The sequence below is a fragment of the Streptomyces sp. NPDC059866 genome (assembly GCF_042731325.1).
Lineage (GTDB): Bacteria > Actinomycetota > Actinomycetes > Streptomycetales > Streptomycetaceae > Streptomyces > Streptomyces flavusporus.
Window position 1 is genome coordinate 226268 of sequence record NZ_JBHWJT010000009.1, and the last position, 56444, is coordinate 282711.

50 protein-coding genes and 1 pseudogene (1 of these 51 cut by a window edge) are annotated in these 56444 nt (G+C 71.4%); 27 read left to right on the forward strand and 24 right to left on the reverse strand.

Going from position 1 to position 56444, the window contains the following annotated elements:
- Nucleotides 1–127: 127 nt before the first annotated feature.
- Together ftsH and folE are read left to right on the forward strand one after the other, a co-directional pair.
- Nucleotides 128–2167: an ATP-dependent zinc metalloprotease FtsH gene (gene ftsH / locus ACFV7R_RS16635; protein ID WP_385264048.1), complete on the forward strand. Its 2040-nt coding sequence runs from the start codon at nucleotides 128–130 to the stop codon at nucleotides 2165–2167.
- 140 nt (nucleotides 2168–2307) lie between these two features.
- A complete protein-coding gene (gene folE / locus ACFV7R_RS16640; RefSeq protein ID WP_385264049.1) occupies nucleotides 2308–2913 on the forward strand; it encodes a GTP cyclohydrolase I FolE in 606 nt (201 codons plus the stop codon).
- A 111-nt stretch (nucleotides 2914–3024) separates the two neighbouring features.
- On the opposite strand, the gene ACFV7R_RS16645 is transcribed toward folE, so the two are convergent.
- The 6 genes and pseudogenes from ACFV7R_RS16645 to ACFV7R_RS16670 all read right to left on the reverse strand — a co-directional run.
- Nucleotides 3025–3513, reverse strand: coding sequence for a DUF3180 domain-containing protein (locus tag ACFV7R_RS16645; RefSeq protein WP_129799505.1), 489 nt, complete (start codon nucleotides 3511–3513; stop codon nucleotides 3025–3027).
- Between the two features lie 95 nt (nucleotides 3514–3608).
- Nucleotides 3609–4220 (reverse strand): 2-amino-4-hydroxy-6-hydroxymethyldihydropteridine diphosphokinase, encoded by a 612-nt coding sequence (gene folK / locus ACFV7R_RS16650; RefSeq protein WP_385264051.1) that lies wholly within the window; start codon nucleotides 4218–4220, stop codon nucleotides 3609–3611.
- A complete protein-coding gene (gene folB / locus ACFV7R_RS16655) occupies nucleotides 4217–4576 on the reverse strand; it encodes a dihydroneopterin aldolase (RefSeq protein WP_129799503.1) in 360 nt (119 codons plus the stop codon). The genes folK and folB overlap by 4 nt, the downstream gene beginning before the upstream one ends.
- Nucleotides 4577–4833: 257 nt before the next feature.
- Nucleotides 4834–5337 carry a nuclear transport factor 2 family protein gene (locus ACFV7R_RS16660; RefSeq protein ID WP_385264053.1) on the reverse strand — a complete coding sequence of 168 codons (504 nt, stop codon included), beginning with the start codon at nucleotides 5335–5337 and terminating at the stop codon, nucleotides 4834–4836.
- Nucleotides 5334–6194: a dihydropteroate synthase gene (gene folP / locus ACFV7R_RS16665; RefSeq protein ID WP_385264055.1), complete on the reverse strand. Its 861-nt coding sequence runs from the start codon at nucleotides 6192–6194 to the stop codon at nucleotides 5334–5336. The genes ACFV7R_RS16660 and folP overlap by 4 nt, the downstream gene beginning before the upstream one ends.
- A gap of 238 nt (nucleotides 6195–6432) precedes the next feature.
- Nucleotides 6433–7596: pseudogene (locus tag ACFV7R_RS16670) on the reverse strand (phosphatidylglycerol lysyltransferase domain-containing protein); the annotation flags it as partial.
- 277 nt (nucleotides 7597–7873) lie between these two features.
- Here ACFV7R_RS16670 and ACFV7R_RS16675 point away from each other — a divergent pair.
- Nucleotides 7874–9112 (forward strand): hypothetical protein, encoded by a 1239-nt coding sequence (locus ACFV7R_RS16675; RefSeq protein WP_385264056.1) that lies wholly within the window; start codon nucleotides 7874–7876, stop codon nucleotides 9110–9112.
- A gap of 69 nt (nucleotides 9113–9181) precedes the next feature.
- Here the strand turns inward: ACFV7R_RS16675 and ACFV7R_RS16680 are convergent, their stop codons facing one another.
- A complete protein-coding gene (locus ACFV7R_RS16680) occupies nucleotides 9182–10516 on the reverse strand; it encodes a PH domain-containing protein (RefSeq protein ID WP_385264057.1) in 1335 nt (444 codons plus the stop codon).
- A complete protein-coding gene (locus ACFV7R_RS16685) occupies nucleotides 10513–11016 on the reverse strand; it encodes a PH domain-containing protein (protein ID WP_385264059.1) in 504 nt (167 codons plus the stop codon). The genes ACFV7R_RS16680 and ACFV7R_RS16685 overlap by 4 nt, the downstream gene beginning before the upstream one ends.
- Nucleotides 11017–11047: 31 nt before the next feature.
- On the opposite strand from ACFV7R_RS16685, the gene ACFV7R_RS16690 reads away from it, so the two are divergent.
- Entirely contained in the window at nucleotides 11048–12199 is a 1152-nt protein-coding gene (locus ACFV7R_RS16690; RefSeq protein ID WP_385264061.1) for an NADH-quinone oxidoreductase subunit D, read from the forward strand.
- A 35-nt stretch (nucleotides 12200–12234) separates the two neighbouring features.
- Here ACFV7R_RS16690 and ACFV7R_RS16695 read toward each other — a convergent pair whose 3' ends face one another.
- Nucleotides 12235–13227 carry an SAM-dependent methyltransferase gene (locus ACFV7R_RS16695; protein ID WP_385264062.1) on the reverse strand — a complete coding sequence of 331 codons (993 nt, stop codon included), beginning with the start codon at nucleotides 13225–13227 and terminating at the stop codon, nucleotides 12235–12237.
- A gap of 118 nt (nucleotides 13228–13345) precedes the next feature.
- Between ACFV7R_RS16695 and ACFV7R_RS16700 the strand changes: the two genes are divergently transcribed.
- The 3 genes from ACFV7R_RS16700 to ACFV7R_RS16710 all read left to right on the forward strand — a co-directional run bounded on the left by ACFV7R_RS16700 (nucleotide 13346) and on the right by ACFV7R_RS16710 (nucleotide 15963).
- Nucleotides 13346–14548: a histidine kinase gene (locus ACFV7R_RS16700; RefSeq protein ID WP_385264064.1), complete on the forward strand. Its 1203-nt coding sequence runs from the start codon at nucleotides 13346–13348 to the stop codon at nucleotides 14546–14548.
- Nucleotides 14549–14626: 78 nt separating this feature from the next.
- A complete protein-coding gene (locus ACFV7R_RS16705) occupies nucleotides 14627–15298 on the forward strand; it encodes a response regulator transcription factor (RefSeq protein ID WP_129799494.1) in 672 nt (223 codons plus the stop codon).
- Between the two features lie 32 nt (nucleotides 15299–15330).
- Nucleotides 15331–15963, forward strand: a complete 633-nt coding sequence (locus tag ACFV7R_RS16710; RefSeq protein ID WP_385264066.1) for an AAA family ATPase — start codon at nucleotides 15331–15333, stop codon at nucleotides 15961–15963.
- Between the two features lie 3 nt (nucleotides 15964–15966).
- On the opposite strand, the gene ACFV7R_RS16715 is transcribed toward ACFV7R_RS16710, so the two are convergent.
- Nucleotides 15967–17073 (reverse strand): DUF5937 family protein, encoded by a 1107-nt coding sequence (locus ACFV7R_RS16715; protein ID WP_385264068.1) that lies wholly within the window; start codon nucleotides 17071–17073, stop codon nucleotides 15967–15969.
- Between the two features lie 159 nt (nucleotides 17074–17232).
- Between ACFV7R_RS16715 and ACFV7R_RS16720 the strand changes: the two genes are divergently transcribed.
- Nucleotides 17233–17448, forward strand: a complete 216-nt coding sequence (locus ACFV7R_RS16720; protein ID WP_385264069.1) for a hypothetical protein — start codon at nucleotides 17233–17235, stop codon at nucleotides 17446–17448.
- Here ACFV7R_RS16720 and ACFV7R_RS16725 read toward each other — a convergent pair.
- Complete coding sequence (locus ACFV7R_RS16725; protein WP_385264071.1) at nucleotides 17438–18628, reverse strand: threonine aldolase family protein; 1191 nt, start codon at nucleotides 18626–18628, stop codon at nucleotides 17438–17440. The two genes, ACFV7R_RS16720 and ACFV7R_RS16725, sit on opposite strands and share 11 nt — an antisense overlap.
- A 195-nt stretch (nucleotides 18629–18823) precedes the next feature.
- On the opposite strand from ACFV7R_RS16725, the gene ACFV7R_RS16730 reads away from it, so the two are divergent.
- The 10 genes from ACFV7R_RS16730 (at nucleotide 18824) to ACFV7R_RS16775 (ending at nucleotide 27354) form a co-directional block, all read left to right on the forward strand.
- Nucleotides 18824–19756, forward strand: a complete 933-nt coding sequence (locus ACFV7R_RS16730; RefSeq protein WP_129799489.1) for a Rossmann-like and DUF2520 domain-containing protein — start codon at nucleotides 18824–18826, stop codon at nucleotides 19754–19756.
- The gene (panC, locus tag ACFV7R_RS16735) at nucleotides 19753–20766 is read left to right on the forward strand and encodes a pantoate--beta-alanine ligase (protein ID WP_385264072.1); all 1014 of its coding nucleotides are present in this window, start codon (nucleotides 19753–19755) and stop codon (nucleotides 20764–20766) included. Before ACFV7R_RS16730 ends, panC begins: the two co-directional genes overlap by 4 nt.
- Nucleotides 20763–22493, forward strand: coding sequence for an L-aspartate oxidase (locus tag ACFV7R_RS16740; RefSeq protein WP_385264074.1), 1731 nt, complete (start codon nucleotides 20763–20765; stop codon nucleotides 22491–22493). The genes panC and ACFV7R_RS16740 overlap by 4 nt, the downstream gene beginning before the upstream one ends.
- 5 nt (nucleotides 22494–22498) lie before the next feature.
- On the forward strand, nucleotides 22499–23479 hold the full coding sequence (gene nadC, locus ACFV7R_RS16745) for a carboxylating nicotinate-nucleotide diphosphorylase (protein ID WP_385264075.1): 981 nt from the start codon (nucleotides 22499–22501) through the stop codon (nucleotides 23477–23479).
- A 16-nt stretch (nucleotides 23480–23495) separates the two neighbouring features.
- Complete coding sequence (locus tag ACFV7R_RS16750) at nucleotides 23496–24293, forward strand: type III pantothenate kinase (RefSeq protein WP_385264076.1); 798 nt, start codon at nucleotides 23496–23498, stop codon at nucleotides 24291–24293.
- A 220-nt stretch (nucleotides 24294–24513) separates the two neighbouring features.
- Nucleotides 24514–25185 carry a hypothetical protein gene (locus tag ACFV7R_RS16755; protein WP_385264129.1) on the forward strand — a complete coding sequence of 224 codons (672 nt, stop codon included), beginning with the start codon at nucleotides 24514–24516 and terminating at the stop codon, nucleotides 25183–25185.
- A gap of 242 nt (nucleotides 25186–25427) precedes the next feature.
- Nucleotides 25428–25607, forward strand: coding sequence for a hypothetical protein (locus ACFV7R_RS16760; protein WP_129799484.1), 180 nt, complete (start codon nucleotides 25428–25430; stop codon nucleotides 25605–25607).
- Between the two features lie 158 nt (nucleotides 25608–25765).
- Entirely contained in the window at nucleotides 25766–26230 is a 465-nt protein-coding gene (locus tag ACFV7R_RS16765; RefSeq protein ID WP_385264078.1) for a BlaI/MecI/CopY family transcriptional regulator, read from the forward strand.
- A 9-nt stretch (nucleotides 26231–26239) separates the two neighbouring features.
- Nucleotides 26240–26773: an amino-acid N-acetyltransferase gene (locus ACFV7R_RS16770; RefSeq protein WP_129799482.1), complete on the forward strand. Its 534-nt coding sequence runs from the start codon at nucleotides 26240–26242 to the stop codon at nucleotides 26771–26773.
- A 245-nt stretch (nucleotides 26774–27018) separates the two neighbouring features.
- Entirely contained in the window at nucleotides 27019–27354 is a 336-nt protein-coding gene (locus ACFV7R_RS16775; protein ID WP_129799481.1) for an Lsr2 family protein, read from the forward strand.
- On the opposite strand, the gene ACFV7R_RS16780 is transcribed toward ACFV7R_RS16775, so the two are convergent.
- Nucleotides 27333–28016 carry an SCO3374 family protein gene (locus ACFV7R_RS16780; RefSeq protein ID WP_385264079.1) on the reverse strand — a complete coding sequence of 228 codons (684 nt, stop codon included), beginning with the start codon at nucleotides 28014–28016 and terminating at the stop codon, nucleotides 27333–27335. The genes ACFV7R_RS16775 and ACFV7R_RS16780 overlap by 22 nt on opposite strands.
- 430 nt (nucleotides 28017–28446) lie before the next feature.
- Here ACFV7R_RS16780 and ACFV7R_RS16785 point away from each other — a divergent pair, with 430 nt between their 5' ends.
- Entirely contained in the window at nucleotides 28447–30972 is a 2526-nt protein-coding gene (locus tag ACFV7R_RS16785) for an ATP-dependent Clp protease ATP-binding subunit (protein WP_129799478.1), read from the forward strand.
- 87 nt (nucleotides 30973–31059) lie between these two features.
- Here the strand turns inward: ACFV7R_RS16785 and ACFV7R_RS16790 are convergent, their stop codons facing one another.
- Nucleotides 31060–31692, reverse strand: coding sequence for an HAD family acid phosphatase (locus ACFV7R_RS16790; RefSeq protein ID WP_385264081.1), 633 nt, complete (start codon nucleotides 31690–31692; stop codon nucleotides 31060–31062).
- A gap of 128 nt (nucleotides 31693–31820) precedes the next feature.
- Entirely contained in the window at nucleotides 31821–34922 is a 3102-nt protein-coding gene (locus tag ACFV7R_RS16795) for an NACHT domain-containing protein (RefSeq protein ID WP_385264083.1), read from the reverse strand.
- Nucleotides 34923–35296: 374 nt separating this feature from the next.
- Here ACFV7R_RS16795 and ACFV7R_RS16800 point away from each other — a divergent pair, with 374 nt between their 5' ends.
- Nucleotides 35297–36055, forward strand: coding sequence for a M23 family metallopeptidase (locus ACFV7R_RS16800; RefSeq protein ID WP_385264085.1), 759 nt, complete (start codon nucleotides 35297–35299; stop codon nucleotides 36053–36055).
- Here ACFV7R_RS16800 and ACFV7R_RS16805 read toward each other — a convergent pair.
- Nucleotides 36052–36642 (reverse strand): TetR/AcrR family transcriptional regulator, encoded by a 591-nt coding sequence (locus tag ACFV7R_RS16805; protein WP_129799474.1) that lies wholly within the window; start codon nucleotides 36640–36642, stop codon nucleotides 36052–36054. The genes ACFV7R_RS16800 and ACFV7R_RS16805 overlap by 4 nt on opposite strands.
- A gap of 114 nt (nucleotides 36643–36756) precedes the next feature.
- On the opposite strand from ACFV7R_RS16805, the gene ACFV7R_RS16810 reads away from it, so the two are divergent.
- Nucleotides 36757–38325: an MDR family MFS transporter gene (locus ACFV7R_RS16810; protein ID WP_385264086.1), complete on the forward strand. Its 1569-nt coding sequence runs from the start codon at nucleotides 36757–36759 to the stop codon at nucleotides 38323–38325.
- 19 nt (nucleotides 38326–38344) lie between these two features.
- On the opposite strand, the gene cseC is transcribed toward ACFV7R_RS16810, so the two are convergent.
- From cseC to ACFV7R_RS16835, 5 genes are all read right to left on the reverse strand, one after another.
- Entirely contained in the window at nucleotides 38345–39694 is a 1350-nt protein-coding gene (cseC, locus tag ACFV7R_RS16815) for a two-component system sensor histidine kinase CseC (protein WP_385264088.1), read from the reverse strand.
- Between the two features lie 13 nt (nucleotides 39695–39707).
- Entirely contained in the window at nucleotides 39708–40418 is a 711-nt protein-coding gene (gene cseB / locus ACFV7R_RS16820; protein WP_385264090.1) for a two-component system response regulator CseB, read from the reverse strand.
- Between the two features lie 53 nt (nucleotides 40419–40471).
- Nucleotides 40472–41143 carry a hypothetical protein gene (locus ACFV7R_RS16825; RefSeq protein WP_385264091.1) on the reverse strand — a complete coding sequence of 224 codons (672 nt, stop codon included), beginning with the start codon at nucleotides 41141–41143 and terminating at the stop codon, nucleotides 40472–40474.
- A 35-nt stretch (nucleotides 41144–41178) separates the two neighbouring features.
- Nucleotides 41179–41736, reverse strand: a complete 558-nt coding sequence (locus tag ACFV7R_RS16830) for a SigE family RNA polymerase sigma factor (RefSeq protein ID WP_129799469.1) — start codon at nucleotides 41734–41736, stop codon at nucleotides 41179–41181.
- A 256-nt stretch (nucleotides 41737–41992) separates the two neighbouring features.
- The gene (locus ACFV7R_RS16835) at nucleotides 41993–42928 is read right to left on the reverse strand and encodes an A/G-specific adenine glycosylase (protein WP_129799468.1); all 936 of its coding nucleotides are present in this window, start codon (nucleotides 42926–42928) and stop codon (nucleotides 41993–41995) included.
- 378 nt (nucleotides 42929–43306) lie between these two features.
- Between ACFV7R_RS16835 and ACFV7R_RS16840 the strand changes: the two genes are divergently transcribed.
- Nucleotides 43307–44143 (forward strand): hypothetical protein, encoded by an 837-nt coding sequence (locus ACFV7R_RS16840; protein WP_385264093.1) that lies wholly within the window; start codon nucleotides 43307–43309, stop codon nucleotides 44141–44143.
- A 32-nt stretch (nucleotides 44144–44175) separates the two neighbouring features.
- Here ACFV7R_RS16840 and disA read toward each other — a convergent pair whose 3' ends face one another.
- A complete protein-coding gene (gene disA / locus ACFV7R_RS16845; protein ID WP_385264094.1) occupies nucleotides 44176–45300 on the reverse strand; it encodes a DNA integrity scanning diadenylate cyclase DisA in 1125 nt (374 codons plus the stop codon).
- 80 nt (nucleotides 45301–45380) lie between these two features.
- A complete protein-coding gene (radA, locus tag ACFV7R_RS16850; RefSeq protein WP_385264095.1) occupies nucleotides 45381–46790 on the reverse strand; it encodes a DNA repair protein RadA in 1410 nt (469 codons plus the stop codon).
- 242 nt (nucleotides 46791–47032) lie between these two features.
- On the opposite strand from radA, the gene ACFV7R_RS16855 reads away from it, so the two are divergent.
- Nucleotides 47033–48781, forward strand: a complete 1749-nt coding sequence (locus tag ACFV7R_RS16855) for a hypothetical protein (protein WP_385264096.1) — start codon at nucleotides 47033–47035, stop codon at nucleotides 48779–48781.
- Nucleotides 48782–48932: 151 nt separating this feature from the next.
- On the opposite strand, the gene ACFV7R_RS16860 is transcribed toward ACFV7R_RS16855, so the two are convergent.
- Nucleotides 48933–49790, reverse strand: a complete 858-nt coding sequence (locus tag ACFV7R_RS16860; RefSeq protein WP_385264098.1) for a hypothetical protein — start codon at nucleotides 49788–49790, stop codon at nucleotides 48933–48935.
- A gap of 83 nt (nucleotides 49791–49873) precedes the next feature.
- On the opposite strand from ACFV7R_RS16860, the gene ACFV7R_RS16865 reads away from it, so the two are divergent.
- From ACFV7R_RS16865 to ilvD, 4 genes are all read left to right on the forward strand, one after another.
- Nucleotides 49874–50806, forward strand: coding sequence for a Ppx/GppA family phosphatase (locus tag ACFV7R_RS16865; RefSeq protein WP_385264100.1), 933 nt, complete (start codon nucleotides 49874–49876; stop codon nucleotides 50804–50806).
- Between the two features lie 209 nt (nucleotides 50807–51015).
- Nucleotides 51016–51840: a sugar phosphate isomerase/epimerase gene (locus tag ACFV7R_RS16870; RefSeq protein ID WP_129799461.1), complete on the forward strand. Its 825-nt coding sequence runs from the start codon at nucleotides 51016–51018 to the stop codon at nucleotides 51838–51840.
- On the forward strand, nucleotides 51837–52457 hold the full coding sequence (locus tag ACFV7R_RS16875) for a TetR family transcriptional regulator (protein ID WP_385264102.1): 621 nt from the start codon (nucleotides 51837–51839) through the stop codon (nucleotides 52455–52457). Before ACFV7R_RS16870 ends, ACFV7R_RS16875 begins: the two co-directional genes overlap by 4 nt.
- 156 nt (nucleotides 52458–52613) lie before the next feature.
- On the forward strand, nucleotides 52614–54467 hold the full coding sequence (ilvD, locus tag ACFV7R_RS16880; protein WP_385264104.1) for a dihydroxy-acid dehydratase: 1854 nt from the start codon (nucleotides 52614–52616) through the stop codon (nucleotides 54465–54467).
- Between the two features lie 231 nt (nucleotides 54468–54698).
- Here the strand turns inward: ilvD and ACFV7R_RS16885 are convergent, their stop codons facing one another.
- Nucleotides 54699–56444, reverse strand: partial view of a serine/threonine-protein kinase gene (locus ACFV7R_RS16885; protein WP_385264106.1) — the 3' portion only. 453 nt of this gene lie beyond the right edge of the window; only the last 1746 of its 2199 coding nucleotides appear in the window; its start codon lies off the right edge, out of view; it ends in the stop codon at nucleotides 54699–54701.

Genomic DNA, 56444 nt, shown 5'->3' on the forward strand with positions numbered 1-56444 from the left:
GGAGCATGCAGACGGGAACGCCAGCCGTCCTGTGCGGCTTCGCGCAACAATGCTGGGGTACCGTCAGAAGAACTGTCTTATCAAACTCACTGTGGCAGGAGGGACGGGGCGGCACCGCTCCGTATGGATGGACGTGAAGCGATACTTCCGTGGGCCGGTCATGTGGATCGTGCTGGCCGTCCTTGCCGTGGTCGTGTTGATGCAGGTCGTCGGCTCGTCCGGCGGCTACAAGACGGTGGACACCGGCCAGGTCGTCCAGGCGATCAATGACAACAGGGTCGAAGCGGCCAAGCTGACCACCGGCGACGAGCAGACCATCAAGGTCACGCTCAAGGACGGCGAAAAGGTCGAGGGCAGCTCGAAGATCCAGGCGAGCTACATCGGCGACCAGGGCGTGACCATCGCCAACACGCTGCAGACCAAGTACCAGGACAAGCAGATCCCGGACGGCTACACGGTATCGCCGTCCAAGCAGAACCCGTTGGTCGGGATTCTGCTCTCCCTGCTCCCCTTCGTCCTCATCGTGGTCGTCTTCCTGTTCCTGATGAACCAGATGCAGGGCGGCGGCTCCCGAGTGATGAACTTCGGGAAGTCCAAGGCCAAGCTCATCACCAAGGACACCCCGAAGACGACGTTCTCGGACGTCGCGGGGGCCGACGAGGCCGTCGAGGAACTCCAGGAGATCAAGGAGTTCCTCCAGGAGCCGGCCAAGTTCCAGGCCGTCGGCGCCAAGATCCCCAAGGGCGTGCTCCTCTACGGCCCGCCCGGCACCGGCAAGACGCTGCTCGCGCGTGCCGTCGCGGGCGAGGCCGGCGTCCCCTTCTACTCGATCTCCGGTTCCGACTTCGTCGAGATGTTCGTCGGTGTCGGTGCCTCCCGGGTCCGTGACCTGTTCGAGCAGGCCAAGGCGAACGCCCCCGCGATCGTCTTCGTCGACGAGATCGACGCGGTCGGCCGCCACCGCGGCGCCGGCCTCGGCGGCGGTCACGACGAGCGCGAGCAGACCCTGAACCAGCTGCTCGTCGAGATGGACGGCTTCGACGTGAAGGGCGGCGTCATCCTGATCGCCGCCACCAACCGGCCCGACATCCTCGACCCGGCGCTGCTGCGCCCCGGCCGCTTCGACCGGCAGATCGCGGTCGACCGTCCGGACATGCAGGGCCGCCTGGAGATCCTCAAGGTCCACCAGAAGGGCAAGCCGGTCGCACCCGACGTCGACCTGTCGGCCGTCGCCCGGCGCACGCCCGGCATGACCGGTGCCGACCTGGCGAACGTGCTGAACGAGGCCGCGCTGCTGACGGCCCGCAGCGACCAGAAGCTGGTCGACAACAAGATGCTCGACGAGGCCATCGACCGCGTCGTGGCGGGCCCGCAGAAGCGGACCCGGATCATGTCGGACAAGGAGAAGAAGATCACCGCGTACCACGAGGGCGGTCACGCCCTGGTCGCGGCGGCCTCCCCGAACTCCGACCCGGTCCACAAGATCACGATCCTGTCCCGCGGCCGCGCCCTCGGCTACACGATGGTGCTGCCCGACGAGGACAAGTACTCGACCACGCGCAACGAGATGCTCGACCAGCTGGCCTACATGCTGGGCGGCCGCGCGGCCGAGGAGCTGGTCTTCCACGACCCGACCACCGGTGCTGCGAACGACATCGAGAAGGCCACCAACCTGGCCCGCGCGATGGTCACGCAGTACGGCATGACCGAGCGTCTGGGCGCGATCAAGTTCGGCGGCGACAACAGCGAGCCGTTCCTCGGACGTGAGATGGCTCACCAGCGCGACTACTCGGAAGAGGTCGCCGCGCTGGTCGACGAAGAGGTCAAGAAGCTCATCGAGACCGCGCACAACGAGGCCTGGGAGATCCTGGTCGAGAACCGCGACGTCCTCGACAACCTCGTCCTGGCTCTTCTCGAGAAGGAGACCCTGGGCAAGGAGGAGATCGCCGAGATCTTCGCCCCGATCGTCAAGCGGCCGCCGCGCCCCGCGTGGACCGGCTCCTCCCGCCGTACGCCCTCCACCCGTCCGCCGGTGCTCTCCCCGAAGGAGCTCGCACTGACGAACGGCGCCAACGGCGCGACGGCGGCGATCACCGCGAAGACCACGGCGGCGGAGCCCGCCCCGGCGGCCGAGCCGGCCACCCCGGAGGACCGCCCCGAAGTCTGAGCCCGGACCGCCCCGGCGGTCCCGCAGGCCCGGAATGGATGCCGCGTTCCCCAGGTTCTAGCCTGGGGACGCGGCATCGTCGTATGCCCGCAGAGAGGACGCGTGTCCCCACGCGTGACAGCACAGGAACGAGGCACCACATGACCGACCCCGTGACGCTGGACGGCGAGGGCATCATCGGCGAGTTCGACGAGAAGCGCGCCGAGAACGCCGTACGCGAACTCCTGATCGCGGTCGGCGAGGACCCGGACCGTGAGGGGCTCAGGGAGACGCCGGGGCGGGTGGCGCGGGCGTACAAGGAGATATTTGCGGGGCTGTGGCAGAAGCCCGAGGACGTGCTGACGACGACGTTCGACATCGGGCACGACGAGATGGTCCTCGTGAAGGACATCGAGGTGTACTCGACCTGTGAGCACCATCTGGTGCCGTTCCGGGGCGTCGCTCACGTCGGATACATTCCGGCCACCAGCGGCAAGATCACCGGACTGTCCAAGCTGGCCCGTCTCGTGGACGTCTACGCCCGTCGGCCGCAGGTGCAGGAACGACTCACCACGCAGATCGCGGACTCCCTGATGGAGATCCTGGAACCGCGCGGGGTGATCGTCGTCGTGGAGTGCGAGCACATGTGCATGTCGATGCGGGGCATCCGCAAGCCCGGCGCGCTGACCATCACGTCCGCCGTGCGGGGTCAGCTGCGGGACGCCGCGACGCGGAACGAGGCCATGAGCCTCATCATGGCCCGCTGACAGTTCCGCACGCCGTGAGGGGCGCGGGGCTGTATCGATGTGCGGCTCCGCCGTGGGCGCGACCAGCCCCCACCGGCCCGCAGCTTCAGCACCGCGCTTCCAGCGGAGAGCTCAGGCCGCCGGCGCCGCTCCCGTGTTGTCGTGGTCGTCGTCCTCCGGGAGCTTGCAGACGCGCTCCAGGAAGATGGCGGCCGCTATGACGCCGATGCCGGCCAGCACCGAGAAGCCGGCGTAGAAGGCCTGGTCGCGGCGGGCGGGAATGTCGAGGGACTCCAGCAGGAAGGCACCTGTGCCGCCGTACATCCCGGCGACGAGGGCGGCGACCAGGGCGCTGGCCTGGCCGAAGACGACCGCGCGGGCCGCCATCAGGGGGTCGACGCCCTTGGCGCCGGGGCGGCGTTCGCGCTGGGCCTTCAGGCGGGCGCGCAGTGAGAGCGCCGTGGCGAGCAGGATCGCCGCGATCACCGCCAGGACGACGGGGGCGGCAAGAGGGACGCTGGGGAGCGTCCCGATCGAGTTCCACAGGCGGGCGCCCGCCCAGGACAGCACCCCCGCGACGACGAACACGCCGATCAGCACCCTGATGCGCAGCTCTCTCACGGTGTCCCTTCAGCTCCCCGGGCCGTGGCCTGTGGTGACCCGGCCGGTCAGGTTGTCCATGTGTCGTCGCGACGTGGTCGTCTTGACCTTAACGACTACTCGGGCAGCCGGAGTTCCAGGTCCGCACGGGGTGCCACGCCGTCGCCGGTGACCGTGCCGAGGAGGTCGGCGACGGCGCCGCGGCCGGGGAGCTGGGCATCGGGGTCGAGGTCGTGCCAGGGGGCGAGGACGAAGGCGCGTTCGTGGGCGCGGGGGTGGGGGAGGGTGAGGTGCGGGTCGTCGGAGACGATCTCCGCGTACGAGACGATGTCGACGTCGAGGGTGCGCGGGCCCCAGTGCTCGTCCCGGACCCGGTGGAAGGCCTCCTCGACCGCGTGCGCCCGCTCCAGGAGGGAGGACGGGGGGAGGGTGGTCTTCAGGAGCACGACCGCGTTGAAGTACGAGGGCTGGCTGCCGGGCTCGACGCCCCACGGCTCGGTCTCGTAGACGGGGGAGACCGCCTTGACGCGCACGCCCGGTGTGTCCTCGAGGGCGTCGATGGCGCCCTGGAGGGTCTCCAGGCGGTTGCCGAGGTTGGATCCGATGGAGATCACGGCCCATTTGGGGTTGTGCAGGGTCGTGTCGGCAGCGTCCACCTTCTCTACGACGGAGGCGGGTACCGGCTGTACGGTCGGGTCGCTGTGACCCTCGGTGAACGAGGCAGTCATACTCGGCTCCGGGTGATGGTGACGGTCACGTCGTCGAAGGGGACGGTGATCGGCGCGTCCGGTTTGTGGACGCAGACCTCGACCTCCTTGACCCCTTCGTGCTTCAGACAGGTCTGGGCGATGCGCTCGGCGAGCGTCTCGATGAGGTTCACGGGCTCGCCCTCGACGACGGCCACGACCTCCTCCGCCACGATGCCGTAATGCACGGTCTTCGCCAGGTCGTCGTCGGCGGCGGCCGACCGGGTGTCCAGGCCCAGAACGAGGTCCACGAGGAAGGTCTGGCCCTCCTCGCGCTCCTTGGGGAACACACCGTGGTGCCCGCGGGCCTTCAGGCCGCGCAGCGCGACACGATCCACGCGAATCACTCCTGCAATCGTCGGTTGCGGCCGGTCCGAACCGGGTGCGGGCGGCACACCGGCCTGAACCGAATCTACCTGCGGGCACTGACAGCTCCAGGCCACAGGGGCGCCGGCCCGGTTCGGGGCCTGGAGGTTTCATCGAGTGTTTTCCCCGGGGAACCCGGCGGCTCATGGGGTGGTAGCCGCGCATACCCCGGAGTAGGTGATTCCAACCACTCCTTGGTCTCTTCGGCCCTTGGGGGGCGCCTACCCACTCAGGCAGGTGTGTCGTCGTCCTCGGTCTCGTCGGTTTCGGCCAGAACGGGGGAGGCGTGGTGTGACCAGAGCTTCCAGCCGGCGGGTGTGCGGCGGAACACGTTCGTCGCGACCACCAGCTGGCCGACGAGCGGGCCGGGTCCGTTGCCGTCCTCGGGGGCGGGGCCGCCGCTGAGGATGTTCTCGGTGCAGGTGACCAGGGCGGTGTCGCCGGTGACGGAGACATGGACGTCGGTGAGGAAGAACTGGATGTAGTCGGTGTTCGCCATGATCAGCGCATACGACCTGAGGACCTCGCCGCGGCCGGTGAGCACGGGCCAGCCGGGGTGCACGCAGGAGACCACGCCGGTGTCCGCGGGATCGTGGTAGGTCTCGTCGACGCCCAGGTCGGACGGGGTGAGCCAGAGCGAGGACACCTCTTCGAAGTCGCCCCGCTCCAGTGCCTCGTAGAAGGCCGTGTTGGCGAGTTCGACCTGTTCGACGTCGGTGTGGGGGGCGCTCACCGGGCTCCTTCCACGGCGCGCGCGACCCGTACCGCGTCGGCCGTTGCCCGCACCTCGTGCACCCGCACCGCCCAGGCGCCGGCGTGCGCCGCCAGCGCGGAGACAGCGGCCGTTGCGGCATCGCGCTCCCGGGCCGGCGGCGGGGCGCCCTCGGGACCGGCGAGGACACGGCCGAGGAACCGCTTGCGGGAGGCGGCGACCAGCAGCGGGTGGCCGAGGGTGCGCAGGCGGTCCAGATGGGCGAGCAGAGTGAGGTCGTGCTCGGCCTCCTTGGAGAAGCCGAGGCCGGGGTCGACGACGATGCGGTCGGGTGCGACACCGCCCTCCAGGACGGCCTCCACGCGCGCGTGCAGCTCGTCGACGACTTCGGTGACGACGTCGTCGTACACGCCCTTGACGTTGCCGCCCTCCAGGAAGCCGCGCCAGTGCATGACGACGAAGGGGGCGCCGGTCTCCGCGACGACACGGACCATCGCGGGGTCGGCGAGGCCGCCGCTGACGTCGTTGACGAGGGCGGCGCCGGCGGCGAGGGCCTGTTCGGCGACGGAGGCGCGCATGGTGTCGACGGAGACGACGACACCTTCGGAGGCCAGGCCGCGGACGACGGGGACGACCCGCCGCAGTTCCTCGGCCTCGTCGACGCGGGTGGCGCCGGGGCGGGTGGACTCGCCGCCGACGTCCACCAGGTCGGCGCCCTCGGTGACGAGGTCGAGGCCGTGCTTGACGGCCGCGGTGGTGTCGAACCAGCGGCCGCCGTCGGAGAAGGAATCGGGGGTCACGTTCACGACTCCCATGACCGCGCAGCGGTCCCATTCCGGAAGGCCCGCGATACGCCCGCGTCCGCTCTGCTTGCTCATACGTTCAGCGTAGGCCCCCGGTGGGCGGGGCCTCTCCACGTGGGTGTGCGGCCCGGCGGTCCCGGCGTCGTGCGGCCCGAGCGGAAGCTCCGGGTGCTGGAGGGGGTGGGGCCTCCGCTCGGGCCTGTCCCGGTCAGGCCGCGCGCATGCCCCGCTCCGTGACGGCGTACGCGCAGGGGCGCGGGGTGGCGAGGCGGATGCGCGGCAGGTATCCCTCGGCCCCGCCGAGGTCGCCGAGGTCGCCGAGGTCATGGACGCGTCGGACCCGGGTTGCGTAACCGGCACGCTCGATGCGCCTGGCCGGCCGGCGCACGCTGCGCATCGCGCGGCCGGCGAGGGAGAAATCCGCGCCGTCCACCACCGCCTCGTCGCCCGGCTCGAGGGCGTCCAGGCCGGTCTCGCGGGTCCACACCTCGCGGCCGGTCTCGGAGCAGCCCGTGACGGCCGGGGTCCAGGAGTGCGCCCGGGCCTCGTCCATGAAGCGTTCGATGGCGCCCGGCCAGGCCTCGACATCGCCGATGGGGTCACCGTCGGCGAGCATCACCCCGGACGCCACGCGGTAGGTCACCGCCGCCTTGCCGCTGGGCGAGAAGACGACGGACTCGTCCCGGCGCAGTGCGAAGCGGCCGGGGGAGTCGCGGCCGCCGTGCCGGTCCAGCAGGGCGCGCAGCCGGGCCTCGTCGTCCTGTGTGAGCCGGGCGGCCGGGTGTGCCGGGTGTTCGGGGCGCAGGGCGAGACAGATCGTGGTGACGGCGGTGAGCAGGCCGAGCGCTCCGAGGGAGACGGCGACGGTCCAGGACGTGTCGTCCTGGTACCGGACCGGGCCCTCGAAGCCGAACAGGCCGTACAGGACATGGGCGATGCGGTCCGCCAGGGACGGGTCGCCGATCATCGTGCGGGAATGTGCGCTGACGACGACCAGCCCGAGGGCGAGTGAACCGGCGCCCATGAGCACGAAGTTGGCGAGGGCCCGCCACCGGCTGCGCGGGTCGGGCAGGGCCGCGAACTGCTCGCGGTGGCGCAGCAACGGCGCGAGCAGCGCGAGGGAGACGACCACGCCGACAACGGAGTGCCGGTACGTGAACTGCGCGGCAGCCCCGGCCGGCAGCAGCGCGACGGCCGCGCGCCACGCCCGGCGTTTGCCCTGTTTGAGACCGTGGGCGAGCAGCAGCAACAGCACGCCCGTGCTGAGCGAGAGCGCCGCCGCGAACGGGCCGAGAGCGCCGGGCAGCACCTCGGCGAGGGCGTGCACACGGCTGTGCCGGAAGCGCGGAAAGACGCTCGCGGCGATGTCCAGGAGGCCCACAAGGGCACACGCCCTGGCGACGAGGACGGGAACGGCCTCCGGGCGCGGAACCCGGAACAGCCGCCGCACCCTTGTCCCTTCTTCCTTGACAGACATCGCATCCCGTAGTTCTGGTCGTAGGTCTGCTCGTTGTTCTGCGAGAGACCGTGAAACCGGTGCCGATTCGGGCATCCGGCGACATTGCGCCCTCTAGGACGGTGGGATCCGGGGTCAGGTTCACTCCCGTTCGCCGAAGCCCTTTCACAGTCCAGGGGAGGGGAGCCCGGTGAACTCCCGCAGGCCAGACAGCCCATGTGCTGTGAATGCATCGGAGTGGCTGTGTTTTTACCGCCCGGGCCACCATGATTCGCCTACGCGCGGTAAGTTTCTGGCCATGCCACGTGGACGTCATCGCCATTCACCGCCCTTGCACAGGCTGCTGCCTCCGTCGGCGATCGCAGGCGTCTCCCTCGTCTGCGCCCTCGGCCCCTGGGTGTTCACGGAGCCGACGGTGCTCCGTGGGCTGGCGGCGGCCGCCGCGGTGACGGCTGTCGCCGGTGCCGTCGTTCTGCGCCGCTGGGACACGCAGGCGGGCAAGCAGGTCGCCGACCTCACGCGCGCGCGTGCGAGCGATGAGTGGCGGCACGAGGAGCGCGTCGCCGAGCTGGAGACCGACCTGGAGGAGTCGCGGGAACTGCGCGTCAAACTCGAGCAGCGACTGCGGGCGAAGCGCGCCGAACTGGCGGGCCTGCGCAACGAGCACGCGGCACTGCTGCGCCGGTACGCCACCGCGGAGACCGAGCGTGCCAGCGCCCTGGAAGGCCGCCGCCTGCTGGAGATAGAGGCCGCGACCCCCGCGCCTGCGCTGCCGCCCGCACCGACGACGGAGGAGACCGAGGCCGTGGCAGCCCCGGCCGACCCCGACGAGGCCACTGACACCGACGCCACCGACGAGACCGTGGAACAGCAGGCGACGGCTTCCGGACTGTTCTCCCCGGAGGGCTCCCGGCTGTTCCTGCGGGCGCGGGCGGCGCTGGTCCGGTTCGACGCCGACACGGAGGCGTCTCCCAAGGAGCACGCCGACCAGGAGGCGTCCCCCAAGGAGCCGGCCGCCGACGCCGAGCGGGTCACCGGTGCGGAGGCCGCGCAGGAGGACGAAGCGCGGGGGAAGTCCGAGGCGGCCGACGGGCACGAGCGCGCGGCCGCCACCACCACGGCCGACACGGCCCCCTCCGATGACAACGCTGCCGCGGCCCCCGCGGAGTCCGTCCCGGCCACGGCCAGGCCCGCCGCGCCCGTGCAGCAGCCCTCCGGTCACTTCACCGTGCCGACCGCGGTGGCCGTCGTACCGGCCTCCGCTCCGGTGCGCCGTCCGACGGCCGAGGGCGGGTTCGACTTCTTCGGTACAAAGGCGAACACGTCCGCGGCGCTGGAGGCCGTGCAGAACGAGGACCTCGCCGATGTGGTCGGTCAGGAGGCGCTCGACCTGCACAAGGCGGAGGCCGAGGCCGAGTTCAAGCCGGCCGGCGAGGAGTCGCGCGGCATCGGCCAGGTGATCGACCTGACGGCGCACGACGAGACCGAGCAGATCGACATGCAGGGACTGCGCGGACTGCGCAGCGCCGTCTCCTGAAACAGCCGCCCTGAGCAGGGGGTTGCCTGAACGCCGTGGCCGGCGCCGCCAAGCCGGGCACGGCGTTCTTCACGCCATCCACCGGTCCGGTCGTGCCCCCTTGCGCCCCGTCCGTGACCGCTCCGCCTGTGCCCGCAGCAGCTCCGCGGCTTCCCCAGCGTCCCGCAGCCGCGCCGTGACGGTCTTGTTGGCTCCGGTGTCCACATGCACGTCCGCAACGCGCCACAGCCGCATCCAGGGCCCTTGAGCGAGCCGTACGCTCTGGACCTTCGCGTGCGGTACGAGCGCCAGGCTGCGCCGCAGGAGTCCGTGCCGGGCCGCGAACACCGCCTCGGTGACGGTGAGGCCGTAGCCCCGCCACCACAGCGGCACGCACCGCCCGGCGCGCCGCGGCGGCCGCGACAGCGACGGCACGGGCGGAACCGTCACCCCGGGCAGTACGCGCGCGATGACCGACTCGGCCACCTCGCGCGGGGCGACCGGCAGCAGTACGGAGTTCGACGAGCCGGCCACGTCCAGTTCCACCCGTACCCAACCGCGCCTCCGCCACAGCAGCGGCTCCACGATCCGCACGGTCTGCACCCGCCCCGGCGGCACCGTCTCATGGGCGCGGTCGAGGAGGCCGCGGTCGATCCGCAGCCCGTCCGGGGACTCGGCCACCGTCCAGTCGTACTCGGTGACGAAGCGGCCCACGCTGCTCGCGCCCGCCGCACCGATCAGCGGCAGCGCGGTCGCGAGCACCGTCCACAGGTTGTGGGTGAAGAACCACAGGACGGACGGCACGACGAGCGCGGCGATCAGGGTGCCCCAGGTCGCTCCGGTCAGCACCAGGGAGACGGCGAGGACACCCGGGGGCACGTTCAGCAGCTGCCGGGCCGGCGCCTCGCCGACCTCGTGCGCGGTCTCGGGCGCGAAACCGGCCGCGCGCGCGAGCAGTTCGGCCCGCAGCGCGCGGGCCTCTCCCTCGCCGAGGAAGGCGAGTTCGTCCTTCTTGTCGGTCCCTATGACATCGAGTTTGAGTTTTGCGACACCCGCCACGCGCGCGAGGAGCGGCCGGGTGACGTCGACGGCCTGGATCCGTTCCAGGCGGATGTGCGCCGTGCGCCGGAACAACAGGCCCGTACGGATGCGCAGTTCGCTCTCCGTCACCGCGAAGTGCGTGAACCACCAGGTGAGGAAGCCGTACAGCGCGGCGGCCGGTATGAGCACGGCGAGGGCTATCAGCAGCGTCGTCGTGGTCAGCCGCGCCAACTGGCGCTGTGTGCCGTCCAGGTCGTGCAGGGCCCACCCGAGGAGCACGGCGACCGGCGCCCACGCCCGCCGCAGCGGCGTGACGGGGTGCAGCCGCCGCTCGGTCACGGCCTTGTCGCGGCGTACGTCGTCGTCGGTGTCCGGAGTCGTCACAGCCCCGCCGATCTGGCCTCGCCGAGCTCGGTCAGCCGGTCCCGCAGCCGCTCCGCCTCGGCCGGGTCCAGGCCCGGGATGGTCGCGTCCGTCGCGGCGGCCGCCGTGTGCAGCTGCACGCTGGCCAGCCCGAAGTGCCGCTCGACGGGCCCGGACGTGACCTCGACCAGTTGCATGCGCCCGTACGGCACGACGGTCACCGTGTGCCACAGCACGCCCCGGCTGATCAGCAGGTCGTCGGCGCGCTCGGCGTACCGCCAGGAGCGCCAGTTGCGGCCGACGAGGTCCCAGCCCCACGCCATCAGCGCCAGCGGCAGCAGTGCGAACGCGGCCCAGGCGGGATCGGCCAGCAGGCCCGGCAGCAGCCCGGCGGCGAGGGCGAGCAGTCCCAGCCACACGATCAGCAGCATCCGTCGCATCCGTAGCAGGCGGGGCGGCAGCCCGGTCCACACCGGCTCCGCCTCCGCTGTCGTGCCGCCCCCTGGGCTCCCCGTCTCCATACGGCCAGCGTACGTAGGAGAGACTGGGTCCATGACTCCTACGACGGAGACCATGGTCGGAATCGGCGGCGCCGCGGAGAGCACCGACATGGTGCTGAACATCGGCCCCCAGCATCCCTCCACGCACGGCGTGCTGCGGCTGCGGCTCCTCCTGGACGGCGAGCGCATCACGCGCGCGGAGCCGGTGATCGGCTACATGCACCGTGGCGCGGAGAAGCTCTTCGAGGCGCGCGACTACCGCCAGATCATCATGCTCGCCAACCGCCACGACTGGCTGTCGGCCTTCTCCAACGAGCTGGGCGTGGTCCTCGGTGTGGAGCGCATGCTCGGCATGGAGGTCCCCGAGCGCGCCGTGTGGACGCGCACCCTGCTCGCGGAGCTGAACCGGGTGCTGAACCACCTGATGTTCCTCGGCTCGTATCCGCTGGAGCTCGGCGGCATCACGCCGGTCTTCTACGCGTTCCGGGAGCGCGAGGTCCTGCAGAACGTCATGGAGGAGGTCTCCGGCGGGCGGATGCACTACATGTTCAACCGTGTCGGCGGCCTCAAGGAGGACCTGCCGGCCGGCTGGACCGCACGCGCGCGTGCCGCGGTCGCCGGTGTGCGCTCACGCATGGACCGGTTCGACGACCTGGTCCTCGGCAACGAGATCTTCCGGGGGCGCACGCGGGGCGTGGGCACGCTCGCGCCGGAGGCCGTGCACGCCTATGGGGTCAGCGGGCCGATCGCGCGCGCCTCGGGCGTCGACTTCGACCTGCGCCGCGACGAGCCGTATCTCGCCTACGGGGAGCTGCAGGACACCCTCAAGGTGGTCACCCGGCAGGAGGGCGACTGCCTCGCCCGCTTCGAGTGCCTCCTGGAGCAGACCCACAACGCCCTCGACCTCGCCGACGCCTGCCTCGACCGGATCGCTCAGCTGGCGCCGGGGCCGATCAACCAGCGGCTCCCCAAGGTCCTGAAGGCACCCGAGGGGCACACGTACGCCTGGACCGAGAACCCCCTCGGCATCAACGGCTACTACCTCGTGAGCAAGGGCGACAAGACGCCGTACCGGCTCAAGCTGCGCTCGGCCTCGTACAACAACATCCAGGCGCTCACCGTGCTGCTGCCGGGCACGCTGGTGGCGGACATGGTGGCGATTCTGGGGTCGATGTTCTTCGTGGTGGGGGACATCGACAAGTAGCGGGTACGGGCCTCAGGAAGTAGCCGGTACGGGCCTCAGGCGAGTACGTCCGGAATTCCAACCGGCTGCACCAGCCACCCGAAGTCGCCCAGTCCACCCGCTGCGGTGAGCTCGGCGGCCTCCCCGGCGCCCGCGAGGGCGCGCACGTATGCCGAGGGGTTGGTGGTGGCGAGCGCGAGCGGGGGGCGTGCGCCTGCGATGCCCAGGGTGCGCAACGCATCACGCTGTGCCAGCACGCGCCCACCGGGGAGCGTGCACGCGTCCAGCGCGACGTGCGCGGTGATGTCGCACGACCCGTCCGGCACAGGCGCCGTCTCGCGCCCCTCGCGGAAACCGGTGAGCGTCCCGAAGAGCGGCCGTGCGCCGGCCGTGTGCGCGTAGTCGACGGCGACGGCGAGCCCGCGCTCGACGCGGGAGACGACCGACGCCCACGCCGTGTCCCTGGGCAGACCGATCTCGGCCCGCAGCCCCTCCTCGGCGGGCAGCGGCCACCACCGGGCGAGCCACTCGGCCTGCGCACCGGACACCGGCTCCCCGAGCCGCTCGGTCCCGTCCTCCCGTACGAGCACCAGCCTCGGTACGCCCGCGGAGTCCACCTCGGCGACCTCCACGGGCACGTTGTCCAGCCACTCGTTGGCGAACAGCAGCCCGGTCACGCTCTTCGGGGGCTCGGCCAGCCACTCGATGCGCTGATCGAGCCCCGCCGGGCGGCCGGCGATCTCCACGGCGTACGCGCGCGTGCGGGCGGCCACGTCGCCGGGCAGCGCGGTGAGCACGCCGGAGACCAGCTCACCCCGCCCGGCGGCCATGTCGACGAAGTCGAGACCGGACGGGCGGCCCAGTGCCTCGTCGACCCGGCACAGCAGCCCCGCCACGGCCCCGGCGAACAGCGGCGACGCGTGCACGGACGTACGGAAGTGCCCGGCGGGCCCCTCGGGCCTGCGGTAGAAGCCGCCCGGACCGTACAGCGCCGCCTCCGCAGCCGCCCGCCACCCTCGCCACCCGCCGTCGGCCGTTTCATTGGTCACATCGCCAGGCTAGGCGCACAGGGGAACGGGGCCTCCACCTTGCGGAGTACACGTATCCGCCGCGGATCGGCCCTCCGGTTGACTCCCGCACGCATCATGCTTCCCTACGCTGGGTTACGTGCAGCGCCTCTACGACTTCCTCCGCAGGCACCCGACATGGGTCGACGGCTTCTGGGCCCTCGTGCTGTTCGGGATCTCGGTGGTCGGCGGCACGGTCCAGCAGGAGAAGACGGGGACCGACCTGCCGTGGCTCGTCGTCCCGGTCACGCTGCTGCTGTGCCTGGTGGTCGCGCTGCGCCGCCGCATGCCGGAGAAGATGCTGGTGCTGGCGGCCGTGGTGGGCGTGGCGCAGCTGGTGCTGGACGTGGCGACCACGGCCGCCGACTTCGCCCTGCTGCTGATCGTGTACACCGTCGCCGCGGTCGGGGACCGCTGGGCCTCCCGGTTCGCGCTGGCCGGCGGGCTGTGCGCGGCGCCGCTGGCGCAGATCCGCTGGCCGGAGTACGAGTCGAGCGTCGCGGGGAACATCGCGGTCGGGGTCTTCCAGACGGTGCCCTTCGCCCTCGCCTGGGTGCTCGGCGACTCCATCCGCACCCGCCGCGCCTACTTCGCGCAGCTGGAGGAGCGCGCCGCCCGCCTCGAGAAGGAGCGCGAGGCGCAGGCGAAGGTCGCGGTCGCCGCGGAACGCGCCCGTATCGCGCGTGAACTGCACGACGTCGTCGCGCACAACGTGTCGGTGATGGTGGTGCAGGCCGACGGCGCCGCCTACGTCCTCGACGCCGCGCCGGACCAGGCGAAGAAGGCCCTGGAGACCATCTCCTCCACCGGCCGCCAGGCCCTCGCCGAGATGCGCCGCCTGCTCGGCGTGCTGCGCACCGGTGAGCACCAGGAGAGCGGCGAGTACGTCCCGCAGCCCGACGTCGAGCAGATCGAGGACCTGGTCGAGCAGTGCCGCGGCGCGGGCCTGCCGGTCGACTTCAGGATCGAGGGCACTCCGCGCCCGCTGCCCAGCGGCGTCGAGCTCACCGCGTACCGCATCGTGCAGGAGGCGCTCACCAACACCCGCAAGCACGGCGGGCCGAACGCGGGCGCGAGCGTGCGGCTGGTCTACTTCGACGACGGCCTCGGACTGCTCGTCGAGGACGACGGCAAGGGCGCCCCGCACGAGCTGTACGAGGAGGGCGGCGCCGACGGCCGGGGCCACGGCCTGATCGGCATGCGCGAGCGGGTCGGCATGGTCGGCGGCACCCTGGACGCGGGGCCGCGCCCCGGTGGAGGATTCCGCATCAGTGCCCTGCTGCCGCTCAAACCGGCGCATTGACCGCCGACGCACGCCCTCTGTTGACACCTGTAACAACCCTCTGCAACGACCTTCTGAACGGACATGGAAGAGGCCCCGATGACGATCCGCGTGATGCTCGTCGACGACCAGGTGCTGCTGCGCACCGGGTTCCGGATGGTGCTCGCCGCACAGCCGGACATGGAGGTCGTGGCGGAGGCGGGCGACGGTGTCGAGGCCCTGCAGGTGCTGCGCTCGACCGAGGTCGACGTGGTGCTCATGGACGTACGCATGCCGAAGCTCGACGGTGTGGAGGCCACCCGGCGCATCTGCTCGGACACCGACCCGCCGAAGGTGCTGATCCTGACCACCTTCGACCTCGACGAGTACGCCTTCTCCGCGCTGAAGGCGGGCGCTTCCGGGTTCATGCTCAAGGACGTGCCGCCCGGCGAACTCCTCGCCGCGATCCGCTCCGTGCACAGCGGCGACGCCGTCGTGGCCCCGTCGACCACCCGGCGGCTGCTCGACCGGTTCGCGCCGATGCTGCCCAGCACCGGCAAGGAGCCCCGGCACAAGGAGCTGGAGCGGCTCACCGAGCGTGAGCGCGAGGTCATGGTGCTGGTCGCCCAGGGGCTGTCCAACGGGGAGATCGCCGGCCGGCTGGTGCTGTCGGAGGCGACGGTCAAGACACATGTGGGCCGCATCCTGACCAAGCTCGGGCTGCGGGACCGGGTGCAGGTGGTGGTCCTCGCGTACGAGACGGGGCTCGTACGGGCCGGCGGACACGGCTGACCGGAGCTCGCGCCCGTCGGTAGGGTCTGCGCATGCTCCTGTGGATCAACGGTCCCTTCGGGGGCGGCAAGACACAGACCGCACACGAGATACAGCGCCGCCTGCCCGGCAGCGTCATCTGCGACCCCGAGCACCCCGGCTTCGGCCTGCGCCGCATGCTGCCGCCCGGACTGCGGGGAAACTTCCAGGACCTGGCGTCCTGGCGGCAGGGCGTCGTCGAGGTTCTCGACCTCGCCCTTACCAAGCACGACGGCGTGGTGATCGCGCCGATGACTGTCACCGACTCCGGCTACTTCCAGGAGACCGTCGGGCGGTTCCGCGAATTGGATCATGACGTACGGCACTTCACGCTCCTCGCCGAACGCGAGACCGTCCTGAAACGGTTGCGCGAGCGCGGTCTCGGACACCTCCTTCGATTCGTCGCCGGAAAGAACGCCGGCCTGCGCAGGGAGAGCTGGGCCGTGCAGCAACTCGACCACTGTCCGGAGCGGCTGCGCGAGCCGGAGTTCGCCGAGCACCTGTGGACGGACCACTCGACCGTGCCGAAGACGGCGGACCGGATCGCCGTGCTGGCCGGGCTGACTCTCAGGCCCAACAACGAGGGCGCGCTGCGGACGCGGCTGAGGCAGGTACGGGTCGGGATCAGGCACATCCGGTTCGACTGACGGTCACCTCAGGAGCGCTTCGAGGAAGTCGCTGCCGAGCCGCGCCACCGCGGTGACGTCCAGCTGGTGCAGGACGTACCGACCGCGGCGGCGGGTGGTGATCAGGCCCGCCTTCTTGAGGACGCCCAGGTGCCGGGATATCTCGGGCGCGGTCATGCCGTGGATCTGTACGAGTTCGCTCGTGGTGTACGTGCTGCGGGCGAGGTTGCGGCAGAGCTGCATCCGCACCGGGTGGGACAGGGCGGTCATCCTCATGGTCAGCTGGTCGACCGAAGGCGGCACGGTGAGGCCGGGGGAGCCGACCGGGTAGTGCAGTACCGGCTGCCAGCCGTGCCGGTGCAGCACCTGCAGATGCGGCCAGCCCAGGCTCGTCGGCACGAGCAGCAGGCTCCTGTCCCTGATGACGGTGTGGCCTTGGCGCAGCTTGTCGATGGTGATTCTTCCGGCGGCCTCGTCGACGCCTACCGCCGGGGACACCGCGGTCAGTGCCTCGGTCAGGCCCTTGTGCCGCAGAAGGTCGGTCTTGTGGCGGGCGTCCGCCGCGAGCTGGTGACGCAGGCGGGGCCAGGCGTCCGCGAAGAACATCTCGTCGCAGTCCTCCAGGAACCGCCGCAGCCAGGCCCGGATGCGCGGCGGATCCTCGAGCAGCCGCTGGCTGAACCGCAACTGCTGCGGCCCGCGCGCGGCGGCCAGCTCAAGAGCGCGTCGGCGCAGCTCCGAGTCGGCCAGTACGTCGGACGCCGGCGTGGCGGCCGGGAGGGCGCAGGTGAATTCCAGGGCCGCGTCCACGAACTGCTCGTCCGTCAGCTTGTCCAGCAGGTCCAAGTCCTCGGCGAGCGTGGCGCCCGGGAGTGTGCTCCCGCCAGGGACACCGGCGAAGGGCAGGAACAGGTCCGAGAACGTCGTCCGCCACAGGAAGTCGGCCTCGCACATCCGGTCGGCCAGATGCGAGTCGAGCCGGGCGGTCACGCCGGTCACCCAGCCCTGCAGGCCGGGATGGTGCCCCGGCTCGGACAGCGCGTGCAGCGCCGAACCGAGCTCGGCGAGGGGCGAGGGCACCACGGCGACCCGCTCCGGCCGCAGCCCCGCGATGTCGATGCTCACGCTCATGTCGCCATGGTGCACGCCGCCACTGACAACGCCGCCCTCGATTGACGGCGGCCGTCAATCGGCGCGACACCGGCGGCGCGGGCGGCGCAGCCTGGGACAACCGGGGCAGCCGCGGAGCCCGATCCACCGTTTCTCCTCGTCCCGAGAAGGCGAACCGCCATGAGCATCACGCAGCAGTACCTCCTCGACACCTACCGCGCCCAGCAGCTCGGCCGACCGGGCCCGCCCGCACCCGGCGCCCACGACTGGCAGGTCGTGCGGGAGTGGCGCGACCACCGGCAGTTCCGCGCGGTGATCGCCGAGCGTCCGGCCCACGGACGGCTACGGCGGACACTGGGCCGGTGGCTGCGTCCGGGCCGGCGGGTCACGAGCTGAACCCCTGCGGCAGCCGGGAGACGAACTCCGCGACCGCCGCTTTCACATCGCCCGCCGTCCACTCCAGGCCCGCGGCCCGTACCTCGATCTCCGTCATGGCGAGGCCCGGGCCCGGGGCGTCCCAGGGGCGGGCGAAGAGCAGGGTCTTCGTCTCCTCGGCGTGCCGCACCGCGGCCTCGGCGACGGCATCGACGTCGTACGGGAGCCAGACCTGGAACTCGTTGGTGTGCGGCTCCTCGGGGTGGACGCGTACCCAGGGCACCCCGGCCGCCGCGAAGCCCTCGCGCAGCGCGGCGGCCACCACGCGCGCGTGCCGCACGTAGTCGGGCAGCCGGGGCAGCTCACGCTCCAGCCCGGCGAGCGCCGACAGCACGGTCGGGAACTGCTGGAAGACCTGCCCGCCGTACCGGTGCCGCCAGGCCTTCGCCTCCTCCACCAGGGACGTGGGGCCGGCGAGAGCGGCGCCGCCGAAGCCGTCGAGCGACTTGTAGAACGACACGTACACGCTGTCCGCCAGGGCCGCGACCTCGTCCAGTGAGCGGCCGAAGTGGACGGTCGTCTCCCACAGGCGCGCGCCGTCGAAGTGCACCACCGCATCGCGCTCGCGCGCGGCCTCCACCAGCTCGGTGAGCTCCTCCCAGGAGGGCAGCACGAAACCGGCGTCCCGGAGGGGGAGTTCCAGCATCAGCGTCCCGAAGGGCTCGTCGAGGTCACGGATCTCGGCCGCGGTCGGCAGCCGGGGCGCACTGCTGAGGCGGACCGGGCGCAGGCCACTGACCTGCGTCAACGCATGGCGCTCATGCACTTCGGGGTGGGCGAGCGGGTGCAGGGCGACGCTCGGGTTGCCGGTGCGGCCGGCCCAGCAGCGCAGGGCCACCTGCTGGGCCATCGTGCCGGTCGGGAAGAACGCGGCCCCCTCCGTGCCGAGCAGTCCGGCGACCTTCCTCTCGAGGGCTTCCACGATGCCGTTGCCGTACATGTCCGCGGTCTCGTCGAGGTCGTACAGGTCCTCGGCTCTCTCCAGGAGGGCCAGGCGCTCCCGGAGCGTGCCGAGCACGCTGGTGCGCGCGAGGACGCGCTGCGCGCTCCGGTACGCGACTTTGCGCCGCTCGTAGCGTCGCTTGCGCTGTTCCTCGACCGACACCGGTTCCTGCGTGCCCTGCTCCGCCGTATCCGTCATGCCACGGATCATGCCGCGCGGCGATTCGCCCGGGCACCCGCTTTTCGGAGCCGGCCGCACCGATGCCGGACCCGGCCGCACCGAGCCGCGGCCCACAGCCTGTGGACAGCCGAACGCCCCCGGAACCAATCGCGTTAACATGACGAGAAATCGTCCGGTACCCCGAGCGGACTGGAACGGGAAGGCCGCCGTCGCGTGAGTACAAGCCAACAGCCAGACCCCAAGGACCGCCCCGCGCGGCTCACCGTCGGTGTCGTCGGCGCCGGTCGCGTGGGCCCCGCGCTCGCAGCGTCACTCCAGCTCGCCGGGCACCGCCCGGTGGCCGTCTCCGGGGTCTCCGACGCCTCCAGGAGGCGGGCCGCGCTGCTGCTGCCCGACGTGCCCGTCGTCGCGCCCGCCGAGGTGCTCCAGCGCGCCGAGCTGGTGCTGCTGACCGTCCCGGACGACGCCCTGCCCGGCCTCGTGGAGGGCCTCGCCACCACCGGCGCCGTACGGCCGGGACAGCTGCTCGTGCACACCTCGGGGCGGTACGGCGCGAACGTCCTGGAACCCGCCCTGCGGGCCGGAGCGCTGCCGCTGGCCCTGCACCCCGCGATGACGTTCACCGGGACCCCGGTGGACGTCCAGCGCCTCGCCGGGTGCTCCTTCGGTGTCACCGCCCCCGACGAGCTGAGGCTCGCGGCCGAGGCGCTCGTCATCGAGATGGGCGGCGAGCCCGAGTGGATCGCCGAGGAGAACCGGCCGCTGTACCACGCGGCGCTCGCGCTGGGCGCCAACCACCTGGTGACGCTGGTCGCCCAGTCCATGGAGCTGCTGCGCACGGCCGGCGTCGACGCCCCCGACCGGATGCTCGGCCCGCTGCTCGGCGCCGCCCTCGACAACGCCCTGCGCTCCGGCGACGCCGCCCTGACCGGCCCCGTCGCGCGCGGGGACGCCGGCACGGTCGCTGCGCACGTCACGCAGCTGCGCCGGCACGCCCCGCAGGCCGTCGCCGGCTATCTGGCGATGGCGCGCGCGACCGCCGACCGGGCGCTCGCCCACGGGCTGCTGAAGCCGGAACTCGCCGAGGACCTGCTCGGGGTACTCGCCGCGGACACGAACCTGCCCGAGAACGGGGGAGACCGATGAGCCGCCGGCGCTTCGAGCTCGTCCCCACCGTGGACGACCTGACGTACGTCCGGGAACACTTCGCCGTGCCCGGCCGCACGGGCGTGGTGATGACGATGGGTGCCCTGCACGACGGACACGCCACCCTCGTCCGCACGGCACGCGAGCACGTCGGGCGGGACGGTTTCGTCGTCGTCACCGTCTTTGTCAACCCCCTGCAGTTCGGCAAGGGCGAGGACCTCGACCGCTATCCGCGCACCCTGGAGGCCGACCTCAAGGTCGCCGAGCAGGCGGGCGCGGACGTCGTGTTCGCCCCCACCGTCGAAGAGGTGTACCCCGGCGGCGAGCCACAGGTCCGGATCAGCGCGGGTCCCATGGGGGAGCGCCTGGAGGGTGCCTCCCGGCCCGGCCACTTCGACGGCATGCTCACCGTCGTTGCCAAACTGCTCCACCTCACCCGCCCCGACGTCGCCTTCTTCGGGCAGAAGGACGCCCAGCAGCTCGCCCTGATCCGCCGCATGGTGCGGGACCTGAACTTCGGTGTCGAGATCGTCGGCGTACCGACCGTGCGCGAGGACGACGGCCTGGCCCTGTCCAGCCGCAACCGCTACCTCTCGCCCCAGGAGCGGCGCACGGCGCTCGCGCTGTCCCGCGCCCTGTTCGCGGGCCGGGACCGGCACGCGGCGCAGGAGGCGCTGCGCGCGAGGGCGCGGGAAGTGCCCTCCACGCGCGCGCGTGCCGAGGCCCTCAGCGCCATAGGCGAGTCCCGCGCGGCCGCCGACGCGCACGCCGTCGCCAAGGCGGTCCCCGGCGGCCCGGCCGCCGTGCGCGCCGCGGCCCGCCTGGTCCTCGACGAGGCCGCCCGCTTCGACCCGCCGCTCGTCCTGGACTACCTGGCCCTGGTCGACCCGTCCGACTTCACCGAGATCGGGGACGACTTCACCGGCGAGGCCGTTCTCGCGGTGGCCGCCAAGGTCGGCCGGACCCGGCTGATCGACAACATCCCCCTCACCTTCGGAGCCGCCTCGTGACCAGCACAGGCATACGACTGCACGCCCCCGCCCCGGGCTGGTCCATCTCCGCGGACGTCGTGGTCGTCGGCTCCGGCGTCGCCGGCCTCACCGCCGCCCTGCGCTGCCAGGCCGCCGGCATGACGACGGTCGTCGTCACCAAGGCCCGCCTCGACGACGGCTCCACCCGCTGGGCCCAGGGCGGCATCGCCGCGGCCCTCGGCGAGGGCGACAGCCCCGAGCAGCACCTGGACGACACCCTGGTGGCGGGCGCGGGGCTGTGCGACGTGGAGGCGGTCCGGATCCTCGTCACCGAGGGCCCCGACGCCGTACGGCGCCTCATCGAGACCGGCGCGCACTTCGACGAGTCCACCGAGGGCGAGCTGGAGCTCACGCGCGAGGGCGGCCACCACCGCCGCCGCATCGCCCACGCCGGCGGCGACGCGACCGGCGCGGAGATCTCCCGTGCCCTCGTCGAGGCGGTACGCGCGCGTGGCCTGCGCACGATCGAGAACGCCCTGGTCCTCGACCTCCTCACGGACGCCGACGGCCGCACGGCCGGCGTCACCCTGCACGTCATGGGCGAGGGCCAGCACGACGGCGTGGGCGCGGTGCACGCCCCCGCGGTGGTCCTCGCGACCGGCGGCATGGGCCAGGTCTTCTCGGCGACCACCAACCCCTCGGTCTCCACGGGCGACGGCGTGGCCCTGGCGCTGCGCGCGGGCGCGGAGGTCTCCGACCTCGAGTTCGTCCAGTTCCATCCCACCGTGCTGTTCCTGGGCCCGGACGCCGAGGGCCAGCAGCCGCTGGTCTCCGAGGCGGTACGGGGCGAGGGCGCCCACCTGGTGGACGCCGACGGCGTGCGCTTCATGGCCGGCCGGCACGAACTCGCGGAACTGGCCCCCCGGGACATCGTCGCCAAGGCCATCATGCGCCGCATGCAGGAGCAGGACGCCGAGCACATGTTCCTCGACGCCCGGCACTTCGGCGCCGACATGTGGGAGCACCGCTTCCCCACGATCCTCGCCGCCTGCCGCGCCCACGGCATCGACCCGGTCCACGAGCCGATCCCGATCGCCCCGGCCGCCCACTACGCCTCCGGGGGCGTACGCACCGACTCCCACGGCCGTACGACCGTGCCGGGCCTGTACGCGTGCGGCGAGGTCGCCTGCACGGGTGTGCACGGCGCGAACCGCCTCGCCTCGAACAGCCTCCTCGAAGGCCTGGTCTATGCCGAGCGCATCGCCCACGACATCGCGGTGACCCACCGGCACAACGGCCTCCACGCGCGCGTGCCCGTCCCCGTTCCGCAGCCGGAGAAGCCGGCCCACCCCCTGCTCGCGCCCGAGGACCGCTTCACGATCCAGCGGATCATGACCGAGGGCGCGGGCGTCCTGCGCTCCGCCGACTCCCTCACCAAGGCCGCCGAACAGCTCCAGCACCTGCACGCCGAGGCGCGCGACGCCCTCGAGGAGAACGGCAAGACGGCCGAGCCCGGCGTCGACGCGTGGGAGTCCACCAACCTCCTGTGGGTGGCCCGCGTCCTGGTCGCCGCGGCCCGGCTGCGCGAGGAGACCCGCGGCTGCCACTGGCGCGAGGACCACGCCGAGCGCGACGACACGGCATGGCGCCGCCACATCGTCGTACGGCTGAATCCGGACCGCACGCTCGCCGTACACACCACCGATACCGCAGACTTCCCCCCGACCCGGCCGCACCACCCGGCGCACCGTCCACAGGAGCAGTGACAGCAGTGAGCACCCCCGACCTTCCCCTCGCCCCGTCCGACGGCTGCGGCGACGGCTGTGCCTGCGGCGCGGACACCGACGACGCGGCATACCTGGAGTGCGGCCTGGACCCGGCACTCGCCCAGCTCCTGGCCGACGCCGGACTCGACCCCGTGGAGGTCGAGGACATCGCCAACGTCGCCATCCAGGAGGACCTCGCGGGCGGCGTCGACGTGACGACGGTCGCGACGATCCCCGAGGACGCGGTGGCCACCGCCGACTTCGTCGCGCGTGAGGCGGGCGTGGTGGCGGGCCTGCGGGTCGCCGAGGCGGTCATGTCGATCGTCTGCGAGGACGAGTTCGAGGTCGAACGCCACGTCGAGGACGGCGACCGCGTGGCGGAGGGCCAGAAGCTCCTCTCGATCACCACCCGCACCCGCGACCTGCTCACCGCCGAACGCAGCGCGCTCAACCTCCTGTGCCGCCTCTCGGGCATCGCGACGGCCACGCGCGCGTGGGCGGACGTTCTGGAGGGCACCAGGGCGAAGGTCCGGGACACCCGCAAGACGACCCCCGGTCTGCGCTCACTCGAGAAATTCGCGGTCCGCTGCGGCGGCGGCATGAACCACCGCATGTCGCTCTCGGACGCGGCCCTGGTCAAGGACAACCACGTGGTCGCCGCGGGCGGCGTGGCAGCGGCCTTCAAGGCCGTACGGGAGGCCTTCCCGGACGTACCGATCGAGGTCGAGGTCGACACCCTGCACCAGCTGCGCGAGGTGGTCGACGCGGGCGCCGACCTGATCCTGCTGGACAACTTCACGCCGGGCGAGTGCGAGGAGGCGGTGGCCCTCGTACACGGCCGCGCGGCCCTCGAGGCATCCGGCCGGCTGACCCTGGACAACGCCAGGGCGTACGCCGACACCGGCGTCGACTACCTGGCCGTAGGAGCCCTGACGCACTCCTCCCCGATCCTGGACATCGGCCTGGATCTGCGAGCGGCGGAGTAGGGAGCGGGAACCGGCCATGCTGCTGACGATCGACGTAGGCAACACGCACACGGTCCTGGGCCTGTTCGACGGGGACGACATCGTCGAGCACTGGCGCATCTCCACGGACGCGCGCCGCACGGCCGACGAGCTGGCGGTCCTGCTCCAGGGCCTGATGGGCATGCACCCCCTCCTCGGGGACGAACTGGGCGACGGCATCGACGGCATCGCGATCTGCGCGACGGTCCCGTCCGTCCTGCACGAGCTGCGCGAGGTGACCCGCCGCTACTACGGCGACGTACCCGCGGTGCTGGTCGAACCCGGCGTGAAGACGGGCGTGCCGATCCTCACGGACAACCCCAAGGAGGTGGGCGCCGACCGCATCATCAACGCCGTCGCCGCGGTCGAGCTCTACGGAGGCCCGGCCATCGTCGTCGACTTCGGTACGGCGACGACGTTCGACGCGGTCAGCGCGCGCGGGGAGTACGTCGGCGGTGTCATCGCCCCCGGCATCGAGATCTCCGTCGAGGCACTCGGCGTCAAGGGCGCACAGCTCCGCAAGATCGAGGTCGCCCGGCCGCGCAGCGTGATCGGCAAGAACACGGTCGAGGCCATGCAGGCGGGCATCGTCTACGGCTTCGCCGGCCAGGTCGACGGCGTGGTGAACCGCATGGTGCGCGAGCTCGCGGACGACCCCGACGACGTGACGGTGATCGCGACGGGTGGGCTGGCGCCGATGGTCCTGGGCGAGTCCTCGGTCATCGACGAACACGAGCCGTGGCTGACGTTGATCGGGCTGCGGTTGGTGTACGAGCGGAACGTGTCCCGCATGTGAGCGGCGTTGCGCTGGGCGGGGAGCGCGCAGCCCGGCGCTGTCGGGTCGCCGCCCGCGCCCACCCGTGCCGCCCAGGCGCACGACTACCCGCGGACCGACGGGAGTCGGCGCGCCCCCAGCCGGGTGGCGCACCCGCGCGCCATTCCGCCCCTTTCGTCTGGTTTGTCCGATTAGCGCGTACCGTCGGTCCATGCCCACGCCTCACGGATCCCGCGGCGGCATGGCGTTCGGTGTGGAGGAGCTGCGTGTGCTCCGCCGCGCTCTCGCCCTCGCCCTCCACCCCGGCCAGGCCTCGGCCGAGGACGTCCAGGACTGCCTTCACCTCGCCGAGTCGCTCGACGAGGCGGTGCGTGAGGTCGCCCGCCTGCGAGCCTTCCTCGTGGCCGACCTGGCCCGCTACCGTGCCGCCCTGCCCGGCGCCGCGGCCGGTTACGTCACGCTCCTGGAGGAGGCCCTCCGCGCCGGATACCGCCCCCACCCCGACGACCTCGCCGCGCTCCGCGCGCTACGCGGCACCCCCGCGGCCGCCGCCCTGCTGGACCGCTGCCGGACGCTCGCCGAACAGGACGTGTGCGCCCGCCTCGCCCACAGCACCCCCGCCACGGCAGAACCGGCAGCCGCCCGTGCCCCGATGGCTCCCACCTCCCGCACACGCCTCCTGGCCCTCCCTGGCGGCCTGTCGGACGGCCTCTCGGGCGCGGACGAGGACCCCGCAGCGAAGCCCGGCGAGAAGCCCGGGAAGAACCCCGCGGAAAAGCCCGCCCAGCCGACGCCGAGGCCCGCCACCCCCCAACCGTCCCGCCGCCCCGTCCCCACCCCGGGCGAGGTCTTCCCCCGCCGCAAGCCACCCCAGCCCCCCGCGAACCCCCCGCAGCAGCTCGCCGCCGGCTGACCGCCCCAGCCCACGCCCCGCCCGGCTGCGCACCACGCCCCGCCCCGCCCCCGCCGCTGCGCACCCACCCCCCGCCGCACCCACGCCACCCCGCTCCTGCCGCGCCCCGCCCCGCTCCCGCCAGACCCGCCAGCTCCCCACACCCCGCCCGCCACCCCTGTCCCGCCCACACGCCACGCCCCACACGCCCACCCACCGACCCCCGCCCCAGCCATCCCACCCCCCGCGTCTACCCTTGAGCCATGGACTACGTCTCCGCGCTCCTGCCCCCGTTCGTCATGGCCGTGTTCTTCATCGGTGTGATCAGGGTGATCGTGAAGACCCAGGGCGGCACCAACAAGGCCAAGGAGGACGCGGTCGTCGATGCCGCCATCGCGCGTGCGGAGGGTGCCCGTCAGTCCTCCACGCGCAGCGACGCCTGAACCGCCGCACGACGACCCGGCCACCCGGCCGCCCGGCGACCCACGCGCCGACCACCCACGCACAAGTCCGCCCAATTTGTTCTGGTTTGCGGAGAAAAGTAACTGGACGTGCCGGTTCGGTGCGCAAGTGCACAGACATCCCACTACTGTGATGAGTTGTGCCTCGCCCATTGGGAGAACTCGAAGACGCGGTCATGACGCGGGTGTGGAAGTGGAACCGCCCGGTGACCGTTCGAGAAGTCCTGGAAGATCTTCAGCAGGAACGGTCCATCGCCTACACCACGGTGATGACCGTTATGGACAATCTCCATCAGAAGGGCTGGGTACGCCGCGAGTCGGAAGGCCGGGCCTATCGATATGAGGCCGTCTCCACCCGGGCCGCCTACGCCGCCGCCCTCATGAACGAAGCCTGGTCCCAGAGTGACAACCCCGCCGCCGCGCTCGTCGCCTTCTTCGGCATGATGAGCGAGGAACAGCGACAGGCGCTGCGTGACGCCGTACGCATCGTCCAAGGCCCGGAAACGCCTGCACCCCCACCTGCTGAACGCACCTCGGCCCCGGAATCCCCCTCCGATAGCGCGGGCGAGAACCCCGGCTCGGCACCGGAGGGCAGCGGGCGATAGCGTCCGCTCATGTCCGCAGAGAGCCCCGAAGTCACCGCTAAAGCCATCACCGTCCGGCGGGCCCGGACCAGCGATGTCCCGGCCGTCCGCCGACTGCTCGACGCGTACGTCCGCCTCGGCATCCTGCTCGACAAAGCCACGGTGACGCTTTACGAGGACATCCAGGAGTTCTGGGTCGCGGAACGTGACGACAACGCCGAGGTGGTCGGCTGCGGTGCACTGCACGTGATGTGGGAAGACCTCGCGGAAGTCCGCACGCTCGCCGTGAAGCCCGGCCTCAAGGGCGCCGGCGTCGGCCATCAGTTGCTGGAGAAGTTGCTCCAGACCGCACGTTGGCTGGGTGTTCGCCGCGTTTTCTGTCTGACCTTCGAAGTGGACTTCTTCGGCAGGCACGGCTTCGTGGAGATCGGTGAGACGCCGGTCGACACCGATGTCTACGCCGAGCTGCTCCGTTCCTATGACGAGGGCGTCGCCGAGTTCCTCGGACTCGAACGAGTGAAACCGAACACCTTGGGCAACAGCCGGATGCTTCTGCATCTGTGATCGCCGCGGGTATGCCGGTGGTATGCGAGGAGTATTCCGCCCGACCCCGCTGCTCCGTTCCCTATGTCCGAAACGCGCATGTTTCCGGGCGGGGAGTCGCGGTCGGTCTCTGCCGGGGGTTTGTGTTTTTCCCGCAAAAGCGGTTTGCTTTCCGACGTACTGCAGTAGTGCATATAACAGGGGGCGGCGAAACGGGCGGACGCCGCAGGCCCCCGGCCCTCACGTTATCGATGAAAGGAAATCCGGTGGCACAGAAGGTTCAGGTCCTTCTTGTCGACGACCTCGACGGCGGCGAGGCGGACGAGACGGTGACGTTCGCGCTGGACGGCAAGACGTACGAGATCGATCTCACGACCGCCAATGCGGACAAGCTTCGCGGCCTTCTCGACCCCTATGTGAAGGGCGGCCGGCGTACCGGTGGCCGTGCTTCCGGCGGGCGTGGAAAGGCGCGTGCCGCGGCCGGCGGCAGCCAGGACACCGCTGCGATCCGTGCGTGGGCGAAGGAGAACGGTTACGAGGTCAACGACCGTGGCCGTGTTCCGGCGTCCATTCGCGAGGCCTACGAGAAGGCGAACGGCTGAGCGCACGCGCGTCGCAGCCGGATCCGGTGGCAGTGAGTGGCCACCGTGTCCACCAGCCGTACGAGATCGGGGGCGCCCCCACCGCCCCCCATGGCCGACAGCGTCGGCAGCGAGGCCTCGACCTCGCACCCCGGCTCGGGGGGCCGCAGCCACACGGCGGCCCCCTGAAGAGAGCCGCCTGAGCGGCCCGGGGAAAGCGGCCGGCCTCCGGCCGGGCCGACAGGCCCCGTCTCGGGCTCACCCGGCTCCAGTGGATCCAAGAGCGGATCCGAGCACGTATCCGCGAGTGCTGTGCCGCCCCCCGGGGGCCTCGGGGCGTCCATGACGCCGCCCGGGCCGATGGCCGTCAGGTCCAGGGGCAGGTCGCCCCACTCCAGCCAGTCCAGCAGCCCCGGCAACTCCTCGGCGCTGCCCGCGGCCACCAGCAGCCGCATCCGGTCGCCCCGCACGGCCACCGGGGAGCCGGGATCCAGATGCCGCAGGGCGGCGCAGCCCGCCTCGGCCGGCACGTCCAGAACGTCGAAGCGCAGGCCCACACACAGGCGGACCGGAGGGCCGGGCACGGTCGCCCAGCCCAGTTCGTTCTCGTACCACCGCCGCACCCGGTCGCTCGAGTCGAGCGACCGGCAGGGAAGGGGGACCATGGGCATAGCGCCAACCATGTCCAGCGCAACCGTCAAAAGGACGTGCGGGTTACGCTGAGTGTTCCAGCGGATGCGCAGAGTACCGAAGGCGGGGGCGCGTGGGGGCGTGGGGTGGCGCAAGGTTGTTCGCCCGTAGCTGAGGGAACGGGCGCGCGCCGCATGGACTGTCAGTCCGAGCGGGTAAGACATCCCTAGTGGGAGGGGGCGACACGCAGGAGAGGACGTCTCACGTTCGCCATCGGCGTACTGATGGTGAGGGTAACTGCCTGGCCTGCGGGAACATCGTCTCGCACCATCGGGTTGGAGCAGATGTCGGCGTTCGGGGTCAGGAGGCCATCGACGGTGTCGGCAGTTGGAATGAGCGGTCCCCGCTTGCGGGACTAAGCTGCGGAAGGACAGGGAGGGGAAGTTCCCCTTACTGCCTGACCGCTCTGAGGAGCGATTAACGATGTTCGAGAGGTTCACCGACCGCGCGCGGCGGGTTGTCGTCCTGGCTCAGGAAGAAGCCCGGATGCTCAACCACAACTACATCGGCACCGAGCACATCCTCCTGGGCCTGATCCACGAGGGTGAGGGTGTCGCCGCCAAGGCCCTTGAGAGCCTCGGGATTTCGCTCGAGGCGGTCCGCCAGCAGGTGGAGGAGATCATCGGCCAGGGCCAGCAGGCCCCGTCCGGGCACATCCCCTTCACTCCCCGTGCCAAGAAGGTCCTGGAGCTGTCGCTCCGCGAGGCCCTTCAGCTGGGCCACAACTACATCGGCACGGAGCACATCCTGCTCGGCCTGATCCGTGAGGGCGAGGGCGTCGCCGCCCAGGTCCTGGTCAAGCTGGGCGCAGATCTGAACCGGGTGCGGCAGCAGGTGATCCAGCTGCTCTCCGGTTACCAGGGCAAGGAGGCCGCCACCGCCGGCGGTCCTGCCGAGGGCACCCCCTCCACGTCCCTGGTCCTCGACCAGTTCGGCCGGAACCTCACCCAGGCCGCTCGTGAGTCCAAGCTCGACCCGGTCATCGGGCGCGAGAAGGAGATCGAGCGGGTCATGCAGGTGCTGTCCCGCCGTACGAAGAACAACCCGGTCCTGATCGGTGAGCCCGGCGTCGGCAAGACCGCCGTCGTGGAGGGCCTCGCCCAGGCCATCGTCAAGGGCGAGGTGCCCGAGACCCTCAAGGACAAGCACCTCTACACCCTGGACCTCGGCGCGCTGGTCGCCGGCTCCCGCTACCGCGGTGACTTCGAGGAGCGCCTGAAGAAGGTGCTCAAGGAGATCCGCACCCGCGGCGACATCATCCTGTTCATCGACGAGCTGCACACGCTGGTCGGTGCGGGTGCCGCCGAGGGCGCCATCGACGCGGCCTCCATCCTGAAGCCGATGCTGGCCCGTGGTGAGCTGCAGACCATCGGTGCGACCACGCTGGACGAGTACCGCAAGCACCTGGAGAAGGACGCGGCCCTGGAGCGCCGCTTCCAGCCGATCCAGGTCGCCGAGCCGTCCCTGCCGCACACGATCGAGATCCTCAAGGGCCTGCGCGACCGGTACGAGGCGCACCACCGCGTCTCCATCACCGACGAGGCGCTGGTCCAGGCCGCCACCCTGGCCGACCGGTACATCTCGGACCGCTTCCTGCCGGACAAGGCGATCGACCTGATCGACGAGGCCGGCTCGAGGATGCGTATCCGCCGGATGACCGCTCCGCCGGACCTGCGCGAGTTCGACGAGAAGATCGCCGCCGTCCGCCGGGACAAGGAGTCCGCGATCGACTCGCAGGACTTCGAGAAGGCCGCCTCCCTGCGCGACAAGGAGAAGCAGCTCCTGGCCGCCAAGACCAAGCGGGAGAAGGAGTGGAAGGCCGGCGACATGGACGTCGTCGCCGAGGTCGACGGCGAGCTGATCGCCGAGGTCCTCGCCACGGCCACCGGCATCCCGGTCTTCAAGCTGACCGAGGAGGAGTCCAGTCGCCTGCTCCGCATGGAGGACGAGCTCCACAAGCGGGTCATCGGCCAGGACGACGCCGTCAAGGCGCTGTCGAAGGCGATCCGGCGTACGCGTGCGGGTCTGAAGGACCCGAAGCGTCCGGGTGGTTCGTTCATCTTCGCCGGCCCGTCCGGTGTCGGTAAGACCGAACTCTCCAAGGCGCTGGCCGAGTTCCTCTTCGGTGACGAGGACGCGCTGATCTCCCTCGACATGTCGGAGTTCAGCGAGAAGCACACGGTGTCGCGTCTGTTCGGTTCGCCCCCCGGTTACGTGGGCTACGAAGAGGGCGGCCAGCTGACCGAGAAGGTCCGCCGCAAGCCGTTCTCCGTCGTCCTCTTCGACGAGGTCGAGAAGGCCCACCCGGACATCTTCAACTCGCTGCTGCAGATCCTGGAGGACGGTCGTCTGACCGACTCCCAGGGCCGGGTCGTGGACTTCAAGAACACGGTCATCATCATGACGACCAACCTCGGCACCCGGGACATCTCCAAGGGCTTCAACCTGGGCTTCGCCGCCGCGGGTGACACGAAGACCAACTACGAGCGCATGAAGAACAAGGTCTCGGACGAGCTCAAGCAGCACTTCCGGCCCGAGTTCCTCAACCGCGTCGACGACGTGGTGGTCTTCCCGCAGCTGACGCAGTCGGACATCCTGCGGATCGTCGACCTGATGATCGGCAAGGTGGACGAGCGCCTGAAGGACCGGGACATGGGCATCGAGCTCTCCCAGTCCGCCAAGGAGCTGCTGTCCAAGAAGGGTTACGACCCCGTGCTGGGTGCGCGTCCGCTGCGTCGCACCATCCAGCGCGAGATCGAGGACTCGCTGTCGGAGAAGATCCTCTTCGGCGAGCTGCGCCCCGGTCACATCGTGGTCGTGGACACCGAGGGCGAGGGCGAGACCAAGACCTTCACCTTCCGTGGTGAGGAGAAGTCGGCTCTGCCGGACGTCCCGCCGATCGAGCAGGCGGCCGGCGGAGCGGGCCCGAACCTGAGCAAGGAGGCCTAGCCGCTGCGCTCGGCCTGAACCGAAGATCGAAGAAGGGGCTGCCCCCGGGACGCGAGTCCCGGGGGCAGCCCCTTCTCTGTTGCCGGGTCAGGACAACTGCCCGTCGTAGTCCGGCAGCTTGTACGTCTTCTCGGCGTGGCCGCCCGACAGATCGGTGGTGTTGTTGCCGATGTTGGCGATGATTGTGTAGCCCTTGGACTCGATGTCGACGCGCTGGGCGGTCTTGTAGGCGGCGACGTCCTTGAAGAGGTCGAGGAAGCCACGCACATAGAGGCCGTCGACCTCGTAGCCGACCTTCTCCAGGTTGTACTCGGTGGGCGTGTAGATGATGCCCGGGCGGGCCGTGACGAAGAACAGGTCGACGCCGTGCTCCTGGGCGTACTCGGCGACCTCCAGGACCGGCTGGTTGGCCGGCTGCGGGTAGCTGAAGCCGAAATCGGTCTCCAGGGTGGTGTTGTCGATATCGAAGACGATCGCCTGCTTCTCGCCCGGCTTCGACTGGGCGATGCGCTGCTTCAGGTAGGGCAGTGCCTGGTCCATCACCGCCTGGCAGTCCTTCTGCCAGGTGTCGTAGTCCACGTCCGCCGCGGCGGCGGTGGTGGCGGTGGTGGTCGTGCCGGTGCTGGTCGCGGCCTCGGCAGGGGCGGCGATGGCCACGAGGGCGGCTGCTGCGACGGCGGTTGCGGCGGTGCGGCTCGCCCAGGGGCGTCGTCTCGTCATGTGTGGGGGTCCCTTCACGTCCGTACGGTGTCCGTACGGCTGCCAACGTGTCGTGAGCATGCTCGTCGGTGTGGATGGCGTGAGGGGAACCGTAGGGTTACTGGACGGTAGGTGAACAGAGGTGTGCGTCACACAACGCTGCGGATTTTCTTGAACACCGGTGTGACCGGGAGCGGTTCAAGGATGTGCTGCGGGATGTGGGTGACGTCCGGGGCGTGGACGACGGTGAGCGCACGCAGGTTGGGGAACAGGGTCGGGATGTCCGAGAAGTCCTCGGTGCCCAGAACGTTGTTGAGGCGTAGGTCGGTGACGGTCGGCAGGGGTGGGCCCTGCCAGTCGATGTGCTGCCAGTCGATGCGCAGCTCCTTCAGTTCGGGGAGCCGGGCGATTTCCTCGTAGTCGTCGGGGGAGAGCCTGGTGGACAGCTTGGCGAGGCTCAGTTGCCTCAGCGAGCGGAAGCGGTGCAGGCCGCGCAGGCCGGTGTTCTCGAGTGCCGTTCTGGTGAACCGCAGATAGCGCAGTGGCAGGTCCGGGAGCGCCTCGTCGAGGGACTCGGCCTCCAGCACGATCCCCAGGTTGAGTTGGTCCAGGGTCGGCGATCCGGACAGCACGGACAGGTCGGGATGGAGCAGGAGGTCCAGTGACAGCCAGGACAGGGGCAGGCGGGCCAGCGGAGTCAGATCGTCCACATAGAAACACCTGCTGAGGTCCAGATAGGTGAGCCGATGCAGGGACGACAGGCAGTTCAGGTCCTCCAGCTCGTCGTTGTCGCGGATGTGGAGCTCTGCCGTCCTGTCGGGGTGGAGGCCGGCGCTGATGTCGCGCGGCTTGATGCCGCCGACGAGCTGCACGGCACGCCTGCCGCCCAGTTCCCGCAGAAAACGCAGGTGTTCCACCGATCGCGCGGTGAAGAAGAGACCCTTCTCCGGCAGATGCGCGATGACCTCCTCGCCGTATTGCCGGGTACCGAACCGATGCCATGTCCACGTGAGTTGGGCCCGTACGTCAAGGGCGGGATGGGAACGGAAGCGGGCCAGTACCGGCAGCGCGGCCTCCGTCCCGATGAGGGACGCCGTGACGACGACCGCCCGCGCTTCCTCCTCGTCGAGCCCCTCCGGGCCCGGCAGCAGCTCCAGCGCGAGCGGTCCCACCGATGCGAGCGCGCGGGCCTCCTCCGTCGTCCGGGGCGGGATCAACGCCGCCGCCTTCCACTCGACCTCCTCCCGCACCCGGGGATCGAGCTCGGTCGCATGCTCCAGTGAGGCCAGCGCGAGAAGCCGTACCCGCGCACTCGCCGCACCCTGCGCCCGATCGGCCGCCGCGCTCAAGTCCCGTAGCAGCTCCGCCCGTTCCCGCGGCCGAGCGTGCGCCACCGCCATCCGGACCACGTCCGCCCACTGCTCGTCCGCCGCCCCGCGCACCAGCAGCCCGAAGTCGCCGTCCTCCACGGCGGCCTTCGCGCCCAGGTAGTCCTGGAAGGTGCGGTGCACGAACTCCACGGTCTCCGAGGCGGGTTCGCGCAGCAGGCCGCTGCGGACGAGCAGGTACCGCAGGATCTGGCCGGCGTCGCCCTGTGCGGCGGCGGCCGGGAGGGACGGGAGGACGTCGGCGATGATCCGTTCCGCCCGCTCGGCATCCATCTCCGACTGGTTGTTGCGGATCAGCCAGTAGGCGAGGCGCTGCAGGAGCTGGATCTGGGGCAGCTCGGTGAGCTGGATGCCGTCGTGGCCGTACATGTCCCGCTCCTCGTCCCGCCGCGCCAGCAGCATCGACAGGGCGGCGTCGTACAGCTCCTGCCTGCCGTGCGGCAGATAGCCCCGCCGGTCGCGGTGCAGCGCGCAGATCAGCCCGCACATCAGGGGGTTGGTGGCCAGGCGGCCGAGGTCGGGCCCGGTGCGCAGGGCGTCGAGGAGGGAGCGTTCGTAGTCGTCGAGACGTTCGGGGCCGGGGGCGTCGGCCCTTGCCGCCGTGTGCCAGCGGGAGACGAACGCGGCCACGTCGTCCCGGCTCATGGGGGTGAGCATCAGCTCCGTGAAGCCGTCGGCCGCGAGCCAGTCCTCCCGTACGGCGGAGGGGCGGGAGGTGACCAGCCACTGGTTGCCGGGATAGACGTCCAGCAGTTCGCGCAGCCAGCGGCGGGTGCGCTCCCGCTCGCGTTCGGGGATCTCGTCGATGCCGTCGATCAGGAGCAGGGCGCGGCGGGCGGTGAGCACCCGGTCCACCCAGCCGTCGGGCTCGTTCGCGTGGAAAGGGACGCGTACGGCGGCCAGGAAGGCGTCGGGGGCGGGCAGCCCCTCGGGGCGGCGGACCAGGGTGCGCAAGGGGAGGACGAAGGGGATGCGGTCGCCGCGCTCGCCCCGGGCCGCGGTCACCGCGAGCCACTGCACCAGCGTGGTCTTGCCGGAGCCGGCCACTCCGCGCAGCAGCACCCGGTCGTGCTCGGCGAAGGCCTGTTCGGCGGGCAGTGCGGTGGCGGCGGAGGCGACGCCGAGGCCGTCGGAACCGGTGCCGTCCCCGGCCGGGTGCAGTGCCTGCAGGCTCAGGTAGGCCGCGTCCAGGGGCCAGCGGTCGGGGGAGTTGACCAGGTCGATGCCGTAGATGGTGAGGTGGCCGTGCCTGGTCGTGATGTACGACACGTAGCGCTGCTCGAAGGCCGGGTCGGTGCCGCCGGGCGGCGGGGTCCGGGCGATCAGCTCGTCGACCCTGGCCAGCAGCTCGCTCTGCCGCCGGGTCTGTTCGACCAGCGTGCGCGGGACAAAGGCCGAGCGCTGGGTGAAGAAGTGCAGGATGTGCAGGCAGGCGGTGGTGAGTGCCCGGAAGTAGAACAGGGCCGCGTCGAGGGACAGGTCCCGGTCCGGCTTGCCGCTCGCCGCGCGCAGACGGGCGGCCAGGGCCTCATGGCCGAGCTCCACGGCCTGTACGTCGGTCATGTCCAGGTCGCCGAGGGCGTACAGCGTGTCGGCCAGGGCGTGGACGACGGCCTGCTCCTCGTCGGCGGGCAGGGGGCGCTCCCCGGTGCCGCGCAGGCCCCGGCGCACCAGCTCCGCGGCCAGTCCGGTCACGTCCTTGCGGTCGAGCCGCTGCTTCTCGCCCCTGAAGGAGACGTACGACGAGATCCGCACCGGCCGGTCCACCAGCCCGGCGCCCGAACCCTCGGTCACGAACAGCTTCTTCACGAGCGGTGCGACCACCCCGGACGCCAGCCGCATGCCGATGACCGTCGGTTCCACCCGGCCTCCCCCTGAGCCCCGTTGGCAGGAAACAGCAGCGTAGCCCCCGTCACATTCAGGGGTCCCTCGATCTTGCCTATCGGTGACATGCCGCACAGGCGATTTGTCCGTTACTACCTGGAATAGTGGAAAGGTCGATCTGGACAAAATGGACTTTTATCTCGGAATCTCAACGCGGGACGGCTGTTATGGGCGGATTCGTCCCTGATGAGGGCTCTGTCAAGAGTCGGGGAGTTATGGGGTGGGCTACTAGCTTCCGTCGTAGGTCACACCTTTTGGGATAGCTAGGTCCGGGGGTTACCAAGGGATGGCCCATTCGGCGGACGTCCGTGTGCCGGGTGGCTTTTCTCTGTCCCCGTCCCATGAGGTTTCGCATGTTCACGCGTGTCACGTCCCGTTCTTCCCGTACGCCGCAGCTCCGCACTCGCGCGGCCGTGCTGGCCGCCGGTCTCGGCGCCTCGGTCGTGCTGGGGGCCGGGGTCGCGGCCGCCGCCAACACCGTCGCGGCCACCACCACCGCAACCGCCGCCACCTCCGGCGTTGCGAGCGCCGTCGAGGCGCAGGCCGCGGCTCAGGCGAAGGCAGCGGCCAAGGTGGCCGCCGCGAACGCCAAGGCGAAGGCGGCCAAGGCGGCCGCCGTGAAGGCGAAGGCGGCCAAGGCGGCCGCCGCGAACACCCAGAAGACCGCGCCGCAGGCCGCCGCGAAGAAGGCCGCGTCCTGGACCAGCCCGGTCAAGCGCTACCAGCTCAGCGCCAGCTACGCGCAGGCCGGCGGCATGTGGCAGTCCACCCACAGCGGGCAGGACTTCGCCGTCCCGACCGGCACCAGGGTCGTCGCCGCGCACGGCGGCACCGTGGTCAAGGCCGGCGGCAACGGCGCCGGTGACGGCCCCGCGTACGGCAACGCCGTCGTCATCAAGCACGGCAACGGGACGTTCTCCCAGTACGCCCACCTGTCCCGCGTCGACGTGAGGGTCGGCCAGGTCGTCGCCACCGGTCAGCGCATCGCCCTGTCCGGCAACACCGGCAACTCCAGCGGTCCGCACCTGCACTTCGAGATCCGTACGACCCCGAACTACGGCACGGCCATCAACCCGGTCGCCTTCCTGCGCACCAAGGGCGTGACCCTCTAAGACGACCGAGCGGCGCCCCCGTGCGCCTGGGTCACCATGTCGACGGCGACCTCGAGGATGGCCTTGCGCTTGTCCTCGGGGTCGCCTTCCAGTTCCTGCATCACGAACACCGTGCCGGCGTGCAGCGTGAAGATCGCGCTCACGCAGCGGACCTGGTCGGCCAGGCCGGCGTCCCGGTCGATGATGATCTCGCGCAGGCCCCGCATGCGCTCCTTGAACAGGTCGCCGATGCGCAGTTCCCGTACGGTCGCCTGGTTTTCGTGCATGAAGCGGAACAACGGTGCGGCGTCGGAGAGCAGTTGGCTGTAGCGCCGTACGATCTCCTGCTTCGTCTCCAGGGTGTGCGGCTGGTGCCCGCCCCACTCGACCAGCTCGTCGATCGGCTGCATCAGGTCGTCGAAGATGCCGACCAGGATCTCTTCCTTGGTCTTGAAGTGGTAGTACAGCGCCGCCTTGGTGACGTCCAGGCGCTCGGCGATCTCGCGCAGGGACGTCTTCTCGTAGCCCTGCTCGGCGAAGAGCTCCAGCGCCACGTCCTGGATGCGCTGGCGTGTGTTGCCGCGCCGCTGCTGCTTGGTGCCGCCCATCGTGCCGCCCGTCCTCGTGCTCCTGGTAGGACAAAAACTTACTTGACGCCCGGCTAGTTTGCGAGCTACGTTCCGTGGCAGAACTAGCCGGGCGGCAAGTAAGTTGGGGGAGCGGTGGCGGACATACCTGCCGACAGCACGGACACGGGGAAGCAGCCCAGGAGCGTGCGGGTCGTCCTGCTCGCCCTGATGATCGCGATGATGCTCGCGATGCTGGACAACATGATCGTGGGCACCGCGATGCCGACGATCGTCGGCGAACTGGGCGGTCTGGAACACCTGTCGTGGGTGGTGACCGCGTACACCCTGGCGACCGCCGCCTCCACCCCGCTCTGGGGGAAGCTCGGTGACATGTACGGGCGCAAGGGCTCGTTCATGACCTCGATCGTGATCTTCCTGATCGGCTCCGCGCTCAGCGGTATGGCCCAGGACATGGGTCAGCTGATCGCCTTCCGCGCCGTGCAGGGACTGGGCGCCGGCGGACTGATGGTCGGCGTGATGGCGATCATCGGCGATCTGGTGCCGCCGCGGGAGCGCGGCAAGTACCAGGGAATGATGGCCGGCGTCATGGCGCTGGCCATGATCGGCGGTCCGCTGGTCGGCGGCACCATCACCGACCACTGGGGCTGGCGCTGGACGTTCTACATCAACCTGCCGCTCGGCGCCGTCGCGCTGCTCGCCGTCAGCGCCGTACTGCACCTGCCGAAGAAGCGGTCCGAGGCGCGGATCGACTACCTGGGCGCCGCGCTGCTGACCGTCGGCATCACCGCGATCGTGCTCGTCACCACCTGGGGCGGTACGGAGTACGCCTGGACGTCCGTGCAGATCATGGAGCTGATCGGTATCGGTGTCGCCGCGCTCGTCGGGTTCGTGTTCTGGCAGACCCGGGCCGCCGAACCGGTCGTGCCGCTGCACATCTTCCGCAGCCGCAACTTCACGCTGATGTCCGTCATCGGCTTCGTCACCGGCTTCGTGATGTTCGGCGCAACCCTCTTCCTGCCGCTGTACCAGCAGTCGGTGCAGGGCGCGTCCGCGACCAACTCCGGGCTGCTGCTGCTGCCGATGCTCGGTGCGATGCTCGTCACGTCGATGGTCGCCGGGCGGGTGACCACCAAGACCGGCCGCTACAAGGTCTTCCCGGTCGTGGGCGGTGTGCTGCTGGTCGTCGGGCTGTACCTGCTGTCCCTGATGGACACCGGGACCTCGCGGCTGACCTCCGGCGTGTACATGGCCGTCCTCGGTCTGGGCATGGGCTGCCTGATGCAGATCACCATGCTGGTCGCGCAGAACAGCGTGGAGATGAAGGACATGGGCGTCGCGTCGTCCTCCACCACCCTCTTCCGCACGCTCGGTTCCTCCTTCGGCGTCGCCATCATGGGCGCGCTGTTCAACCACCGCGTCCAGGACGTCATGGCCGAGCGGGCCGGCGCGCTGGGCTCCAAGGTGACCGAACAGTCCGCCCAGCTGGACGCCGCGAGCCTGGCCGAGCTGCCGGCCGCGGCCCGGGAGGCCTACCAGCACGCGGTGTCCGCGGGGACGCACGGGGCGTTCCTGCTGGGTGCGGGGATCGCCGTGGTCGCGCTGGTGGCGGCGGTGTTCGTCAAGGAGGTGCCGCTGAAGGGGGCGGGGCCGAAGGCGGACGACGGTGCTCCCGCGCAGGCGCCGGTGACCGAGGCCGTCTGAGGTTCGCCCGACGTCCGCCCTACCGGTCGGGCAGCATCGGATAGCTGCCCGTGGCCGTCGGCGCATGCTCCGGCAGCCACAGCACGGCGACCGCGCCCTCCGCCGGGATGTGCCCCGCCGCGCCGGGCGGGCGGACGTTGCGGAAGGTCAGACGGGCGCCCAGCACCCGGGCCTGGCCGGCCGCGATGGTCAGGCCGAGGCCGTGGCCGCGGCCGGCGCGGTCCTTGCTGCCGGTGCGGAAGCGGCTCGGGCCCTCCGCGAGCAGGTCCTCGGGGAAGCCGGGCCCATGGTCGCGGACGCGGATGACCCGGCCCTCGACGGTGACCTCGACCGGCGGTCTGCCGTGCCGGGCGGCGTTGGCGAGCAGGTTGAACAGCACGCGCTCCAGCCGCCGCGGGTCGGTCGTCACCTCCGACTCGTGCACGACGAGCACCTCGATGTCCGGATCCTTCGCCGCCACCCGCCGGGCGACGAACTCGCCCAGCATGATGTCCTGCAGCTCGGCCCGCTCGGAGGCCCCGTCGAGGCGGGCCACCTCCAGGACGTCCTCGACCAGCGTGCGCATCGCCTTGGCCCGGTCCAGCACCAGCTCGGTCGGGCGGCCCGGCGGCAGCAGCTCGGCCGCCGTCAGCAGCCCGGTCACCGGGGTGCGCAGCTCGTGCGCGATGTCGGCGGTGACCCGGCGCTCCGCCTCCAGACGCTGCTGGAGGGCGTCCGCCATCGCGTCGACGGCCCGCGCCAGGTCGTCGGTCTCGTCCCGGACGACCCCGCCGATCGCCTCCCGCACCCGGACGTCCGGCTCGCCCTTGGCGACCTGGTTCGCCGCGGCCGCCGCCTTGCGCAGCCGGCCCGACAGCTGGCCGCCGATGAGCACGCCGAGCGCGCTGCCGCCGAGGACGGCCGCTATGGAGCCGATGACGAGGGCCTGGTCGAGGTCCTTGAGGATGTCCGTGCTGCGGTCGGTGAACCCCGTGTGCAGCGACATCACATGCCCGTCCTTGAGCGGCACCGCGGCCCAGATGTCCGGCCCGCCGGCCGGACGGTCGGCCACATAGGTCGCCCGCCGCCCCGCCTCGGCCTTGGCCCGCAGCTCGGGCGGCAGGCGCGGGTCGTCGATCTTGATGCTGGGGAAGTTGGGGCGGCCGGACAGCTCGTAGTTGCGCTGGGCGATCCGGAGGCGCTCGTCCGCGAGGTCACGCGCGTTGTCCAGCATCGAGACCCGGGCGGCGTTGTGCACGACCAGGCTGAGCGCGATCGCGACCAGCGCGCCGACCAGTGCGATGGCCGCACTGAGCTTCCACCTCAGTCCCGTACGGATGTCCGCGCGCTCCAGCCGTTCCGGAACGAGGCGTGGAAAGATCCCCCGCATACCCCTGCCCTGCTCAGGCCTTCAACTTGTAGCCGAAGCCGCGGACCGTCTCGATCCGGTCCTGGCCGATCTTCGTACGCAGCCGCTGCACATGGACGTCGACGACCCGGGTGTCCCCGCCCCAGCCGTAGTCCCACACGCGCTCCAGCAGCTTGTCCCGCGACAGCACGGTGCCCGGCGCGGAGGAGAACTCCAGCAGCAGCCGCATCTCGGTCGGGGTGAGCGCCACCGGGTGGCCGGCCCGGCGGACCTCCATCCCCTCGGTGTCGACCTCCAGGTCGCCGAAGGTGAGCACGCCGCCGTCCGCCGCGGCGCCGGCCTCCTCCGCCCGGCCCGCGCGGGCGCCGCCGGCGTGGCCGAAGCGGCGCAGCACGGCACGGATCCGGGCGACCAGGACGGCACCGTCGAACGGCTTGGTCACGTAGTCGTCGGCGCCCGCCTCCAGGCCCAGCACCACGTCGATGGAGTCGGCCCGCGCCGACAGCATGATCACCGGGACGGTCGACTCGTCACGGATCCGGCGGCACAGGCTGACGCCGTCCAGGCCGGGCACCATGACGTCCAGCAGGGCGATGTCGGGGCGGTTCGCGCGGAACGCCTCCAGGCCCGACAGCCCGTCGGGCATGGCGGTGACCGCGAAGCCGTCCCGCTCCAGGGCGAGCTGGGTGGCCTCGCGGATGACGTCGTCGTCCTCGACGAACAGAACGTGGGTCTGGTCTGCCATCCCGCTGCTCTCTGTCCTCGTGTGCTTGTCGTGCGTGGGAGTCCGGCCGGGGTTCAGTTGCTCTCGGGCGCCGGGGTGGCCGCGCCACCGACCACCGGGCTGTAGTCGTTGTGCGTCCGGTACTCCTCGGTGAAGCGGCCCGAGGCCCAGCGGTACGTGATCACGTTCTCGCCGGACGGGCTCGACACCGGGTCGCCCTTCTCGTACACCTGCTTGGTCACGACCAGGTCGTCACGGTCTATTTCGGCATAGACCGGAGGTTCCTCGGACTGGAAGACGTTCTGGTACGTACCGCCCTGCTCGCGATACACATACGAGCCGATGCCGACGACATCGCTGCAGGTCACGACATTGACGACGACATCGTCGACCGGCCCTGACGTCAGATTGCCGTACGACAGGTCGACCGGGTACTCGTCCCCGGCGCACGGCTTCAGGGAGCGTTTGACCGTCGTCGAGACCTCCGGGTCGGCCATGAGGAGCTTGACCGCCGCGGGACGGGTGAGGGACTTGGCGGGCGGCACCGCGGAGGCCGGGGCCGCCGACGAGGCCCCGGTGCCGGCGACCTCGTCGGAGTGGGCCGGGCCCTCGTCCCGGGCGCCGGTGCCGCCGGTACCGCAGGCGGAGACCGACAGGGCGAGGGCGACGAACACGGCCGCCGCCGTACTCACCGCCTGCCAGGTGTTCCGGGTCGGGGTGGGCGGCCCCGCAGGGGGGCGTGCCACGCCCCGCGTCTCCGACTCCGGCCGCCGGACAGACCCTAGGCCGCGCAACGCTCCCGCTCCTCACGCTCCAGCGCGCGTGCGTCCAGATCGCGGGACTCCAGCTCCTCGCGGAGCCGGGCGAGCGCCCGGTGCAGCGTGCTCTTGACCGTTCCGGCCGACATGCCGAGGGCGGCGGCCGTCTCCTCCGTGGACATCTGCTCCCAGTGTCGCAGCACGACCACACTGCGCTGCTTCGGGGCGAGCACCTTCATGACGTCCATCAGCAGGGCGCGGTCCGCGTGCTGCTCGGTGGAGTCGTCCACGCAGGCGTCCGGGAGCTGCTCGGTGGGCACCTCCTCCAGCTTGCGGGCCCGCCACCACTCGGTCCGCGTGTTGATCATGACCCGGCGCAGATAGGCGTCCGCGAGCCGCTTGTCGGCTATGCCGTCCCAGCGGCCGTACGTCCGGGCCAGCGCCGTCTGGAGCAGGTCCTGGGCGTCGACCGGGTCCGGGACCAGCCGGCGGGCGCTGCGAAGAAGCGCGTCCTGCCGGGTGCGGACGTACTCCTCGAACCCGAGTACCTCGCCCACCTCGCCCACCTCGCGCTGCGCCATGATCAACCGCCTCCATCCCCGTTACTTCTGTAGCCGTGCCACCCCGTCGGGCACGGAAACGAAGCTACGGAGGCGTTGTCACGGCGCTGTCCGAAGCAGCCTGCGGTAAACGCTCGGCTGTCCGTCGGTTGTGTAACGGAAGTAGGGACGTGTTAAAGAAGTGGATCGGATAGGGCGGGTATGGGGTGATTTGGCGCTGGGGTGGGGCTGTGAACGAGCGCTGATGTGTGACAGAGGCCTGTGATGCGGCTGTACGTCAGCTCAGCGGCAGCCGGTACAGGCCGCCCGGCAGCGGCTCCACCAGACCGTCCGCGACCAGGCCGTCCAGCGCCCGGGCCCGCTGCACCGGCTCGTGCCACACCCGGTCCAGCACCGTCTGCGGCACGGGCACATGCGCCTCGCGCAGCACGGCGAGCAGCTTGCCGCGTACCTGACGGTCGGTGCCGGCGTACGTCTGTCCTCGGCGCGGCGGACCGTCGTGCTCCGGCTTCCCGGCCAGCCGCCAGGCGCACTGTGCGGCGATCGGGCAGCTCTGGCAGCTCTCGTTCTTGGCCGTGCACACCAGCGCGCCCAGCTCCATGGAGGCCGCGGCCCAGCGGGCGGCGGTCCGCTCGTCCTCGGGCAGCAGCGCCCGGGCGAGCCGGCGCTCGGCGGCGGTGGTGGCGTTCGGCGGGTACTGCACACCGTTGACCGCGCGGGCCAGGACCCGGCGGACATTGGTGTCGAGCACGGCATGCCGCTGCCCGTACGCGAACGACGCCACGGCCGCCGCCGTGTACTCGCCGATGCCGGGCAGCGCCAGCAGCTGGCCGTGGTCGGTCGGTACGTCCCCGCCGTGCCGCTCCGTTATGGCGACGGCGGCGCCGTGCAGCCTGAGGGCGCGGCGCGGGTAACCGAGCCGGCCCCAGGCGCGGACGGCCTCGCCGGGGGCCTCCTCGGCGAGGTCGGCGGGGCGGGGCCAGCGGGCCAGCCAGTGCTCGTAGACGGGCAGGACGCGGTTCACCGGCGTCTGCTGGAGCATGAACTCGCTGACCATCACGCCCCAGGCGCCGGCCTCCGGGCGCCGCCAGGGCAGGTCGCGCGCATGCTCGTCGAACCAGGCGATGACAGGGGAGTGCAGCTCGGCTCCGAGCGGCGGACCGGGGACGGCGTCGGCGGGGCGGGTGTGCGGTGGCTTCGTGGGCGCAGTCATGGCAGTTCCGATCCTGCCACGTCGAAGGTCGCGGACGTGGGTAGCGCGGAGTGGGGCGGGTCGGGGCGCGGTGTCGGCTGCGCCGCCCGGAGGCCGTGGCCGATGGGGCAAGGGCCACGGTCGCGAACGGCCCCGTCCCCGTCCGCCGCTCCGTCAAGTTCCGGACGCCGCCGGGGGTGTTGTCGTCGTACCCGGCGCTCGCGGTCACGGACCGTAGGCGACATGGGAAGGGCCGTCACTCCCTGCGTCGTCCGGTGCTCGACTCGATGACCAGCAGCGGCGCGTCGGCCGCATTCCGGGATGATGATCCGGAAAAGTTGTGGCTCCTGGCGGCGGGTGGGGCAAGCTGGCGCACCGATCTCTCGTACAGTTTGCGCCGTGGGATCTCTGCGCAATCCGGTCGGGCCGCTTCCCTCCTCCATCTACTGGCGACGGAGGGTCGTCCTGCTGTCTGTGATCGCCCTGTTGGCGCTGCTGATCGCCTGGGTCCTCGCATCGGGCGGCGGCGGCAGCAAGAACGGCGCCGACGGGTCCGACGGCAAGAATCCCGCGCCCACGATCACGCCGGGGCCGTCCAGCTCCGGACCTGCGATCAGCCAGGCGCCCGGCGGACGTGACGAGTCGGACGACGGGAACGCCAACGGGGGCGGCTCGGGAGACAGTGCCGGGGCGGGGGACTCCGGCGGGGCCGACGGCTCGGGTGACGGTGGCAGCGGCGGCAGTGCGGGCAGCAGCAGCGGCGGCGGCTCGGGTGGCGCTGTGTCAGGGGCCGACGTCGGTGCGGGGGATGCCCTGCCGGCCGGGTCCCCCCTGGCCAACTGCACGCCGAGCGCGGTGTCGTTGACGCTGCGCAGTGTGCGTAACTCCTACTCGCCGGACGAGAAGCCGGCCTTCCGGCTGGCCGCGCAGAACTCCTCCGGCAGTGACTGCAAGGTCGATCTCGGGCCGAAGAACGCGGTGCTGACGATCACTCAGGCGGGAAGCGACGACGCGTACTGGTCGTCGAAGGACTGTCCCAAGGGGGCCGGCAGCCTGCTGTACCGGGTGCCCGCGGGCAGCGGCATCACGTACACCGTGGAGTGGGATCGCAAGCCGAGCGTTCCCGAGTGCGGGATGCCTCCGGCGGGGGCGGCCGGGGCGGGGACGTATCTGGTGGAGGCTGCGGCGCCGGGGTTCGGGAAGGTGCGGACTTCGTTCGTGCTGGATGCCGACTAGCTCCGCCGCACCCCACAGTCAGGCCGGGCGAGTCAGACGTACCGTTCGAGGATCGACGACTCCGCCAGCCGTGACAGGCCCTCCCGGACGCTGCGCGCACGCGCCTCGCCCACGCCCTCGACCGTCTGGAGGTCGTCCACGCTGGCGGCGAGGAGTTTCTGCAGGCCGCCGAAGTACTCCACCAGCCGGTCGATGATGGCGCCCGGGAGGCGCGGCACCTTGGCGAGGAGGCGGAAGCCGCGCGGGGACACCGCGGAGTCGAGGGCCTCGGGGGAGCCCGTGTAGCCCAACGCTCGGGCCACCGTGGGCAGTTCGAGCAGCTCGGCGTGGGTGAGGGCGTCCAGTTCGGCCAGCGCCTCCTCGACCGTGCGGGAGCGCTTGGCGGTGGGCTCGGGAACGTAGTCCCGGACGACCAGTTCACGCTCGGGTTCGACGCCGGCGATCAACTCGTCCAGCTGGAGGGCGAGGAGACGTCCGTCGGTGCCCAGTTCGACCACGTATTCGGCGATTTCGGTGGCGATGCGGCGCACCATCTCCAGCCGCTGGGCGACGGCGGAGACGTCCCGGACCGTCACCAGGTCCTCGATCTCCAGCGCCGACAGCGTGCCTGCGACCTCGTCCAGGCGGAGCTTGTAGCGCTCCAGGGTCGCCAGGGCCTGGTTGGCGCGGGACAGGATCGCCGCCGAGTCCTCCAGTACGCGGCGCTGGCCGTCGACGTACAGCGCGATCAGCCGCATGGACTGGGAGACCGAGACCACAGGGAAGCCGACCTGCTTGCTGACCCGGTCCGCGGTGCGGTGGCGAGTGCCCGTCTCCTCGGTCGGGATCGTGGGATCCGGAACGAGTTGGACACCCGCACGCAGGATCTTCGACAGGTCGGAGGAGAGCACGATGCCGCCGTCCAGCTTGCACAGCTCGCGCAGCCGGGTCGCCGTGAACTCGACATCCAGCACGAAACCGCCCGTGCACATGGTCTCGACGGTCTTGTCGGAGCCGAGCACGATCAGCCCGCCGGTGTTGCCGCGCAGAACCCGCTCGAGCCCGTCGCGCAGAGCTGTGCCCGGAGCCACGGCGCTCAGCGAGGCGCGCATCAGGCCATCGGAACCGGCACTCCCACCGGATTTTCCGGGAGCTGCTGCCCGGTCGTTGGCTGCCACTGCACTCCTCCGGTCGCAGGTTCTGGGGCGCTCCCGTATGCGCACTCGGTTCGTACGGACGGGCGAGACCAGGGCAAAGTCTACCGGCGGTCCTCCGCGTCCCGGGGGGCCTCTCGGCGACGGGAGCGGGGGAGGACCCTCAGGGCGTCCCCTATGTCCGCGACTTCCAGGACCTTCATGCCTGCAGGGATCTTGCCCGGATCGCCCGGCACGAGCGCATGCGTGAAGCCCAGGCGGTGCGCCTCCGCGAGCCGGCGCTGCACGCCGGTGACCCGTCTGACCTCGCCCGCGAGGCCGACCTCGCCGATCGCCACGAGGTTCTTCGGCAGCGGGGTGTCACTGGCCGCCGACGCCAGCGCGAGGGCGACGGCGAGGTCGGCGGCCGGTTCGGACAGCTTCACTCCGCCGACCGTTGCGGAGTAGATGTCCCGTTTGCCCAGGGCGCTGATGCGGCCGCGCTGTTCCAGGACCGCCAGCATCATCGAGACGCGGGAGGTCTCCAGGCCGGATGTCGTGCGGCGTGGGGAGGGGATCTGTGAGTCGACCGTGAGTGCCTGGACCTCGGCGACCAGGGGGCGGCGGCCCTCCAGGGTGACGGTCAGGCAGGTGCCGGGGACCGGTTCGGCCCGGCGGGTCAGGAACAGGCCGCTGGGGTCGGCGAGTCCGGTGATGCCCTCGTCGTGCAGCTCGAAGCAGCCGACCTCGTCCGTCGTCCCGTAGCGGTTCTTGACGCCGCGTACGAGGCGCAGACGCGCGTGCCGGTCGCCCTCGAAGTGCAGGACGACGTCGACGAGGTGCTCCAGCAGGCGCGGGCCCGCGATCGCGCCGTCCTTGGTGACATGGCCCACCAGGAGCGTGGACATGCCCCGCTCCTTGGAGGCGCGGATCAGGGCGCCGGCGACCTCGCGGACCTGGGCCATGCCGCCTGGGGCGCCGTCGATCTCCGGGGAGGCGACCGTCTGTACCGAGTCGAGGATGAGCAGTGACGGCTTCACCGCGTCCAAGTGGCCCAGCACGGCGGCCAGATCGGTCTCGGCGGCGAGATAGAGGTGGTCGTCGATGGCGCCGATCCGGTCGGCGCGCAGCCGGACCTGGCTCGCCGACTCCTCGCCGGTCACATAAAGGGTGCGGTGTTCGTCACTCGCCGACTTGGCCGCCACGTCCAGCAGCAGGGTCGACTTGCCGACGCCGGGCTCGCCCGCGACGAGCACCACCGCGCCGGGCACGAGCCCGCCGCCGAGCACGCGGTCCAGCTCGGGGACGCCGGTCGGGCGGGCGGTGGCCTGGCGGCCGTCGACCTGGCCGATGGGCAGGGCGGAGGTGGTGACGCGGCCGGGTGTGGTCGTGCGTACGGCGGGCGTGCCGTATTCCTCGACCGTGCCCCAGGCCTGGCATTCGGGGCAGCGGCCGAGCCACTTGGCCGTCTGCCAGCCGCATTCGGTGCAGCGGTAGGACGGGCGGTCCTTCGTGGTCTTCGTACGGGCAGCCATGGACGAAACCGTAACCGGCCCCACTGACAGTGCGGGCACGCTGCAGGTCATCGGTCCGCGGGCCGCCGTGCCCTGAGGCCGCGAACGGGGCCGCGAACCCTGTACGAACCGGTATCGACACGCCCGAACCGGTCACGGAATCACCGGTTCCTGTCCCCTTATGAGGGATCGTTTCACCCGTACGAATTAAATGTGCTCAAGGGGGCGGAAGGCGCCACCCCCCGCCCCCTACGGTCGGCCGGGTGATGAGCAGCAGCCCGGACACCTCGACCCGCACGACCGGCGCACACCGGGCGCGCCGCGAGGCACGCGACCGTGCTGCGGCGCGCACGCTGGCGCACCACCCGCCCGCGCGCTACGAGCCGTATCTGGACGGTCTGTTCACCTACTGCCTCTCCGTGCTGTGTGACCACGACGCCGCGACCGCCGCCCTGGGCGAGGTCCTCGCGCTCGCCGAACGCCGCGGCCAGCGTGCCCCGGACGCCGCCGGGGACCGCCGGGCGTGGTTGTACGCGCTGGCCCGCTGGGTGTGCCTGCGCAAGCTGGCCGAGGCCAAGCAGAAACGTCAGGCCACGCACGCGGCGGGCCGCCATGGCACCGAACGGCAGCGCGGCAGACAGCCCACCACCCCGCCCGTCTCCGAGGAGGCCCAGGAGCAGCGCCGGCGCGAACTCGCCCAGCTGGCCTGGCCGGAGGCCGCCGGCACCACCCCCGAGCAGCGCGAGGCGCTCGAGCTGGCCGTACGCCACCACCTGGCCGCCCATGAGGTCGCCGCCGTCCTCGGCATGGACCTCGCCGCCACCCGTGAACTGCTCGCCTCCGCCGCCTGCGAGGTCGAACGCACCCGCGCCGCCCTCGCGGTCGTCGAGACCGGCGGCTGTCCGGGCGTCGCCCGCCTCACCGGCGACAACCAGCTCGTGCTCAGCGCCGCGGTCCGCCGTGAGCTCGTCCGGCACGTCGACGACTGCCCCCGCTGCCGGCGCACCGCCGAGCGCGCCGTCCCCGGCCGCTGGCCCGGCGCCAGCGTCACCCCCGCCGCGCTGCCCGTCCTGGAGGCGCCCCGCGCGGCACTGCACCACGCCATGGCGCATCACCCGCGCGCGCGGGGCACCGCCGCGCCGCGCTTCGACCGGCGCGGCTTCCCCATGGACCCCAAGGACCGCACCGCCCGAAGGGACCGCCTACGCGCGCGTGCCGTCACCACGACCGTCGTCGCCACCGTCGTGGCGGCCCCCGTACTGGCCCTCTGGTCCGCCTACCGGGCCTCGCCGGTCACCGGCGAGGGCGGAGAGGGCAACACCGCCACCGCCAGCCGCGACGACCACCCCGGCAGCCTCGACGGCGAGGCGGCGCGCGGCGGCTACGAGAACACGGGAAACGCCGACACGCACCCTGGTGGCCGCTTCTCGAACGGCGACCAACCCGACGTCTCCGTGGAGGTCGTCAGCGTCGCCGGAGCGGGCCGCAGAGGTGTGGGGGAGCTGGCGGTGACCGCCGACTACAGCGGCGACACCACGCTGATCACTCTGACCGCCTCCGGCCATGCCCCGGTGCGCTGGTCCGCGACCACGGGCGCCTCCTGGCTCTATCTGAGCCGATCTGAAGGAACGCTCCGCCCAGGCGAAACGTTGACGATCAAGGTGTACGTCGACCAGCTGCGCGAGCCGTCCGGGTACTGGAGCGCACGGGTGGCGATCTCACCAGCCGGCGCGGTTGTCACGATCCAGGGCTACGGCCCCGCCCCCACCCCGACCGACCCGGGCCCGCCCCCGGACCCCGCGCCCAGCACCCCCAGCGGCCCACCTCCGCCCCCGCCCGACCCGGACCCGACGCCCACGGCCCCGCCGCCCACCGAGCCCACCCCCAGCGACCCACCGACCACCCCGCCACCCGACCCCGAACCCACCCCCAGCGACTCCGCCCCGTCCACCCCGGGCGACTCACCGCCACCACCCAGCGACAGTGGCGACCCGAGCCCGTCGACGTCGTAAGGCACCGGTGCCGCGCCGTCGGCCGCGGGCCGCCGTGCCTCCCCCAGTGCCTTCAGGGCCTGGGGAGGGACCCCAGGGCGGCACGGGCGGGCGCGGGAGGCACCCCCCGTCGCGCCGGGTTGCGCCACCCACTACGGCGCGCAGCCGCCCGTCACTCCACCGGGTCCGCCGGATGCGGCGCAAGCAGAGGCAACTGCGAGTTCAACCGCTGCTCGCACAGCTCGACCAGACGGTCGTAGCCGGCCTTGCCCATCAGCTCCGTCAGTTCCGCCCGGTAGGAGACGTACACCGGATCGCCCGCACCATGCGCCGAGGTCGCCGACGTGCACCACCAGTGCAGGTCGTGGCCGCCCGGCCCCCAGCCCCGGCGGTCGTACTCACCGATCGACACCTGGAGCACACGCGTGTCGTCGGGCCGGTCGATCCACTCGTAGGTCCGCCGGACCGGCAGCTGCCAGCACACGTCCGGCTTCGTCTCCAGCGGTTCCCGGCCCTCCTTCAGGGCGAGGATGTGCAGCGAGCAGCCCGCGCCGCCCGCGAAGCCGGGCCGGTTCTGGAAGATGCAGGAGCCCTGGTAGGGGCGGGTCTGCCGGGAGCCCTCGTCGTCCTTGGAGACCCAGCCGCCCCGGGTGCCCTCGGCGTGGTTCTGCCAGATCTCCGGCGTGAGCCTCGCCACATGCCCGGCGACCCGCTTCTCGTCGTCCTCGTCGGAGAAGTGGGCCCCCAGCGTGCAGCACCCGTCGTCCGCCCGGCCGGCCTGGATGCCCTGGCAGCCGCTTCCGAAGATGCAGTTCCAGCGAGAGGTCAGCCATGTCAGATCACAGCGGAAGACCTGTTCGTCGTCCGCCGGATCAGGGAACTCCACCCACGCGCGCGCGAAGTCGAGGCCCTTCTCGTCGTCCGTCAGGGCCTGCTGCGACTTCGTCGGTGCTTCCGCCTGCGAAGAACCCTTGGCTGCTTTGGTCTTCTTGTCTGCCTTGTCGGTCTTCGCCTTTTTCGTCTTTGGCACGGGTCCAGGGTAAGTCGCCCGCCGCCCGTCCAGGGACCGCCTCGAGGGCGGAGCACAGCGCAGCTGGCAGTAGCGTTCCGTACATGAGACTCGGTGTCCTCGACGTGGGATCGAACACGGTGCATCTGCTGGTGGTGGATGCGCACCCCGGCGCGCGCCCGCTGCCCGCGCACTCGCACAAGGCCGAACTGCGCCTCGCCCAGCTTCTCGACGACGACGGCGCCATCGGTCCCGACGGCGTCGACCGGCTGATCGGCGTCGTCCACGAGGCGCTCCAGGCCGCCGAGGACAAGGGCGTCGAGGAACTGCTGCCGTTCGCGACCTCCGCCGTGCGCGAGGCCAGCAACGCCGACGACGTCCTCGCGCGTGTGCAGACCGAGACCGGCGCCCAGCTCCAGGTCCTCACCGGCGCCGAGGAGGCCCGGCTCACCTTCCTCGCCGCCCGCCGCTGGTTCGGCTGGTCGGCCGGGAAGCTGCTCGTCCTGGACATCGGCGGCGGCTCCCTGGAGATCGCCTACGGCATCGACGAGGACCCCGACGCGGCCGTCTCCCTGCCGCTCGGCGCCGGCCGGCTCACCTCCGCCTGGCTGCCGGACGACCCGCCCGCCACCGAGGACATACGGGCTCTGCGCCGCCATGTGCGGGCCGAGATCGCCCGTACGGTCGGTGAGTTCAGCCGCTTCGGCGCCCCCGACCACGTGGTCGCCACCTCCAAGACCTTCCGGCAGCTCGCCCGCATCAGCGGTGCCGCCCGCTCCGCCGACGGCCTCTACGTCCAGCGCGAACTCAAGCGCCAGTCCCTGGAGGCCTGGGTCCCCCGCCTCGCCGGCATGACCACCGAGGAACGCGCCGAACTCCCCGGAGTCTCCGACGGCCGAGCGGGCCAGCTGGTCGCCGGCGCCCTGGTGGCGGAGGCCGCGATGGACCTGTTCGGCGTGGAGACGCTGGAGATCTGCCCGTGGGCACTGAGGGAGGGCATCATCCTGCGACGGTTGGACCACATGGGCTCGGATTGAAACGGGCGGCGGGGTAGCGCCGGCAAGGGGCGCGGGGCTGCATCGACATGCGGCTCCGCCGCGATGGGGGTCCCCCCGCTCGAGCGAAGCCGAGAGTGGGGGAGCGACCAGCCCACGCCAACCCGCACTCGCCCACGGCGACAAAGATCAACGGTGAATAGGCGCACACCAACCCCGGTCCACCCCGCAGACCCACGTACCCTGTCTCCGTGGCAGAACCAGTCGTACGCATCCCGGATGCGAAGGTCGCCCTCTCGACGGCCTCCGTGTACCCGGAGTCGACGGCAACGGCCTTCGAGATCGCCGCGCGCCTCGGGTACGACGGCGTCGAGGTCATGGTCTGGAACGACCCGGTCAGCCAGGACATGGAGGCGCTGCGCCGGCTCAGCGACTTCCACCAGATCCCGATCCTCGCCGTACACGCCCCCTGCCTGCTCATCACGCAGCGCGTGTGGTCCACCGACCCGTGGGTCAAGCTCCAGCGCGCCCAGGCGGCGGCCGAGAAGCTCGGCGCCACCACGGTCGTCGTCCACCCGCCCTTTCGCTGGCAGCGCCAGTACGCGCGCGACTTCGTCGCCGGCATCTGGCGGATGGTGGACGAGACGGATGTGCGGTTCGCCGTCGAGAACATGTACCCCTGGCGCTACCGCGACCGCGAGATGCTCGCGTACGCCCCCGACTGGGACGTGACGAAGGACGACTACCGCCACTTCACGATCGACCTCAGCCACGCCGCGACCGCGCGCACGGACGCCCTGCAGATGGTCGACCGTATGGGCGACCGGCTGGGCCACGTCCATCTCGCGGACGGCTCCGGCTCCAACAAGGACGAGCACCTGGTCCCCGGCCGCGGCACCCAGCCCTGCGCCGAGCTACTGGAACGGCTCGCCGTGTCCGGATTCGACGGGCACGTCGTCATCGAGGTCAACACCCGCCGCGCCATGTCCAGCGCCGAGCGCGAGGCCGACCTCGCCGAGGCCCTGGCCTTCACCCGGCTCCACCTGGCCTCCGCAGTGAAGGTGCCCCGGCGATGACCGGCACGACGCCCACGCCGCGCCGCCGGGGACGGCCCTCGCGTACGGAGTCCGCCGACGGCCCCGCCACCCGCGACCGCATCCTCGCCGCGGCCCGCGAGGAGTTCTCCGAACGGGGCTACGAGAAGACGTCCGTGCGCGGCATCGCCAAGGCGGCCGGTGTGGACTCGGCGCTGGTGCACCACTACTTCGGCACCAAGGAGCAGGTCTTCCAGGAGGCGGTGGAGACGGTCTTCGCGCCCGCGCTGAGGGCACCGGATGTGATCTTCGAGGGGGCGCCCGAGGAGGTCGGTGAGCGGTTCGCCCGATTCCTCTTCGGGATCTGGGAGAACCCGGTCACCCGGACGCCGCTGCTCGCGGTCGTACGGTCCGCGGTGAACAACGAGGTCGCGGCCGCCGTCTTCCGCCGCCTCGTTACCGCCCAGCTGCTCCGCAGGGTCGCCGCCCAGCTCGGCATGCCCGACGCGGAGCTGCGGGCGGAACTGGCGGCCGCGCAGCTGGTCGGTGTCGCCATGCTGCGGTACGTGATCAAGCTCGAGCCGCTGGCGTCGGCCGACATGGAAGTGATCATCCAACGGATCGCACCCGTGGTGCAGGGCCACCTGACGAAACCCTGAATCCCTTGAATCCTTCAGGGGGAACGAACCCCTGTCAGAGGGAACGAACGGTCGAATCCCTGAGACATGCGTCCCGCAATCCGGACATCCTGTCCGCTCTCTGGATGACCGGCGTACGCTCGACTCAGTCAGAACTCTCCGAAGGAGCGAGCGACGATGCCCGAGCTGAGGTCCCGCACAGTCACCCACGGCCGCAACATGGCGGGCGCCCGCGCCCTTATGCGCGCCTCCGGTGTACCCGGTGCGGACATCGGCCGAAAGCCGATCATCGCGGTCGCCAACAGCTTCACGGAGTTCGTGCCGGGCCACACGCACCTGGCGCCGGTCGGCCGGATCGTCAGCGAGGCGATCAAGGAGGCCGGCGGCATCCCGCGCGAGTTCAACACGATCGCCGTCGACGACGGCATCGCGATGGGCCACGGCGGCATGCTGTACAGCCTGCCCTCCCGTGACCTGATCGCGGACAGCGTGGAGTACATGGTCGAGGCGCACTGCGCCGACGCCCTGGTCTGCATCTCCAACTGCGACAAGATCACCCCGGGCATGCTCATGGCCGCCCTGCGCCTGAACATCCCGACGGTCTTCGTCTCCGGCGGTCCCATGGAGTCCGGCCGCGCCACGCTGGTCGACGGCACGGTCCGCACGCTCGACCTGGTCGACGCGATCTCCGACGCGGTGAACGACAAGATCTCGGACGAGGACATCCTCCGTATCGAGGAGAACGCCTGTCCGACCTGCGGCTCCTGTTCCGGCATGTTCACCGCCAACTCGATGAACTGCCTGACCGAGGCCATCGGCCTCTCCCTCCCCGGCAACGGCTCGGTCCTCGCCACCCACACCGCCCGCCGCGCGCTCTACGAGAACGCCGCCCGCACGGTGATGGACCTGACCCGCCGCTACTACGAGCAGGACGACGACACGGTCCTGCCCCGAAACATCGCCACCATCGCGGCCTTCGAGAACGCCATGGCCCTGGACATCGCGATGGGCGGCTCCACCAACACGATCCTGCATCTGCTGGCCGCCGCCCAGGAGGCCGGCGTGCCCTTCGGCCTGGAGCAGATCGACGCCGTCTCGCGCCGCGTGCCGTGCCTGGCGAAGGTCGCACCCAACGTCGCCAAGGACCGCACGTACTACATGGAGGACGTGCACCGCGCCGGCGGCATCCCCGCCCTGCTCGGCGAGCTGCACCGCGCGGGCCTGCTCAACGAGGACGTGCACGCCGTCCACAGCCCGTCCCTGGCGGACTGGCTGAAGACATGGGACGTCCGCGGCGGCTCGCCTTCGGCCGAGGCCGTGGAGCTGTGGCACGCGGCACCCGGCTGCGTCCGCTCCGCCGAGGCCTTCTCCCAGTCCGAGCGCTGGGAGGCCCTGGACGTGGACGCCGAGGGCGGCTGCATCCGCTCCGCCGAGCACGCCTACTCCAAGGACGGCGGCCTGGCGGTACTGAAGGGCAACCTCGCCGTCGACGGCTGCGTGGTGAAGACGGCCGGCGTCGACGAGTCCATCTGGACCTTCGAGGGCCCGGCGGTCGTCTGCGAGTCGCAGGAGGAGGCCGTCGAGAAGATCCTCAACAAGCAGGTGACGGACGGCGACGTCGTCGTCATCCGCTACGAGGGCCCCAAGGGCGGCCCCGGCATGCAGGAGATGCTCTACCCGACGTCCTTCCTGAAGGGCCGCGGCCTCGGCAAGACCTGCGCCCTGATCACCGACGGCCGTTTCTCCGGCGGCACGTCCGGCCTGTCCATCGGCCACGCCTCCCCCGAAGCGGCGTCCGGAGGCACCATCGCGCTCGTCGAGAACGGCGACCGCATCCGCATCGACATCCCGAACCGTTCCATCGAACTGCTCGTGGACGAGGCGGAACTGGCGCGCCGGGAGCAGGCGTTGAACGGGGTGTACGTCCCGAAGGGCCGCGAGCGCAAGGTGTCGGCCGCACTGCGGGCCTACGCCGCCATGGCAACCAGCGCGGACAAGGGCGCCGTGCGGGACGTCAGCAAACTGGGCTGAGGCACACACCTGGGGCCGCCTGTGACGGGGCGGCCCCTTTTGTGTGCGGGCTCGGCCGGTGAGTCGGCTTTCGCGCGCCCCTCGGCCGGTGACTCCGGCTTTCGTGTGCGGCCTCGGCCGGTGGGCCCGGGTTTCGCTGTGCACCCAGCCGGTGAGTCGGCTTTCGCGCGCCCCTCGGCCGGTGACTCCGGCCTTCGCGCCGCCCCCCAGCCGCTCAGTCCGCCCCGCCTGTCACCACCGCGCCGGATCGTCCCCGTCCACCGCGAACAGCGAACCGCCCGGAGCCGCGGCGAACACCCTGCCGTCCCCGGCGACCGGCAGCGGCAGCCCGGACACCACCGATCCCCGCCCCGCCCCGGGCCGCGCCCTAGTCTGCCCCAGCAGCGCACCCTTCCCGGTGTCGACGGCGACGACCCGCCCGTCCCCGGCACTGAAGTACAGCCGCCCCCCGGCCACCACCGGCGCGGACGGGAAACTGACGGACGTCTCCAGCCGCCACAGCTGCGCCGACGTCCGCGTGTCGACGGCGACCAGCGCACCGTCGGCCCCCAGCAGATACACCGTGTCCCGCTGCACGACGGCCTGCGCTCCCGCCAGCGGATGGCGCAGCGCGGTACGGCGCTGCGTCCCGTGCGTGGCGTCGTAGCGCACGACCGCGTCGGTGTCGGCGTACTCCGCCGAGGTCGACGTGAACCAGAGCACGCCCTCACGGGCGCCGACCAGGCTGAGCGCACCGGCCAGCCGCCGCTGCCAGCGGACGGCGCCGCTCTCCGGGTCGACGGCGGTCACCCGGGTCCCGGTCCCGGCCGCGCCGACCGCGTACGCGACCCGGCCGCCGTACGACTGGAACACCGGCTGCGTGAGCCCGGCGACCGCGTGCTGCCACTTCCGCTCGCCGGTGGCCGCGTCCAGCGCGGTGACCTCCGAGTCGCGTCCGGTGAGCAGGACGACCCCGCCGACGTGCGCGACCCGACCGTCGTAGCGCGAGATGTCGTGGCTCCAGCGGGTCCTGCCGGTCGCCGGGTCGAGCGCGGCGAGCCGCCGCCCGCCCTCCGTGACGACATGCAGCAACCCGCCCGACAGCATCGGCGGCTCGACGGTCCCGTCCGCTTGCTGCCCGGCCCCCGCACGCGCCCACTTCACGCCGCCGTCGGCGGGATCGACCGCGGCGGCCAGAACACCGGGGCGGGTGCAGTACAGCGTCCCGGGCGTGTAGGCGCACTGCGGCATTCCGCTCGCCTCGGCGCCACGGGCGTTCAGGTCGATGTCCCAGGGGCGGAACGGGGCGGGCTGCCCGGCCCCGGCCGGCGTCGGGCTGTCGCCGGCCCCGAGGAGGGCAACAGCCCCCGCGCCCAGGGCGAGCACGGCGGCGACGGCCACAGCGGCCCTCCACCACCGCCTTCCCGGGCCGCGGGCCCCGGGTGCGTCCGCGACCGGACCGTCCACCGAGGGCACCCGGCGCCGGTGCGTGGGGGCCTCGTCCTGCGCGGGACCGGCATCACGCGGGGAACCGACTTCCCGCGGGCGATCGACTTCCCGGGGCCCGTCGAACGACTGCTCGCCCGTGCGCTGTTCGGGAATGAAGGCCTGTGTGTCATACGACGCCGAAAGCGACCGGAGCTCCGCCATCAGCTCGTCCGGAGTGGGCCGGTCCTCAGGCTCCTTGGCCAGGCACCGGGCGACGAGCGGCGCCAGCTCGTCCGGCACTCCTGTCAAGTCCGGCTCTTCATGAACGACCTGATACGCCACCAGGTACGGGCTGTCGGAGTCGAAGGGGCCGCTGCCCGTCGCGGCGTGCACGATGACCGACCCGAGCGCGAAGACGTCGGCGGCCGGCCCGACCTCCCGCGGCCTGCGGAACTGCTCCGGCGCCATGAACGGCGGCGTGCCGATCAACTTGCCGGTCTCGGTGCGCAGTTCGCTGTCCGAGGGCCGGGATATCCCGAAGTCGATGACCTTCGGCCCGTCCTCGGCGAG

What these genes read in the sequence shown, in the direction of transcription:
- ftsH (WP_385264048.1), top strand. Translation starts at nt 128, where the DNA reads ATGGACGTGAAGCGATACTTCCGTGGGCCGGTCATGTGGATCGTGCTG.
- folE (WP_385264049.1), top strand. Translation starts at nt 2,308, where the DNA reads ATGACCGACCCCGTGACGCTGGACGGCGAGGGCATCATCGGCGAGTTC.
- folK (WP_385264051.1), bottom strand. Translation starts at nt 4,220, where the DNA reads ATGACTGCCTCGTTCACCGAGGGTCACAGCGACCCGACCGTACAGCCG.
- folP (WP_385264055.1), bottom strand. Translation starts at nt 6,194, where the DNA reads ATGAGCAAGCAGAGCGGACGCGGGCGTATCGCGGGCCTTCCGGAATGG.
- ACFV7R_RS16675 (WP_385264056.1), top strand. Translation starts at nt 7,874, where the DNA reads ATGCCACGTGGACGTCATCGCCATTCACCGCCCTTGCACAGGCTGCTG.
- ACFV7R_RS16685 (WP_385264059.1), bottom strand. Translation starts at nt 11,016, where the DNA reads ATGGAGACGGGGAGCCCAGGGGGCGGCACGACAGCGGAGGCGGAGCCG.
- ACFV7R_RS16690 (WP_385264061.1), top strand. Translation starts at nt 11,048, where the DNA reads ATGACTCCTACGACGGAGACCATGGTCGGAATCGGCGGCGCCGCGGAG.
- ACFV7R_RS16705 (WP_129799494.1), top strand. Translation starts at nt 14,627, where the DNA reads ATGACGATCCGCGTGATGCTCGTCGACGACCAGGTGCTGCTGCGCACC.
- ACFV7R_RS16710 (WP_385264066.1), top strand. Translation starts at nt 15,331, where the DNA reads ATGCTCCTGTGGATCAACGGTCCCTTCGGGGGCGGCAAGACACAGACC.
- ACFV7R_RS16715 (WP_385264068.1), bottom strand. Translation starts at nt 17,073, where the DNA reads ATGAGCGTGAGCATCGACATCGCGGGGCTGCGGCCGGAGCGGGTCGCC.
- ACFV7R_RS16720 (WP_385264069.1), top strand. Translation starts at nt 17,233, where the DNA reads ATGAGCATCACGCAGCAGTACCTCCTCGACACCTACCGCGCCCAGCAG.
- ACFV7R_RS16725 (WP_385264071.1), bottom strand. Translation starts at nt 18,628, where the DNA reads ATGACGGATACGGCGGAGCAGGGCACGCAGGAACCGGTGTCGGTCGAG.
- panC (WP_385264072.1), top strand. Translation starts at nt 19,753, where the DNA reads ATGAGCCGCCGGCGCTTCGAGCTCGTCCCCACCGTGGACGACCTGACG.
- ACFV7R_RS16750 (WP_385264076.1), top strand. Translation starts at nt 23,496, where the DNA reads ATGCTGCTGACGATCGACGTAGGCAACACGCACACGGTCCTGGGCCTG.
- ACFV7R_RS16755 (WP_385264129.1), top strand. Translation starts at nt 24,514, where the DNA reads ATGGCGTTCGGTGTGGAGGAGCTGCGTGTGCTCCGCCGCGCTCTCGCC.
- ACFV7R_RS16760 (WP_129799484.1), top strand. Translation starts at nt 25,428, where the DNA reads ATGGACTACGTCTCCGCGCTCCTGCCCCCGTTCGTCATGGCCGTGTTC.
- ACFV7R_RS16770 (WP_129799482.1), top strand. Translation starts at nt 26,240, where the DNA reads ATGTCCGCAGAGAGCCCCGAAGTCACCGCTAAAGCCATCACCGTCCGG.
- ACFV7R_RS16780 (WP_385264079.1), bottom strand. Translation starts at nt 28,016, where the DNA reads ATGGTTGGCGCTATGCCCATGGTCCCCCTTCCCTGCCGGTCGCTCGAC.
- ACFV7R_RS16785 (WP_129799478.1), top strand. Translation starts at nt 28,447, where the DNA reads ATGTTCGAGAGGTTCACCGACCGCGCGCGGCGGGTTGTCGTCCTGGCT.
- ACFV7R_RS16790 (WP_385264081.1), bottom strand. Translation starts at nt 31,692, where the DNA reads ATGACGAGACGACGCCCCTGGGCGAGCCGCACCGCCGCAACCGCCGTC.
- ACFV7R_RS16800 (WP_385264085.1), top strand. Translation starts at nt 35,297, where the DNA reads ATGTTCACGCGTGTCACGTCCCGTTCTTCCCGTACGCCGCAGCTCCGC.
- ACFV7R_RS16805 (WP_129799474.1), bottom strand. Translation starts at nt 36,642, where the DNA reads ATGGGCGGCACCAAGCAGCAGCGGCGCGGCAACACACGCCAGCGCATC.
- cseC (WP_385264088.1), bottom strand. Translation starts at nt 39,694, where the DNA reads ATGCGGGGGATCTTTCCACGCCTCGTTCCGGAACGGCTGGAGCGCGCG.
- cseB (WP_385264090.1), bottom strand. Translation starts at nt 40,418, where the DNA reads ATGGCAGACCAGACCCACGTTCTGTTCGTCGAGGACGACGACGTCATC.
- ACFV7R_RS16830 (WP_129799469.1), bottom strand. Translation starts at nt 41,736, where the DNA reads ATGGCGCAGCGCGAGGTGGGCGAGGTGGGCGAGGTACTCGGGTTCGAG.
- ACFV7R_RS16835 (WP_129799468.1), bottom strand. Translation starts at nt 42,928, where the DNA reads ATGACTGCGCCCACGAAGCCACCGCACACCCGCCCCGCCGACGCCGTC.
- radA (WP_385264095.1), bottom strand. Translation starts at nt 46,790, where the DNA reads ATGGCTGCCCGTACGAAGACCACGAAGGACCGCCCGTCCTACCGCTGC.
- ACFV7R_RS16865 (WP_385264100.1), top strand. Translation starts at nt 49,874, where the DNA reads ATGAGACTCGGTGTCCTCGACGTGGGATCGAACACGGTGCATCTGCTG.
- ACFV7R_RS16875 (WP_385264102.1), top strand. Translation starts at nt 51,837, where the DNA reads ATGACCGGCACGACGCCCACGCCGCGCCGCCGGGGACGGCCCTCGCGT.
- ilvD (WP_385264104.1), top strand. Translation starts at nt 52,614, where the DNA reads ATGCCCGAGCTGAGGTCCCGCACAGTCACCCACGGCCGCAACATGGCG.